The sequence below is a fragment of the Enterobacter sp. WCHEn090032 genome, assembly GCF_003986875.1.
Lineage (GTDB): Bacteria > Pseudomonadota > Gammaproteobacteria > Enterobacterales > Enterobacteriaceae > Enterobacter > Enterobacter sichuanensis.
In genome coordinates, this window is sequence record NZ_RXRN01000038.1 from 1 (window position 1) to 42,992 (window position 42,992).

Sequence of the window (42,992 nt, forward strand, 5' to 3'; positions counted from 1 at the left end):
TGTGGAGCCTGACTCACGGTTGTGGAAATACCTCTCCCGTGACCGGTGCCCATTTGCGAGATGGCGGAAAGGGACGCTGCATAGTAATCTCCGCACGCACGAAGCGTAATCCATTGCAATTGTTTTTAAGAATATATTTAGGATCCAAGCGTTTGAATCTTCAGCTTGCAGAAGTATGCTTGAAAACCTCTGTGTGAGAGCCTGAAAAATCACCCAACGGACCGCGAATCCCGAGGGACAAAAAAACCGCCACATTGCTGTTGGCGGTTTTTTTATTGCTGTGTGTCGTCTTAGTATCAGTAGAAATCGCAGGTCGCTTTCTCGGCCTGGTCCATCCACACCGGCTTCTCGCTGGTTTTCGCCCAGACGCGGTGCAGATAGCTGTAAAAACGTGCACGATCTTTCCAGAACAGCATCACCGGCAGGGCCAGTACACCAGCCACTACGGCGAAAGTGCGACGCATGAACACGATATGAGCCGGATACTCTTTATAAAGATCCATATTTTCTCCCCTATAGTTGGCCGGAAACGTCATCCGGAAAATTCAAAATCTGTGACCTGGCTAAAATAATATCGCTTTGTTTGTAATTTTACTACTCATCCGACCACTTATTTTCGTCTGTTTAGTGAAAATTTACCTTCACGCCGTAATTAAGTTACAAAAAAGTTAACGATTTACTTATCAATAGTTAAATTGTGGCTTTTGCCATTTTTATACTTTTTTTACACCCGCCCTTCTCATTTTTGCGAAATCTTTGCGCCGCAAATCCTACCGTTAGAGCAACAACAAAAGTCACCCGGAGGTGGATTGTGAGTGCAGGTCTTATTACCGGCATCGTGCTGGTGTTCCTGTTATTGGGTTATCTGGTTTATGCCCTGATTAACGCGGAGGCATTCTGATGGCTGCTCAGGCGTTTTTGCTTATTGCCAGCTTCTTAGCGGTATTGTTGGTTCTGGCAAGGCCGCTGGGATCGGTACTGGCACGGCTGATTAACAACGTCCCCTTGCCCGGCACGGGAAGCGTTGAAAAAGGGATCTGGCGTGTACTGGGAATCGACGATCGGGAGATGAACTGGCGTGAATACCTGTTCGCCATTCTGCTGCTCAATATCGCGGGGCTCATTGCGCTTTTTGCCATGCTAATGCTGCAGGGCAACCTGCCGCTGAATCCGCAACACTTACCGGGTTTGTCCTGGCATCTTGCGCTGAACACGGCGGTCAGCTTTGTCACCAACACCAACTGGCAGTCCTATGCCGGTGAAACCACGCTAAGCTACTTCAGCCAGATGGCCGGGTTAACCGTGCAGAATTTCCTCTCTGCTGCCAGCGGTATCGCGGTGATCTTTGCCCTGACGCGTGCGTTTGCGCGTCAAAAAATCAGTACCCTTGGAAATGCCTGGGTCGATTTGACACGCATTACCCTGTGGATCCTGCTGCCGATTGCGCTGCTGATCGCGCTGTTCTTTATTCAGCAAGGCTCCCTGCAAAACCTGCTGCCTTACACGTCATATACCACCCTTGAAGGCGCAAAACAGCTCCTGCCGATGGGCCCGGTGGCGTCACAGGAGGCCATCAAGATGCTGGGGACGAACGGGGGTGGTTTCTTTAACGCCAACTCGTCGCATCCGTTTGAGAACCCCACCGCACTAACCAATTTTGTGCAGATGCTGGCGATCTTCCTGATCCCCGCTGCGCTCTGCTTCGCCTTTGGCGACGTGGTCAACGATCGCCGTCAGGGGCGCACCCTGCTCTGGACCATGTCGCTTATCTTTGTAGTCTGCGTAGCGCTGGTGATGTGGGCCGAATGGCAGGGTAATCCGCACTTCCTTTCACTGGGTGCCGATAGCGCGATCAACATGGAAGGGAAAGAGAGCCGCTTTGGCATTCTCGCCAGCAGTCTGTATGCGGTGGTTACCACGGCAGCCTCTTGCGGGGCGGTTAACGCCATGCATGACTCGTTTACCGCACTGGGTGGCATGATCCCGATGTGGCTGATGCAGATTGGCGAAGTGGTGTTTGGCGGCGTGGGCTCCGGTCTTTACGGCATGCTGCTGTTCGTACTGCTGGCGGTGTTTATTGCCGGTCTGATGATTGGCCGCACACCGGAATACCTGGGGAAAAAAATCGACGTTCGCGAAATGAAATTAACCGCACTGGCGATTCTGGTCACCCCGGCGCTTGTACTGCTCGGCACCGCACTGGCGCTGATGACCGAGGCCGGACGCAGCGGCATTTTTAACCCCGGGATCCACGGCTTTAGCGAAGTGCTCTATGCCGTCTCCTCTGCCGCCAACAACAACGGCAGCGCCTTTGCAGGCTTAAGCGCCAACTCACCGTTCTGGAACTGTCTGCTGGCGTTCTGCATGTTTGTGGGTCGCTTCGGGATCATTGTGCCGGTTATGGCGATTGCCGGATCGCTGGTGAATAAAAAAATTCAACCGACCACTACCGGCACATTGCCGACCCACGGCGCGCTGTTTATCGGCCTGCTGACGGGCACCGTGTTGCTGGTCGGCGCCCTGACCTTTATCCCCGCCCTCGCGTTAGGCCCGGTCGCGGAATACCTCTCTTTACGCTGATTTTGCGGAGAAATTGTCATGAGTCGTAAACAACTGGCCCTGTTCGAACCGTCATTAGTTCGCCAGGCGCTCATGGATGCGGTGAAAAAACTCAGCCCGCGCGTGCAGTGGCACAACCCGGTGATGTTTATTGTCTGGGCGGGAAGCGTCCTGACCACCGCCCTGGCGATCGCCATGGGAACGGGCCACATGCCGGGAAACGCGATGTTTACCGGAGCCATCAGCCTGTGGCTGTGGTTTACCGTGCTGTTCGCCAACTTCGCAGAGGCGCTGGCGGAAGGCCGGAGTAAAGCCCAGGCCAACAGCCTGAAAGGAGTGAAAAAAACTGCCTTCGCGCGCAAGCTACGTGAACCAAAATACGGCGCGCAGATGGACCACGTTCCGGCGGATGAACTGCGTAAAGGCGATGTGGTGCTGGTGGAAGCGGGCGACATCATCCCCTGCGACGGGGAAGTTATTGAGGGGGGCGCATCGGTGGACGAAAGCGCCATCACCGGTGAATCTGCGCCGGTGATCCGTGAATCCGGCGGCGATTTCGCCTCCGTGACGGGCGGGACACGCATTCTCTCCGACTGGCTGGTGATCCAGTGCAGCGTTAACCCGGGAGAGACCTTCCTCGACAGGATGATCGCCATGGTGGAAGGCGCGCAGCGTCGGAAAACCCCTAACGAAATTGCGCTGACTATCCTGCTGGTGGCCTTGACCATCGTCTTCCTGCTGGCAACGGCAACGCTCTGGCCGTTCTCCGCCTATGGCGGCACCGCGGTCACCGTCACTGTTCTGGTGGCACTGCTGGTCTGTCTGATCCCCACCACCATTGGTGGTCTGCTGTCGGCCATCGGCGTGGCCGGTATGAGCCGCATGCTCGGTGCCAACGTCATCGCCACCAGCGGGCGGGCGGTGGAAGCCGCCGGTGACGTGGATGTCTTGCTGCTGGATAAAACCGGGACCATCACCCTGGGTAACCGCCAGGCGTCAGACTTCTTACCCGCCCCGGGCGTGGATGAAAAAACGCTGGCGGATGCCGCCCAGCTCTCTTCCCTTGCCGATGAAACCCCGGAAGGCCGCAGCATTGTGATCCTCGCCAAACAGCGCTTCAACCTGCGCCAGCGCGACGTGCAGAGCCTGCATGCCACTTTCGTGCCCTTCACGGCGCAAACCCGCATGAGCGGCATCAACATCCAGGATCGCATGATCCGTAAAGGTTCCGTTGACGCCATCCGTCGCCACATTGAGGCCAACAACGGTCATTTCCCACCGGAAGTGGACAGCCTGGTCGAGAGCGTGGCCCGTCAGGGGGCGACGCCGCTGGTGGTGGCCGAAGGGGCGCGCGTGCTCGGGGTCATTGCCCTGAAGGACATCGTCAAAGGCGGCATCAAAGAGCGCTTTGCCCAGCTGCGCAAGATGGGGATCAAAACGGTGATGATCACCGGGGATAACCGGCTGACTGCCGCGGCGATTGCCGCCGAAGCGGGCGTGGATGATTTTCTTTCCGAAGCCACCCCGGAAGCCAAACTGGCATTGATTCGTCAATATCAGGCGGAAGGCCGTCTGGTGGCGATGACCGGTGACGGGACCAACGATGCCCCTGCCCTCGCACAGGCTGACGTGGCGGTAGCGATGAACTCCGGTACCCAGGCCGCAAAAGAGGCGGGCAACATGGTCGACCTGGACTCCAACCCGACCAAGCTGATTGAAGTGGTGCACATCGGCAAGCAAATGCTGATGACACGCGGTTCGCTGACCACGTTCAGCATCGCCAACGACGTGGCGAAGTATTTCGCCATCATTCCGGCCGCGTTTGCTGCGACTTATCCGCAGTTAAACGCGCTGAATGTGATGCATCTGCACTCCCCAGCCTCGGCCATTCTGAGCGCAGTGATTTTTAACGCCCTGATTATTGTCTTCCTGATCCCGCTGGCGCTGAAAGGCGTGAGCTATAAGCCGCTCACCGCCGCCGCCATGCTGCGCCGTAACCTGTGGATTTACGGCCTGGGCGGGCTGGTGGTGCCCTTCATCGGTATCAAGGTTATTGACCTGCTGTTGACGCTGTTCGGCCTGGTTTAAAAGGTGAATCAAATGACGATGTTACGCCCCGCTATACTTCTGTTTATTCTGCTGTCTCTTATTACCGGCGGGTTGTACCCGCTGGTGACCACCGCGCTGGGCCAGTGGTGGTTTAAGGATCGGGCCAACGGCTCGCTGATTATGCAAAATGGAGAAAACCGCGGTTCGCGCCTGATTGGTCAGAACTTTACGGATGCCCGCTACTTCCAGGGACGCCCTTCCGCCACTGCCGAAAGCCCGTATAATCCGATGGCATCCGGCGGCAGTAACCTGGCGGGCAGCAACCCTGAGCTGGACAAAGCCGTCACTGAGCGCGTGGCCGCTCTTCGCGCCGCTAATCCACAGGCCAGTCAGCATGTTCCCGTGGAGCTGGTAACCGCCTCGGCCAGCGGGCTGGACTATAGCCTGACGCCGGCAGCGGTGGCATGGCAGATCCCGCGCGTCGCCGCTGCCCGTCAGTTGACCGTTGAGCAGGTTATCCAGCTTGTTGCCGAGCACACGCAAAAGCCGCTGGTCAGCTTTATCGGCATGCCCGTGGTAAATATTGTTGAGCTGAATCTGGCGCTGGACGCGCTAAGGAAAAACTAAATGACCGACGAGCCCATGCGCCCGGATCCGGACAGGCTGCTCGAACAAACAGCTGAAGCCCATCGCGGCAAACTGAAAATTTTCTTTGGCGCCTGCGCAGGCGTCGGGAAAACCTTCGCCATGCTGACAGAAGCCCAGCGGCTTCGGGCGCAGGGGCTCGATATTCTGATCGGCGTGGTTGAAACCCACGGCCGCAAAGAGACCGCATCGCTGCTGAAGGGGCTGGCCACTCAGCCGCCCCGACGCATCAGTCATCGTGGTCGGTTAGTCACCGAATTCGATCTCGATGCCGCCCTCGCCCGCCGTCCCGCCCTTATCCTGATGGACGAACTGGCGCACAGCAATGCGCCAGGCTCACGCCATCCAAAACGCTGGCAGGACGTGGAAGAGTTACTGGAAGCCGGCATCGATGTATTCACGACGGTTAACGTTCAGCATCTCGAAAGCCTGAACGACGTGGTGAGCGGCGTGACCGGCATTCAGGTCCGTGAGACGGTGCCCGATCCCTTCTTTGATTCCGCGGACGAAGTGGTGCTGGTCGACCTGCCCCCCGATGATTTGCGCCAGCGCCTGCATGAAGGCAAAGTCTATATCGCCGGTCAGGCCGAACGCGCCATCGAACATTTCTTCCGTAAAGGCAACCTGATTGCCCTGCGCGAGCTGGCCCTGCGCCGCACCGCCGACCGGGTGGACGATCAAATGCGCGCCTGGCGTGACCTGCAGGGACAGGAACGCGTCTGGCATACGCGGGACGCCATCCTGCTGTGCGTGGGGCACGGCAGCGGCAATGAAAAACTTGTCCGCACCGCCGCTCGCCTGGCGGCCAAGTTTGGCAGCGTCTGGCACGCGGTGTATGTCGAAACGCCGCAGCTGCACGCGCTGCCTGAAAACCAGCGTCGCGCTATTCTGAGTTCTCTGCGCCTGGCGCAGGAGCTGGGCGCGGAAACCGCCACCCTTTCCGATCCTCAGGAAGATAAAGCCATTCTGCGCTACGCGCGTGAGCATAACCTGGGGAAAATCGTGATTGGCCGTCGCCAGCATCGCCGCTGGTTTAGCCGCGAATCCTTTGCCGATAAACTGGCCCACCGCGCGCCGGATCTGGATCTGGTGATCGTGGCGCTGGATGACAAACCCACGCCGTTACCCAACCGCGCACCGGACAGCCGCACCTTCAGCGATAAGTGGCGCATTCAGCTCCGCGGCTGTCTTGTGGCCGTGGTGCTCTGTGCCCTGATCACCGTCATTGCCAGCCAGTGGCTGATAGCCTTTGATGCCGCCAACCTGGTGATGATCTACCTTCTTGGCGTGGTGGTGGTGGCGCTCTTTTACGGGCGCTGGCCGTCGGTACTGGCGACGGTTATCAACGTCATCAGCTTCGATCTGTTCTTTATTGCCCCCCGCGGAACGCTCGCCGTGTCGGATGTGCAGTACATACTCACCTTTGCGGTAATGCTCACCGTCGGGCTGGTGATCGGGAATCTGACGGCGGGCGTACGCTATCAGGCGCGTATCGCCCGCTACCGCGAACAGCGCACCCGCCATCTCTATGAGATGTCGAAATCGCTGGCGGTGGGCCGTACCCCGCTGGATATTGTGCAGACCAGCGAGCAGTTTATCCGCTCGACGTTTCATGCCAGCAACCTGATTTTACTCCCGGACGAACATGGCAAGCTGCGCCCGCTGACGTCGGCCTCGGGCATGACGCCCTGGGACGAGGCTATCGCGCGCTGGAGCTTTGACAAAGGGTTACCGGCTGGCGCAGGGACCGACACCCTGCCCGGCGTGCCCTATCAAATTCTGCCCCTGCGCAGTGCCGATAAAAATCAGGGGCTGGTCATCGTTGAGCCCTCCAACCTGCGCCAGCTGATGATCCCTGAACAGCAGCGGCTGCTGGAAACCTTCACCCTGCTGGTGGCCAGCGCGCTGGAACGGCTGGCGCTCACCGCCAGCGAAGAGCAGGCCCGGCTGGCAAGCGAACGTGAAAGTATTCGTAACTCGCTGCTGGCGGCGCTGTCTCATGACCTTCGAACCCCGCTCACCGTCCTGTTTGGTCAGTCAGAAATCCTGACGCTGGACCTGGCGGCGGAAGGCTCTAAACACGCCCTTCAGGCCAGCGAGATCCGCCAGCACGTGCTGAATACCACGCGCCTGGTGAATAACCTGCTTGATATGGCGCGTATCCAGTCAGGCGGTTTTAACCTCAAAAAAGAGTGGCTCACGCTTGAAGAGGTGGTAGGCAGCGCCCTGAAAATGCTCGAGCCTGGCCTCGGTGGGCGGCATATCGCGCTCAACATGCCCGAGCCACTCACCCTGATTCACGTTGATGGCCCGCTGTTTGAACGCGTGCTGATCAACCTGCTGGAAAATGCCGGCAAATATGCCGGTGCCAGTGCACGGATTGGCGTGGATGCGACGGTGGAAGAAGGAACGCTGCATCTTGACGTCTGGGATACTGGTCCGGGCATTCCTGCCGGACAAGAGCTGGCTATTTTTGAAAAATTCGCGCGCGGCAATAAGGAGTCGGCCATTCCGGGCGTTGGGCTGGGGCTGGCCATTTGCCAGGCGATCATTGACGTTCACGGCGGGTCCATTTCCGCAGAGAATCGTCCGGAAGGCGGTGCGCGTTTTTGTGTTACACTTCCTCTGGAAACCCCGCCAGAACTTAATGAATTACCAGAGGATTTGTGATCAACGTTCTGATTGTTGAAGATGAGATCGCCATTAGTCGGTTTCTGCGCGCGGCGCTGGAAGGAGATGGCCTGCGCGTGCATGATGCAGGTACGCTTCAGCGGGGTTTAATTGAAGCCGCCACCCGCAAACCGGACCTGGTGATCCTCGATCTTGGTCTACCGGACGGCGACGGCATCGATTTCATTCGGGAAGTCCGCCAGTGGAGCCAGATGCCGATTCTGGTGCTCTCCGCCCGCACAGAAGAGACGGATAAAATTGCCGCGCTGGATGCCGGGGCGGATGACTACCTGATTAAACCCTTTGGTATCGGCGAACTGCAGGCACGCCTTCGCGTGGCGCTGCGTCGTCACAGTGCCTCTACACCTGCCGACCCCACTTACACGTTTGGTGATATCCGGGTTGATCTTGCCGCGCGACGCATTGTGCGCGGTGAAGAGGAGATCCATCTCACGCCAATCGAGTTTCGCCTCCTCGCCGTGCTGCTCAACAACCACGGCAAGGTGCTCACCCAACGCCAGCTATTAAGTCAGGTATGGGGCCCCAATGCCGTAGAACATAGTCACTATTTGCGCATATATATGGGGCACCTTCGTCAGAAACTCGAAATCGATCCCGCTCGCCCTCGCCATTTATTAACTGAAACCGGTATCGGTTATCGGTTTATGCTCTGAATAACTATTCATTTTATTTTAAATAAAAACAAAACCAACCAGAAAAATAGTCCAAAAATAACTCACCGTTATTTTATCGGGTTATTTTCGCTCATTTAAGACATTAACAATACAATCCATTAACAGACCATCAACAAATCAGCATTTTGATCTGCGATATTCATCAAAAACGAATATTTATTTCTGATTTGATCGGTTAACGGTGATCTGTTTCACAGTTAATCGCCTTTTCCTGGATAAAATGACCATGCTTTCAATTACTGAAAGGAAAATGAAACATGGAAAACAACAATCGTTTAATGCCCCATATAAGGCGGACAACACATATCATGATGTTTGCCCACCGAAACTGCTTTGACTTTCATCTCTTTAATGCCCGGTAGTCCTTCGACTTCTGGCGCACTCGCTTACAGGTTATCCTGAAACTCCCTATTTTACAGGCTGTTGCCTGTAACCTCGTGCGCTCATTTAACGTGATTCAGACTCATCCGCACCAGGCGGACTGAATTGCCATCATAAAAAAGCAATTCACTGATTTTTAATCAGCGGCCTCCTTTTGCTTTTTTTTCCGGAAAATTATCGATTTCTTTTTTGCAAGAAATCGAGGCTTTTATTACCTAAAATAAAGAGAGAAAGATGAACAGTTTAAAAATTGCAGCCAGCCGTGCCTGTCCGGATTGTTTTACCACCCAGCGTGAACTGGTGGATGTGCGGGCCTCGGATTATATTGATGTTGCCGCTATTGTTCTGGCCGTCAGCGATATTACCGACGGTATACTGGACGAAATAGAAGCCACCGGATTTGGTATTCCTGTTTTTGTCGCGACGCACAAAGAAGAGATCATCCCGGCAGACTATTTATCACGCATTCATGGCGTATTTGAATATTCAGACACCAGCAACGACTTTTATGGACGTCAACTTGAAGCGGCAGCGCAGAAGTATGAAACCCAGCTGCGCCCGCCGTTTTTCCGCGCCCTGGTCGATTATGTGAAACAGGGCAACAGCGCGTTTGACTGCCCGGGGCATCAGGGCGGGCAATTCTTCCGCCGTCACCCTGCCGGGAACCAGTTTGTCGACTTCTTTGGCGAGACGCTTTTCCGTGCCGATCTGTGCAACGCCGACGTGGCGATGGGCGACCTGCTGATCCACGAAGGCGCACCGTGCATCGCCCAGCAGCATGCGGCCAAAGTCTTTAATGCCGATAAGACTTACTTCGTACTGAATGGCACTTCATCATCTAACAAAGTGGTGCTTAACGCCCTGCTCACGCCGGGTGACCTGGTCTTGTTCGACCGTAACAACCATAAATCCAACCATCACGGTGCCCTCCTTCAGGCAGGCGCTACGCCGGTCTATCTGGAAACCGCGCGCAACCCGTACGGTTTTATCGGTGGTATTGACGCCCACTGCTTTGATGAACGTTATCTGCGCGAGCTTGTGGCAGAGGTGGCGCCTGGCCGTGCACGCGATGCGCGTCCGTTCCGCCTGGCGGTGATCCAGCTGGGTACCTACGATGGCACCATCTATAACGCCCGTCAGGTGGTGGATAAGATTGGTCATCTGTGCGATTACATCCTGTTTGACTCGGCCTGGGTGGGTTACGAGCAGTTTATTCCGATGATGGCCGACTGCTCTCCCCTGCTGCTGGATCTGAACGAAAACGATCCGGGGATCCTGGTGACCCAGTCTGTGCACAAACAGCAGGCGGGCTTCTCCCAGACCTCGCAAATCCACAAGAAAGACAGCCACATCAAAGGCCAGCAGCGCTATGTCCCGCATAAGCGGCTGAATAACGCCTTTATGATGCACGCCTCCACCAGCCCGTTCTATCCGCTGTTTGCCGCGCTGGACATCAACGCCCGGATGCATGAAGGACAGAGCGGCCGCAACATGTGGATGGATTGCGTGGTGAACGGTATCGAAGCGCGAAAATTAATTCTGGAGAACTGCCACTACCTGCGTCCGTTCGTACCCGAAACGGTAGATGGTCGTCCCTGGGTAAGCTGGGACACGGCGGAAATTGCGACCGACCTGCGTTTCTTCCATTTCGTGCCGGGTGAACATTGGCACGCTTTTGAAGGCTACGCTGAGCACCAGTATTTTATCGACCCGTGCAAGCTCTTGCTGACCACGCCGGGCATTAACGCCCGCACCGGCGAGTATGACAATTTTGGCGTGCCTGCCACTATCCTCGCCAACTTCCTGCGTGAAAATGGCATTGTGCCGGAGAAATGCGATCTCAACTCGATCCTGTTCCTGCTCACGCCAGCGGAAGATATGGGCAAACTGCAGCAGCTGGTGGCACAGCTGGTCCGCTTCGAAAAACTGCTCGAGAGTGATGCCCCGCTAAAAGAGGTGCTGCCTTCCATCTGCAGACAACATCCGGATCGCTACGCGGATTACACCCTGCGCCAGATCTGCCAGGAGATGCATGACCTGTACGCCCGCCACAACGTGAAACAGCTACAGAAAGAGATGTTCCGCAAATCTCACTTCCCGCGCGTGATGATGAACCCGCAGGACGCGAACTACGCCTATCTGCGCGGAGAAGTGGAACTGGTCTCCCTGCGCGACGCGGAAGGCCGCATCGCCGCTGAAGGCGCCCTTCCTTATCCGCCAGGGGTGCTATGCGTTGTCCCGGGGGAAGTCTGGGGCGGTTCCGTGCTGCGCTACTTTGCCGCGCTGGAAGAAGGCATCAACCTGTTACCGGGCTTTGCGCCCGAGCTGCAGGGGGTCTACGTCGAAGAGTGCGAGGGTCGCAAACAGGTTCGCTGCAATGTCATCAAACAACCCGCCGCTCAGCCCGCGCTGCTGAAAGGAGAGACATTATGAGTAAGTCCAATAAGATGGGCGTAATGCAGCTCACCATCCTCACTATGGTGAATATGATGGGATCGGGGATCATCATGCTGCCCACCAAGCTTGCAGAAGTGGGGACCATTTCGATTATCTCCTGGCTGGTGACCGCCTTAGGTTCAATGGCGCTGGCATGGGCGTTTGCCAAGTGCGGAATGTTCAGCCGCAAGTCAGGCGGTATGGGGGGCTATGCCGAATATGCCTTTGGTAAGTCCGGCAACTTTATGGCCAACTATACCTACGGGGTGTCACTGCTAATCGCTAACGTGGCCATTGCTATTTCCGCCGTCGGTTACGGCACAGAGCTGTTTGGCGCGACGCTTAGCCCGGTACAGATTGGTTTAGCCACCATCGGCGTGCTGTGGATCTGCACCGTGGCCAACTTTGGCGGCGCGCGCATCACCGGCCAGCTCAGCAGCATCACCGTCTGGGGCGTAATCATCCCGGTTGTCGGCCTGTGCATCATCGGCTGGTTCTGGTTCAGCCCGACCCTGTACGCTAACTCCTGGAACCCGCACCATGTACCGTTCTTTACCGCAGTGGGCTCTTCTATCGCCATGACGCTATGGGCCTTCCTCGGCCTGGAATCCGCCTGTGCGAATGCGGAAGTGGTGGAGAACCCGGAAAAGAACGTCCCGATTGCCGTTCTCGGCGGCACGCTCGGCGCGGCGGTGATCTATATCGTCTCGACGAACGTGATTGCAGGCATCGTGCCGAACATGGACCTGGCAAACTCCACGGCGCCGTTCGGGCTGGCTTTTGCGCAGATGTTCACTCCAGGCGTCGGGAAAGTGATCATGGGTCTGATGGTGATGTCCTGCTGCGGGTCACTTCTCGGCTGGCAGTTTACTATCGCTCAGGTATTTAAATCTTCGGCTGATGAAGGCTACTTCCCGAAAATCTTCTCCCGCGTGACCAAAGCCGATGCGCCGGTGCAGGGCATGTTAGCGATTGTCATCTTCCAGAGCGGATTGTCGCTGATGACCATCAGCCCGTCGCTGAACAGCCAGTTCAACGTGCTGGTCAACCTGGCGGTCGTGACGAATATCATTCCATATATTCTGTCGATGGCGGCGCTGGTGATTATCCAGAAGGTCGCGAAAGTGGAACCACGCAAAGCGCGCGCGGCGAACATCGTGGCGTTGATTGGGGCGATTTACAGCTTCTATGCGCTCTACTCATCCGGGCAGGAGGCGATGCTGTATGGTGCGATGGTGACCTTTATGGGCTGGACGCTGTACGGTCTGGTGTCACCACGGTTTGAATTGAAGAATAAGCACAGTTAAAAAAAAGCCCGGTGGCGCTAGCGCTTACCGGGCCTACGATCGTTGTTGTAGGCCGGGCAAACGCAGTGCCGCCCGGCACACAAACCGCACTTACGCGTTTTTCAGCACTTCGCTGACAATCTCTACCGCTTCTTTCTCAATCTGCTGACGGTGCTCAGCGCCAAGGAAACTTTCGCAATAGATTTTATACGCATCTTCCGTACCGGATGGACGTGCCGCGAACCAGCCGTTGTCGGTCATCACTTTCAGTCCGCCAATGGATGCACCGTTACCCGGTGCCGCCGTCAAACGGGCAGTGATCGGGTCGCCCGCCAGGGTGCTTGCGCTGACCATCTCAGGAGAGAGTTTCGACAGCGCCGCTTTCTGGGCAGACGTCGCGCTGGCCTGAATACGGTTATAGCTCGGCGCACCAAAGCGTGCCGCCAGGTCGTTATAATGTTCCTGCGGGTTTTTACCGGTGACCGCGGTGATTTCCGCCGCCAGCAGGCACATGATGATGCCGTCTTTATCGGTTGACCACGGCGTGCCGTCGAAGCGCAGGAAAGATGCCCCCGCGCTCTCTTCACCACCGAAGCCGAAGCTGCCGTCGTGCAGACCGTCAACAAACCATTTGAAGCCAACCGGTACTTCCACCAGCTTGCGCCCCAGCGCATCGACCACGCGGTCGATCATGGCTGAAGAGACCAGCGTCTTACCGACAGCCACCTCTTTGCCCCACTGCGGACGGTGCTGGAACAGGTAGTTAATCGCAACCGCCAGATAGTGGTTCGGGTTCATCAGTCCGGCCGGGGTGACAATACCGTGGCGGTCATAATCCGGGTCGTTAGCAAACGCCAGGTCGAATTTATCGCGCAGCGCCAGCAGGCCCGCCATGGCACACTCTGAGGAACAGTCCATACGGATCGCGCCATCTTTATCGAGGTGCATAAAGCGGAAGGTCTGATCGACGTGATCGTTCACGATGGTCAGGTCCAGCTTGTAATGCTCTGCGATACGTTTCCAGTATTCAATACCGGAGCCGCCCAGCGGATCCACGCCCAGCTTCAGCCCGGCTTTCTGAATCGCCGCCATATCGACGATATCCGCCAGCCCTTCCACGAACGGCTGAACCAGATCCTGTTCTTTCACGTGACCCGATGCCATGGCGGCATCCAGAGAAATACGTTTCACGCCTTTCAGGCCATCTGCCAGCAAGGCGTTGGCGCGATCTTCCACCACTTTGGTGACGTTGGTGTCAGCCGGACCACCGTTAGGCGGGTTGTATTTGATGCCGCCGTCTTCCGGCGGGTTGTGGGATGGCGTGATAACGATGCCGTCCGCCAGCGCGCCACCTTTTTTGTTGTGCACAAGGATAGCGTTAGAGACCGCAGGCGTTGGGGTAAAACCGTTGTTCTCCTGAACAATCACATCGACACCGTTTGCCACCAGCACTTCCAGCACCGAAATAAAGGCAGGTTCAGACAGTGCATGGGTATCTTTCCCCACGTAGCACGGACCGGTAACGCCGTTTTTAGCGCGCTCTTCTGCAATGGCCTGAGCAATGGCCAGAATGTGCGGTTCGTTAAAGCTGTGGCGCGCCGCGCTACCGCGGTGGCCAGATGTACCAAACTTCACTGCGTGTTCTGCGTTGCCCACGACCGGTTTCAGCACGTAATACTGCGCGGTCAGCTGAGCGACGTTAATCAAATCGCTTTGTTGTGCAGGTTGGCCTGCACGGCTGTGATTTGCCATTACCGGGTCCTTCTGATGCAAGGGTTAAATTGTACCGCAAACCTTTTCAGTCAATTCCGCCGGGAACTGCATGGACTGCATGATGTGTTCAATCATGCTGCACTTGCGGCCCGTATTGGTATTGGTGATCACCCAGTACGGAGTGCCAGGGACATGTTTGGGTTTGGTTTGGTTGCCATTTTGCAGCAGCGTCTGCTCATCACCCGCGAAATAGACGCGAGTACGACCGTGAAGCGACTCGGTCGCCTCAGCAAACGCATTGTTATCCAGTGAATAAAGTGTAGACAGCACCAGCATAAAGCGATTAACCGCCTTTTTCTGCTCCGCATATTCATCGGACAGGAGCAGCTCGCGCATCGCGCGCACTTTATCTTTTGCCGGTGTCACGGCAGGTTTTGCTTGTGCGACAACGCCCGGCTGAGACACGACATCTTTGGTGACTGGGGTAGCAGGCTGTGAAGCGGCGGAAATTTTAAGCATGCGCCGTAAAATGTCGGACGCGCTCTCCCCGATATGCCGCGTCTGGCTGGCAATATACTGATAGAGTTCGTCATCAACTTCGATTGTTTTCATCTTAATCCAGTGCGATATCTTATCTGAATACAAGTCATTGGGATTATAAGGTCAAATCCCAACAGCGGATAGCGTCAAACCAGGTTGGCCACAAAAGTCAGATTAAACTGGAACCTTGCAGCCGGGCGGCAGAATGGTCAACATGATACCCTAACCTGACATACGTAAAAAAAGAACTTTGCCATGAAATTGAATACCCGAGCGCAAACTGCACAATCGCCGAACAATAATTCTCCCATCGTACTGGTTCACGGGCTTTTTGGCAGTCTGGATAACCTGGGCGTGCTGGCGCGCGATCTGGTTACTGACCACGATATTTTGCAGGTCGATATGCGCAATCACGGTCTTTCCGGGCGTTCAGACGAGATGACCTATGCCGCGATGGCGCAGGATCTGCTGGATACGCTGGACGCCAACGGCCTGCAGAAGGTAACCCTCATCGGGCATTCAATGGGCGGCAAAGCGGTGATGGCCCTGACGGCGCGTGCGCCGGAGCGTATTAACGGCCTGGTGGTGATTGATGTCGCGCCTGTCGATTACGACGTTCGCCGTCATGACGACATTTTTGCCGCCATCAATGCGGTCACCGAAGCGGGTGTCGCGACCCGCCAACAGGCGGCGGCCGTCATGCGTGACCATCTGGATGAAGAAGGCGTTGTGCAGTTCCTGTTGAAATCGTTTGTGGACGGACAATGGCGTTTTAACGTGCCGGTGCTCTGGGCGCAGTACAACAACATCGTGGGCTGGGAAACGGTACCGGCCTGGCCACACCCTACCCTCTTCATTCGTGGCGGTAACTCTCCTTATGTTACCGACGCGTACCGCGAGGCCATACTGGCGCAATTCCCGCAGGCGCGTGCCCACGTCATTGCCGGTGCCGGACACTGGGTTCATGCCGAAAAACCTGACGCCGTGTTGCGTGCCATTCGTCGCTATCTCTCTGATACGGCAAATTGATTAAAAAGAGAGCGACTGGAAGACTGCGGGCTTCCAGTCGTTGGCGCGCCGTTTTTGGTGATGTATGATGGCGCGCTTATCGCCCGGGCATTAGCAGGGCGGCGTGTTTCCCCCGAAGTCTCAGAATCATGGCCAAAGAACAAACGGACCGTACGACACTAGATCTGTTCGCGAATGAGCGTCGCCCGGGACGACCCAAGACGAATCCGCTTTCGCGCGATGAACAGCTGCGTATCAATAAACGCAATCAGCTTAAACGCGATAAAAATCGTGGGCTTAAGCGTGTCGAACTGAAGCTTAACGCCGACGCCGTCGATGCGCTGAACGAGCTGGCTGACGCGCGCAATATCAGCCGCAGCGAACTCATTGAAGAGATGTTGATCGCCCAGCTTGAGACGTTGCGCAGCCAGGCATAAGTCTGAAAATCCCCTTAATGACCCTTTTCATGTAGCACAGAGTGCAGTCCTGCGTGATAGCTGTTTCCGCAGGGTTGCCAGTTCTGCTATTATTGCCCTTATCCGTGGCCAAATTGCGCCACCATACTATTAAGTTTCAAGAGGTTATTTTACTCATGGCAATCATCGGCATTTTCTTCGGCAGTGATACCGGCAATACCGAAAACATCGCAAAAAACATTCAAAAACAGCTCGGTAAAGACGTTGCTGATGTGCATGACATCGCCAAGAGCAGCAAAGAAGACCTCGAAGGCTATGACATCCTGCTGCTGGGCATTCCGACCTGGTACTACGGCGAAGCCCAGTGCGACTGGGATGATTTCTTCCCGACGCTGGAAGAAGTGGACTTCAACGGTAAACTGGTTGCCCTGTTTGGCTGTGGCGATCAGGAAGACTACGCCGAGTATTTCTGTGACGCGCTGGGCACTATCCGCGACATCATCGAGCCAAATGGCGCCGTGATTGTTGGCCACTGGCCGACTGCCGGTTACCACTTCGAAGCCTCTAAAGGCCTGGCGGATGACGACCATTTCGTGGGTCTGGCCATCGACGAAGACCGTCAGCCTGAACTGACCGCAGAGCGTGTTGAGAAGTGGGTGAAGCAGATCCGCGAAGAGCTGCACCTGGACGATATTCTCAACGCCTGAGTTTTATCACTGCGCAACGGCGGTTGCGCCCGTGTTCCAGGTCAAACCGATTAAATTAATCGCTACAATCTTTTAACTTTTTCGTCCAGACCTGTACAATGTCTCCCTGATAAAACGTGGTTTTCCATTGCGCAAGTTTGTTGGTGATACCACGTTTTTATAAGCATATTTTGCCTGAGACTTGCAGTTTTCATTTAGCCATGGCAGTTCTATAATGAGACGCATTATCCCAGGTGCATTTTCTGTCACTTCCTAAGAAGTGAATCGTTTAGCAACAGGACAGATTCCGCATGACTGACAACAATACCGCATTAAAGAAGGCTGGCCTGAAAGTTACGCTTCCTCGGTTAAAAATCCTCGAAGTGCTTCAGGGTCCAGACAATCACCATGTCAGTGCGGAAGACCTTTATAAACGTCTTATCGACATGGGTGAAGAGATTGGGCTGGCTACCGTTTATCGCGTGCTGAACCAGTTTGATGACGCGGGCATTGTTACCCGTCATAATTTTGAAGGCGGGAAATCTGTCTTCGAACTGACCCAGCAACAGCACCACGATCACCTGATCTGCCTCGATTGCGGCAAGGTCATTGAATTTAGCGATGATTCCATCGAAGCGCGTCAGCGTGAAATCGCGGCGCGTCATGGCATCCGCCTGACCAACCACAGCCTGTACCTGTATGGTCACTGTGCTGAAGGCGATTGCCGTGAAGATGATCACGCGCACGACGCAAAATAATTTGTGTTCATGCTCTGAGCCAGCCGCAAGGTTGGCTTTTTTTTGGCCTGTTTTCAGACATAAAAAAACCCGGCAAGCGCAGCGCCACCGGGTAGGGTAACAGCGAATCAGTTACTGTTATTGCTACGAATCTCTTTCCAGATCTGATCGCAACGCTTCGCCACTTCCTGATCGTTACCGGTTTTACGCGCCTGGATACAGGCCTGGTAATCCATCACGCGCACCGTCTCCTGCGTCGCGAACTGCTCATGCGCTTTCTCTTTCTTCAGCACATTCAACACGCTCTGACAGGCTTCAATTTTCTCCGGCGAACCCTCAGCGGTATTGATACATGCGCTATAGGCCTCTTTCAGCCGGGAATCTTCTTTCGGTGCCTGAGTCTGAGCACACGCCACCAGTCCCGACGCCAGCAGCGCGACAATTACGATTTTTTTCATCATGTGCAGTCTCCTGTCTGGCGGGCACTGCCCGCCAGACGATTCATCAGAAGATGGTGAACGGTGCGATAACCATGAATTTCACGTCACGTTCATCCTGGAAGATGTTGCCGTAACCGCCCGCATAGCTCGGGATATCAGAGTGGTTGTCATACTGGGTGAAGTGCAGTTTGAACATCGTGCCTTTTGCGCGACCATCCTGCAGGGTATAGATCGCATCCAGGCTGTAGGAGGACTCTTTCAGGCGATAGTTTGGATCGTAGTAAGCGTCTGGTGTGGCCATATCGGCAGGTTTTGCATCCCAGGCGTAAGCGTAAGAAGCCCCCACCGCCCAGCCAGGCAGGTTCCAGTTTTTCAGGTCATACATCGCACCGAAGAAGACCGCTTTCTCGCCGTCGGCGTTAAAGTCTGAACGGTTATCCCACCAGATATCAAGACGTCCGTTGGACGATGCATAGGTCGGGGTCATACGCTGCAGGAAGTAACCCTGCTGCCCTTCCGCCTTCACCCACGTTCCTTCCAGACGTAAATCAACCTGGCCTACCTTGTAGCCGAAGGTCAGAGCCTGTAACCATGCGGTACCGTCATAGATGTCGTTGACGCCACCATCACTGACTTTATCGCGCGTGCCGTAGAACTGATAGCTGGTGCTCAGCGGGCTCCCGGCGATATCAAACTTGTAACTGGCTTTGGCAAAGTACTGATCGACGTAACCTTCTGCCTGACCAAATGCCGCTTCAAGAACCAGATCGTTTTTGAAGTCGTATTTCGCGCCCAGCGAGTGCAGGTAATCGACTTTGGTTTTTTTATCGTTCTGGTAGAACTTGTCCATTTCGATGTGCCATGGAGCTTTGTACTCGTTGGTCCACATGTAAGAGAAGCTCAACGCACCCGCATCACCATAGTCGAAGTTCGCCCCGGCTTCGGCCCCCTGATAAGTGCCTGGCATAAAGCTCCAGTGCGGCGCTAACAGCGTCTGGCCGGTTGGCTGAATATAGCCCCCGCGCGCCCATACCGGGCCGTATTTAAATTTCGCTGCGGCCTTGTAAAGGCTGATACCGCTTTTATCTCCAGACCAGTCTTCTTTATAGGCTTTGTTGCTGGAGGAGAAGGCAATTTCGTTAGGGTGGGCGCTGTCGCCGTTTTCCGCCATTTCGATCGCGGTGAACGCAGCAATATCCAGACCGAACATATCCGCGGCGTAGCCTGACTGGAAGTCCAGGTTGGCGTTCCAGGTGGAGTGAGAAAGGTTGGTTTTGTATTTGTCTTCGGTAACGTCTTTACGGTCACGCTCACGCTGCCAGTAATAAATACCGCCCGTGAGGGTAGAATCTTCGATGAAACCCGCCGCTTTTGCCTCTGGGGTAACGACCAGGCCCGACATAGCTGTCACACCGGCAATAGCCAGCGCCAGCGCACTACGTTTGCCACTAAACGTACGCATAGATTATTCCTCTTTGACGAATTAAAACGCCTGAAACGGCGAAAATAAAAAAGACCCAATGGTCAGGGGTAGTTATAAATACCCTCGAATTAACTACCGTCTTTAGGTTATTTTTCGCGACGCGAATTATCAATGCTTTTCAGCGGGCAAAAGTCAGGTTTATGACGAAGTGCACATAATTGGTAGTGCTTTGTAACATTTACCGGAGGACGAGATTTGGCGGGGTAAGACATTAAATTTCAGTAGCTAAGATCGTTAAACTCTGTAACGTTTTCCGCATTCTGTTTTTATGCAAACAAACAAACTTTTTTCAGGAAAATAAGTAGCACCACATTGACCTGATATTTTCACCGAAAGGTTTACAGCCCGGCTTTAACGATATGATCATAAATAAAAAAAACGCCGCAATACGCGGCGTTTGTCTCTCATTGACCAATACAGCGTTATTATTCGCCGATCTTAGTCCAGGTATCGCGCAGACCCACGGTACGGTTAAATACCGGTTTTTCCGCCGTGCTGTGACGGCTGTCGAGGCAGAAGTAACCTTCACGTTCGAACTGGAACGCTTTGCCCGCTTCAGCCGCTTTCAGTGATGGCTCCGCATAGCCCTGTTTGATAACCAGTGATTCCGGGTTAATGGTCGCCAGGAAGTCTTCAGCCGCACCCGGGTTAGGCACGCTGAACAGACGATCGTAGAGGCGAATTTCGACCGGCAGCGCGTGGGGCGCACTCACCCAGTGAATAACGCCTTTTACCTTGCGTCCGTCCGCCGGATCTTTGCTCAGGGTCTCTGCGTCGTAAGAGCAGAAGATGGTGGTGATGTTACCTTCCGCATCTTTCTCCACGCGCTCGGCTTTGATGACGTAAGCATTACGCAGACGCACCTCTTTACCCAACACCAGACGCTTGTACTGCTTGTTAGCTTCTTCGCGGAAGTCAGCACGATCGATCCAGATTTCACCGCTGAACGGCACGTCACGGCTTCCCATTTCCGGTTTGTTCGGATGGTTAGGCATGGAGACCAGCTCGCTTTCACCCTGCGGATAGTTCTCGATAACCAGTTTCACCGGGTCGATAACCGCCATCGCGCGCGGTGCGTTTTCGTTGAGGTCTTCGCGAATGCAGGATTCCAGAGACGCCATTTCAATAGTGTTGTCCTGCTTGGTCACGCCAATGCGTTTGCAGAACTCACGAATAGACGCGGCAGTATAACCACGGCGACGCAGACCAGAGATGGTCGGCATACGCGGGTCATCCCAACCCTCAACGTGCTTGTCGGTGACCAGCAGGTTCAGCTTACGCTTGGACATCACGGTGTATTCCAGATTCAGACGAGAGAACTCGTACTGACGCGGATGCACAGGAATGGTGATGTTATCCAGTACCCAGTCGTACAGACGACGGTTGTCCTGGAACTCCAGCGTACACAGCGAATGGGTGATACCTTCCAGCGCATCACTGATGCAGTGGGTGAAGTCGTACATCGGATAGATGCACCACTTGTTACCGGTCTGGTGGTGTTCAGCGAACTTGATACGGTACAGCACCGGATCGCGCATTACGATGAACGGAGACGCCATGTCGATTTTGGCACGCAGACACGCTTTGCCTTCTTCGAAGCCACCCGCACGCATTTTTTCAAACAGCGCCAGGTTCTCTTCCACGCTGCGATCGCGGTAGGGGCTGTTTTTACCCGGTGCGGTCAGCGTACCGCGATATTCACGGATTTCATCCGCAGACAGCTCGTCGACATACGCCAGACCTTTGTTGATCAGCTCAACCGCATAGGCGTACAGCTGATCAAAATAGTCAGAGGAGTAGCAGATATCGCCAGACCAGTTGAAGCCCAGCCATTGCACGTCGTTCTTGATCGACTCAACGTATTCGATGTCTTCTTTTACTGGGTTGGTGTCATCGAAACGCAGGTTGCACTGTCCGTTATAGTCCTGGGCAATGCCAAAGTTCAGGCAAATTGATTTTGCATGACCAATGTGCAGATAGCCGTTCGGCTCCGGCGGGAAACGGGTATGGATCGTGGTGTGCTTACCACTGGCCAGATCTTCATCGATGATCTGACGAATAAAGTTACTCGGGCGGGCTTCTGCCTCACTCATCGTGGATTCCTCAAAGCGTAAACAACGTATAACGGCATATGATCTTATAAGCCGGACGTAGTGACAACCCTTAAAACGGCTCTGAAGAAAATAATGGGGGCATTTGCTGCAAAAAAAAGCGGCGGAGGAGATCCCCCGCCGCTTAAGGCATGACTCTACTCAGGAGCGATTACTTGCCTTTAATCTCATACAGCGGTGTTTGGCCCGCAACAACCTGACCTTTCGCCTGAATGACCAGGCCACTGAAGTCGTCGATGTTGCTGCAAACCACCGGGCTTATCATGGAGCGCGCATTGGCGTTCAGGAAGTCCAGATCCATTTCCAGAATCGGCTGCCCGGCGACCACTTCAGCGCCCTCTTCCACCAGGCGAGTAAAGCCCTGACCGTTCAGCGCTACGGTATCGATACCCATGTGGACAACGATCTCTGCGCCATTTTCGGTTTCGAGGCAGAACGCGTGGTTGGTGTTGAAGATTTTCACAATGGTACCGGCAGCAGGAGACACAACGGTTTTTTCCGTTGGTTTCACCGCGACACCGTCACCCACCGCTTTGCTGGCGAATGCTTCATCAGGCACCTGCTCAATCGCCACGACTTCACCGGTGACAGGAGAAACCAGCGCAGCAACGGTTTTGGCGTTTGGTACGGCCTGCGGTTTTGCAGCAGCAGGTGCGGCAGCGGGGGCAGCGCCTGCTTCAGCGGCGGCAACCGGGCCAGTTGTTTTCATGGCGTTGGCAATTTTTTCCGCAACGAAGCCGACAATAATCTGCACGCTGGTTTTGTTCAGGCGGATAACGCCGGACGCGCCCAGACGTTTTGCCAGCGCTTCATTCACCAGAGAGGAATCTTTCACGTTCAGACGCAGACGGGTGATACAGGCATCAATGCCGGTCAGGTTGTCAGAACCCCCGACAGCGGCGATGTACTGACGCGCCAGACCAGAAACGTCCTGATCCTGCGCACCGCTCACGTTCACGTCCTGACCATCCGCTTCGCTACCGGCCACAGCCAGCTCGCGACCCGGGGTCATCAGGTTGAATTTGGTGATAGTGAAACGGAACACCACGTAGTAGATCGCGAAGAACACCAGACCTTGTGGAATCAACATCCACCAGTGGGTCGCCAGCGGGTTACGGGAAGAAAGCACCATATCCACCAGACCCGCACTGAAGCCAAAGCCCGCAATCCAGTGCATGCTGGCAGCGATAAACACGGAGATACCGGTCAGCACAGCGTGGATCACATACAGTACAGGTGCCACGAACATGAAGGAGAATTCCAGCGGTTCGGTGATACCGGTGAAGAAGGCCGCAAACGCCCCCGCCATCATAATACCCAGCACTTTCGCTTTGTTCTCTGGACGCGCGCAGTGGTAGATAGCCAGCGCAGCACCCGGCAGACCAAACATCATGATTGGGAAGAAGCCAGCCTGGTAGCGACCGGTGATACCGACAACCGCTTTACCGGCTTCGATGGACTGTGCGCCACCCAGGAAGTTAGGGATATCGTTAATACCCGCAACGTCGAACCAGAACACGGAGTTCAGCGCGTGGTGCAGACCAACCGGGATCAGCAGACGGTTGAAGAACGCGTACACGCCCGCCCCGATGGAGCCCAGTTTCTGAATGTGCTCACCGAAGTTAACCAGACCGTCGAAGATCATCGGCCAGATGTACATCATGATGAACGCAACAACGATCATCACGAACGAGGTCAGGATTGGCACCAGACGACGGCCGCTAAAGAAGGAGAGCGCTTTTGGCAGTTCAACGCTACTGAAGCGGTTATACAGTTCGGCGGAGATGATACCTACAAGGATACCGACGAACTGGTTGCTGATCTTACCGAATGCCGCCGGCACCTGGTCCGCCGGAATTTTTTGGATCATCGCCACTGCTGCTGGTGAGCAGAGCGTGGTTAAGACGAGGAAACCGACAAAACCGGTCAGCGCAGCGGCACCGTCTTTGTCTTTGGACATACCATAAGCTACACCAATCGCAAACAACACGGACATGTTGTCGATAATGGCGGAGCCTGACTTGATAAAGAACGCCGCCAGCGCGCTGGTGCTACCCCAGCCGTTGGGGTCGATCCAGTAGCCGACACCCATCAGGATGGCTGCGGCAGGCAGCGTGGCGACCGGCACCATCAGTGCGCGACCAACCTTTTGTAAATAACCTAGAATACTCACTTTCTTCCCCCTATGAGACCCCGTTTAAGGCGTGTTCTCAGCTCTGTTTTTTATTGTGTCACGAACTATAGATACAGTTGATGATTCACTGGCATTGTGAGTGTGTGAAAAATTAATTCGTATCGCAAATTAAACACCTGCTTTTTGTGATTTTTGTCACCAAATATCGTTTCTCACCCTCCCTTTCACTGGCTAACAACGAAAACTTATTTTATCATTCGAAAAATCAAGACGGATTGATCCGGCCTGAAAGGTTCCAGGTTACGCTTACGTATCAGGTCCCGATAGCCATCCGCCCACCCTTCTACTTTAACTCTTGAGGTGAACAATGAGACTGATTCCCCTGGCCACTGCTGAACAAGTCGGTAAATGGGCCGCTCGCCATATCGTTAACCGCATCAACGCGTTCAAACCGACCGCCGATCGTCCTTTCGTACTTGGCCTCCCGACGGGCGGCACACCGCTGACCGCGTATAAGGCCCTGGTTGAGATGCACAAAGCAGGCCAGGTTAGCTTCAAACATGTTGTAACCTTCAATATGGACGAATACGTCGGCTTACCGAAAGATCATCCGGAAAGCTACCATAGCTTTATGCACCGCAATTTCTTTGATCACGTTGATATTCCAGCTGAAAATATTAACCTGCTGAATGGAAACGCGCCTGATATTGACGCAGAATGCCGTCAGTATGAAGAAAAAATCCGTTCTTACGGTAAAATCCACCTGTTTATGGGCGGTGTGGGTAATGACGGTCACATCGCATTTAACGAGCCGGCATCGTCTCTGGCGTCCCGTACCCGTATTAAAACGCTGACCCATGACACGCGCGTGGCAAACTCCCGCTTCTTTGATGGCGATGTGAACCAGGTTCCAAAATACGCCCTGACCGTAGGCGTAGGCACCCTGCTGGATGCCGAAGAAGTGATGATTCTGGTGCTGGGCAGCGTGAAGGCGCAGGCGCTCCAGGCAGCCGTTGAAGGCAACGTTAACCATATGTGGACCATCAGTTGCCTGCAGCTGCATCCAAAATCAGTCATCGTCTGCGACGAGCCATCCACGATGGAGCTGAAGGTAAAAACGTTGAAATACTTCAACGAGTTAGAAGCTGAGAACATCAAAGGTCTGTAATTGAATAACCGCCTCTTCAACAAGAGGCGGCCGCTTTTTTTAACCGGGGGTCGTTATGTACGCTTTAACCCACGGTCGGATTTATACCGGCCATGATATTCTGGATGACCATGCGATTGTTATCGCCAATGGCCTGATTGAACGTGTTTGCCCGCTGGCAGAGCTGCCGCCGGAGATTGAACAGCGCTCACTCAATGGAGCAGTAATCTCCCCCGGTTTCATCGACGTACAGCTGAACGGCTGCGGCGGTGTGCAATTTAATGACTCCGCCGATGCGGTAACGGTCGAAACGCTGGAGATCATGCAGAAAGCCAACGAGAAATCTGGCTGCACCAGCTATCTGCCAACGCTCATCACCAGCAGTGATGACCTTATGAAACAGGGTATCCGCGTGATGCGTGAATACCTGGCCAAACATCCCAATCAGGCGCTGGGTCTGCACCTTGAAGGACCATGGCTCAATATGGTTAAGAAAGGGACGCATAACCCGGATTATGTGCGCAAACCGGATGCGGAGCTGGTGGATTACATGTGTGCGAACGCTGATGTGATCACCAAAGTCACGCTGGCACCTGAAATGACCGGCACTGACGTCATCAGCAAACTGGCCGCCGCCGGGATTGTGGTTTCAGCAGGCCACTCTAACGCCACGCTGAAAGAGGCGAAAGCCGGTTTCCGCGCGGGCATTACCTTTGCGACGCACCTTTATAACGCCATGCCGTATATTACAGGGCGTGAACCGGGTCTGGTCGGTGCGATTCTGGATGAGCCAGACGTATACTGTGGCATTATCGCCGACGGTTTACACGTCGATTACACCAACATTCGCAATGCCAAGCGGCTGAAAGGTGACAAGCTTTGTCTGGTCACGGATGCCACCGCACCGGCAGGTGCAAATATTGAGCAGTTCATTTTTGCCGGTAAAACAATATACTACCGCAATGGACTGTGTGTGGATGAAAACGGTACGCTGAGTGGTTCCTCTTTGACCATGATTGAAGGGGTGCGTAACCTGGTGGAACATTGCGCGATTGCGCTTGATGAAGTCCTGCGTATGGCCACCCTCTATCCGGCTCGCGCAATGGGCGTGGATAAACAGCTTGGCGGAATTGCACCAGGTATGGTTGCAAACCTGACGGCATTCACACACGATTATAAAATTATTAAGACCATCGTTAATGGTAACGAGGTCGTCACTGAGTAAGTAAAAGTATGACACCTGGCGGACAAGCTCAAATCGGTAATGTCGATCTCGTTAAACAACTTAACAGTGCGGCGGTATATCGCCTGATTGACCAACACGGTCCAATCTCACGTATCCAGATAGCCGAACAAAGCCAGCTTGCTCCCGCCAGCGTGACAAAAATTACCCGCCAGCTCATCGAGCGCGGTCTGATCAAAGAAGTCGATCAGCAGGCCTCTACCGGGGGCCGCCGCGCGATCTCCATTGTTACCGAAACCCGTAATTTTCAGGCGATCGGCGTCCGGCTGGGTCGTCATGACACCACGCTCACGCTCTACGATCTGAGCAGCAAAGCCATTGCGGAAGAACACTACCCCCTTCCGGAACGCACCCAGGAAACACTGGAGCATGCGCTGCTGAACACCATCGCGCTGTTTATTGAAAGCTGTCAGCGCAAGATCCGCGAACTCATCGCCATCTCGGTGATCCTGCCCGGTCTGGTCGACCCGGAAAGCGGCGTGATCCGTTATATGCCGCATATTCAGGTTGAAAACTGGGGGCTGGTCGACGCGCTGGAAAAGCGTTTCAAAGTGACCTGCTTTGTGGGCCATGACATTCGCTCTCTGGCGCTTGCTGAGCACTACTTTGGTGCGAGTCAGGACTGCGAAGACTCTATTCTGGTGCGCGTTCACCGCGGTACGGGCGCCGGCATTATCTCTAATGGCCGTATTTTTATTGGTCGCAACGGTAACGTCGGTGAGATTGGCCACATTCAGGTTGAACCCCTCGGGGAGCGCTGCCACTGCGGAAACTTCGGTTGCCTTGAAACCATTGCCGCCAACACCGCCATCGAGCAGCGCGTCCGCCATCTGCTGGAACGGGGTTACCAAAGCCGCGTGACGCTGGACGACTGCAAGATAGGCACCATCTGTAAAGCCGCCAATAAAGGCGACGCGCTGGCCTGCGAAGTGATCGAACAGGTGGGACGCCATCTGGGGAAAACCATCGCCATCGCCATTAACCTGTTTAACCCGCAAAAAGTGGTGATCGCAGGTGAAATTGTGGAGGCGGAAAAGGTCCTGCTCCCCGCCATTGAAGGTTGTATTAACACCCAGGCGCTGAAAGCATTCCGCCAGAACCTCCCGGTGGTTCGTTCAAAGCTTGACCATCGCTCGGCGATTGGCGCGTTCGCGCTGGTCAAACGGGCTATGCTCAACGGAATTCTGCTGCAGCATTTGCTGGAAAGTTAATCGGACCTTATAGTAACGCCTTCTTTTTTTGATGTCGGAATGTCCATGACCATTAAGAATGTAATTTGTGATATCGACGGCGTGCTGATGCACGACAACGTTGCCGTCCCGGGTGCTGCGGAGTTTCTTCACCGTATCATCGACAAAGGAATGCCTCTGGTTCTTCTCACGAACTACCCTTCTCAGACCGGTCAGGATCTGGCAAACCGCTTTGCGACGGCGGGTGTCAACGTCCCGGACAGCGTGTTTTATACCTCGGCGATGGCCACGGCGGATTTTCTGAAGCGTCAGGAAGGGAAAAAAGCCTACGTGGTCGGTGAAGGGGCGCTGATCCACGAGCTGTACAAAGCGGGCTTTACCATCACCGATGTCAACCCGGACTTTGTGATCGTGGGTGAAACGCGCTCCTACAACTGGGAGATGATGCATAAAGCCTCTTTCTTTGTGGCTAACGGTGCGCGCTTTATTGCCACCAACCCGGATACCCATGGCCGCGGCTTTTATCCGGCCTGCGGCGCGCTGTGCGCCGGTATCGAGAAAATCTCCGGGCGCAAGCCGTTCTATGTCGGCAAGCCAAGCCCGTGGATCATTCGCGCCGCGCTCAACAAGATGCAGGCCCACTCTGAAGAGACCGTGATTGTCGGCGACAACCTGCGCACCGATATTCTGGCCGGTTTCCAGGCCGGTCTGGAGACGATTCTGGTGCTCTCCGGCGTCTCTCAGCTTGATGACATCGATTCAATGCCGTTCCGGCCAAGCTGGATTTACCCCTCCGTCGACGAGATTGACATTATCTGATACCGAACCACGCCTCAGGGCGTGGTTCTTTATTTTTATGTATGCAAAACACAACCCCATCTAACGAAAAGACGCATTTATTGAATAATCATCAATAAATGCGCTCATCACATACGCATTTTTCACTGATCCGCAAACGCCATTGCACTATTTCCGTTTTCACCCGTAAAACGCTTGCGCGCCCTGCCCCTTTGCGGCATTTTCATAAGCAAGCAACATCACAATGCAACAGGGTTAACGGAGAAGGTTATGTGTTCTATTTTTGGCGTACTGGATATTAAAACTGACGCGGGCGAACTGCGTAAAAAAGCACTCGAACTGTCCCGCCTGATGCGCCATCGCGGCCCGGACTGGTCCGGCGTTTACGCCAGTGACAAAGCCATTCTGGCACACGAACGTCTGTCAATCGTCGACGTCAATGCCGGTGCACAGCCGCTGTATAACGAGAAAAAAACGCACGCGCTGGCGGTTAACGGTGAGATTTACAACCACCAGGCGCTGCGCGCAGAGTACGGTAACCGCTACGCGTTCCAGACCGGCTCTGACTGTGAAGTCATCCTGGCGCTGTATCAGGAGAAAGGACCCGAGTTCCTGGACGACCTTCAGGGTATGTTTGCATTCGCCCTGTACGACAGTGAAAAAGACGCTTACCTGATTGGCCGTGACCATATCGGTATTATCCCGCTGTACATGGGCCATGATGAACACGGCAACTTCTATGTCGCGTCTGAGATGAAAGCCCTGGTGCCGGTTTGCCGCACCATTAAAGAGTTCCCGGCGGGCAGCTACCTGTGGAGCAAAGATGGCGAGATCCGTCAGTATTATCAGCGCGACTGGTTCGACTATGATGCCGTAAAAGACAACGTCACGGACAAAGCCGAGCTGCGCCAGGCGCTGGAAGACTCAGTAAAAAGCCACCTGATGTCTGACGTGCCCTACGGCGTGCTGCTCTCCGGCGGTCTGGACTCCTCCGTGATCTCGGCAATCACCAAGAAATTTGCCGCCCGCCGTGTGGAAGATCAGGAGCGCTCTGAAGCCTGGTGGCCGCAGCTGCACTCCTTTGCCGTGGGTCTGGAAGGAGCGCCTGACCTGAAAGCCGCGCAGGAAGTGGCAAACCATCTGGGGACGGTGCACCATGAGATTCACTTCACCGTGCAGGAAGGTCTGGATGCGATCCGCGATGTGATCTATCACATTGAAACTTATGATGTGACCACCATTCGCGCCTCCACGCCAATGTACCTCATGTCGCGCAAGATCAAGGCGATGGGCATTAAGATGGTGCTCTCCGGTGAAGGCTCTGATGAAGTGTTCGGCGGCTACCTGTACTTCCACAAAGCGCCAAACGCCAAAGAGTTACACGAAGAGACGGTGCGTAAACTGCAGGCGCTGCACATGTTTGACTGCGCACGAGCTAACAAAGCGATGTCCGCCTGGGGCGTAGAAGCACGCGTTCCGTTCCTGGATAAGAAATTCCTTGATGTGGCGATGCGCATCAACCCGCAGGATAAAATGTGCGGCAACGGCAAAATGGAAAAACATATCCTGCGCGAATGTTTTGAATCCTACCTGCCGGCAAGTGTGGCATGGCGTCAGAAAGAGCAGTTCTCTGATGGCGTAGGCTACAGCTGGATCGATACCCTGAAAGAGGTGGCGGCGAAACAGGTTTCAGACCAACAACTGGAAACCGCCAGCTTCCGCTTCCCGTACAACACGCCGGGCTCTAAAGAAGCGTATCTGTACCGTGAGATCTTCGAAGAACTGTTCCCGGTACCGAGTGCAGCAGAGTGTGTGCCAGGGGGGCCGTCCGTCGCCTGCTCTTCCGCGAAAGCCATTGAATGGGATGAATCTTTCAAAGCGATGAACGATCCATCAGGCCGCGCGGTAGGCGTTCACCAGTCTGCCTATAAATAATCAATCATTTCATCATCAGGCCCTGCGGGGCCTGATTTTTTTTGCTCCACTTTTCCTCCGCTAAAACCGATTAATAACCAATAATTGCCGAATATTCGGCCACGCTGTTCGCAACCTAACCAAACAGTCACATTCCCGCCATTTTCGTTGAAAAAGGTGTTGACGCTGCAAGGGTCTATACGCATAATGCGCCCCGCAACGCCGATAAGGTAACGCGAAAAAAAGATGGCTACGTAGCTCAGTTGGTTAGAGCACATCACTCATAATGATGGGGTCACAGGTTCGAATCCCGTCGTAGCCACCATCTTTTTTTGCGGGAGTGGCGAAATTGGTAGACGCACCAGATTTAGGTTCTGGCGCCGCAAGGTGTGCGAGTTCAAGTCTCGCCTCCCGCACCATTCCCGGGTAAGCGTTGCACGGATGGGGTATCGCCAAGCGGTAAGGCACCGGTTTTTGATACCGGCATTCCCTGGTTCGAATCCAGGTACCCCAGCCATATTTCTTCGATTTTGCGGTTCTCCGCGGTATTGGGGTATCGCCAAGCGGTAAGGCACCGGTTTTTGATACCGGCATTCCCTGGTTCGAATCCAGGTACCCCAGCCATCGAAGATTGCAGTACTGGCTACGTAGCTCAGTTGGTTAGAGCACATCACTCATAATGATGGGGTCACAGGTTCGAATCCCGTCGTAGCCACCAAATTTAGATTATCGATTGATTTCGGTAATGAAAAAAAATTGTTGGGGTATCGCCAAGCGGTAAGGCACCGGATTCTGATTCCGGCATTCCGAGGTTCGAATCCTCGTACCCCAGCCAATTTAAAAAGTCGTTAAGCAGTCTGTTTAACGCAATTGGGGTGTCGCCAAGCGGTAAGGCTCTGGTTTCTGATACCAGCATTCCGGGGTTCGAATCCCTGCACCCCAGCCACTTAGTCACAAAAAAGCCCGCTCTGCGGGCTTTTTTGTTTTTGTTGCTCAGAATAGTGCGGCCTGATGCCCCCTCACCCTAACCCTCTCCCCAACGGGGAGAGGGAATAGACGGAGCAAAGATTAGAGCCCCAGGGCGTATTTCAGGGCCTGTCTTTTCAAACCCCCGGCACGCTCTGCCGCCATCAATCCAATATTACGCAGAATGCGCACCGGGGCTAAGTCATTGCTGAACCCGGCATAGAACAGATCCATTCCCGACTGCATGATAAAGTTATCCGCCATACGGCGCGTCTGATACCGCTTCAGGACCTGATGACTGGACCAGTTCTCCGCATGCCCGCGGGCGCTGCCCAGCACATCCAGTAACGCATCGACGTCGCGATACCCCAGATTTACCCCCTGCCCGGCCAGCGGATGAATGGTATGTGCCGCATCGCCCACCAGCGCCAGCCCTTCTCTGGCATACTGCAATGCGTGACGCCGCGTGAGCGGGAACGCCCCTGCGGCAACCGGTATAACATTGCCCAGACGGCTCGGGAAGTTCAGATGAATTTCCCGCTGCAATTGCTCCATTGAAAGCCCCTGCAGCTGGCGAATGCGCGCCGGTTTGTCGTACCACACCAGCGACGCCCAGTTATCAAACAGCGGTAAGAAGGCGTGCGGACCATTCGGGGTAAAGTGCTGCCAGGTGCTCTCTCCCGGCGCATTCTCACACTGAACGGTAATCAACATGCAGGACTGCTCGTACTGCCAGGCATGCACCCCGATACCCGCCATCTGCCTGACCTGCGAGTTAGCCCCATCGGCCCCGACGACCAGCTTCACGGCCAGTTCATCGCCGCTGTCGAGCGTCAACACATAGCCACTCTCGTGAGGGTGCAGCGCCTTCAGCGACGCAGGCACACGCAGCGTCACCTTCGGGTGCGCCTCCAGCGCCTGCCAGAGTGCCCGCTGGAGCACGTTATTTTCCACCATATAGCCCAGGCGCGGTAACTTCAGCTCGGCGGCATCAAACGCGACGTGGGCATTTTCCCACTCCCAGGTTTCAAGACGGCTGTAAGGATGGGCGCGCATCGCCAGCACCGACTCCCAGACGCCCAGCCCCCGCAGCAGATCAACGGACGCTGCGCTGATCGCTGAGATGCGCACATCCGGTTTGGCCGCCGGATCGTATTGCCCAGGCGCAGCCTGTTCAATTACCGTTACCTCAAATCCCTGCTGCGCCAGCCCCAGCGCCAGCGCGCCGCCGACCATACCGCCGCCGACAACGGCAACTTCGGTGTGTTGGAGTGTCATGGTCAATTTTCCTTATTGCAGAATCCCTTAAGTTTACCGGATTTTTTCGGTCATGAGACACATAACCTTCATACTGGTCACAACCCCACCAAAGCATTACAATACGCGGCTTGCAATCCTGAGCTGAGCAAGTCGATGACTAAAAAACTCCATATAAAAACCTGGGGCTGTCAGATGAACGAATACGATTCATCCAAGATGGCCGATCTGCTGGACACCACCCACGGATACCAGCTGACTGAAAATGCGAAAGAAGCCGATGTGCTGCTGCTAAATACCTGTTCAATTCGCGAAAAAGCGCAGGAAAAAGTCTTTCACGTGTTAGGCCGCTGGAAACTTCTTAAACGAAAAAATCCGGACCTGATCATCGGCGTGGGTGGCTGCGTTGCGTCGCAGGAAGGTAAGCTGATCCGCCAGAGAGCCCCGTATGTGGATATTGTCTTTGGCCCTCAGACCCTGCACCGCCTGCCTGAAATGATCAACAAGGTGCGCGGCGATCGTAGCCCGGTCGTTGACGTCAGCTTCCCGGAGATCGAAAAATTTGACCGTCTGCCAGAGCCGCGCGCCGATGGCCCGACCGCGTTCGTCTCTATCATGGAAGGCTGCAACAAATACTGTACTTACTGCGTGGTGCCGTATACCCGTGGTGAAGAGGTCAGCCGCCCGGCAGATGACATCCTGTTTGAAATTGCACAGCTTGCCGCCCAGGGCGTTCGCGAAGTCAACCTGCTGGGTCAGAACGTTAACGCCTGGCGTGGTGAGAACTACGACGGCACCACCGGCAGCTTTGCCGAACTGCTGCGTCTGGTGGCCGCGATTGACGGCATCGACCGTATTCGCTTTACCACCAGCCATCCGATGGAATTTACCGACGACATCATTGACGTCTACCGCGATACGCCGGAACTGGTGAGTTTCCTGCACCTGCCGATTCAGTGCGGTTCCGATCGCGTGCTGAACCTGATGGGCCGTCCGCATACGGTGCTGGAGTACAAATCCATCATCCGTAAGCTGCGTGAAGCCCGCCCGGATATCCAGATAAGCTCTGACTTTATTGTCGGCTTCCCTGGCGAAACCGCTGATGACTTCGAACGCACCATGAAGCTCATCGGCGAAGTGAATTTTGACGTCAGCTACAGCTTCATCTTCTCACCGCGTCCTGGCACCCCTGCGGCCGATATGGTTGACGATGTACCGGAAGAAGAGAAAAAACAGCGTCTGTACATTCTGCAGGAGCGCATTAACCAGCAGGCCAACGCCTGGAGCCGCCGCATGCTCGGCACCGTCCAGCGTATTCTGGTGGAAGGCACCTCGCGCAAGAGCATCATGGAACTCTCCGGACGTACCGAGAACAACCGCGTGGTCAACTTTGAAGGTACCCCGGACATGATCGGTAAATTTGTGGACGTCGAGATTGTTGAAGTGTTGACCAACTCGCTGCGTGCGAAAGTGGTACGTACCGAAGATGAGATGGGCCTGCGTATTGCAGAGTCACCAGAATCGGTGATTTCCCGTACCCGCAAAGAAAATGATTCTGGCGTTGGAATTTACCAGCCTTAATCCTTCAGGCCTGCCTCTTCGGCAGGCCTTGTATTTCCTCTCATCGTCCCCAATATCATCCGCAACGCTTGCGCCTTTATTCTGTGGCGTGAATAATTTCGGTAATGACCGTTTTATTACGTCCTGTCGCAACGGATCAGTTAACCAATCAAAGAGGAACAGTTTGAACATAGATACGCGTGAAATTAGCCTGACGCCCGCAGACAACGCTCGCCTGCTGAGCCTGTGCGGGCCGTTTGATGACAACATCAAACAACTGGAGCGACGTCTGGGTATCGAAATCAATCGTCGCGATAATCATTTCAAACTTACCGGACGCCCTATCTGCGTCAACGCCGCCGCGGACATTCTGCGTAGCCTGTATGTCGATACCGCCCCGATGCGCGGCGAAATTCAGGATATCGAACCGGAACAGATCCACCTCGCCATTAAAGAGGCGCGCGTGCTTGAGCAGAGCGCGGAAAGCGTGCCGGACTACGGCAAGGCCATCAACATCAAAACCAAACGTGGCGTCATCAAGCCGCGGACGCCAAACCAGGCGCAGTACATCGCCAACATTCTTGATCATGACATCACCTTCGGCGTCGGTCCGGCAGGTACGGGGAAAACCTATCTGGCCGTTGCCGCCGCGGTTGATGCGCTGGAGCGCCAGGAGATTCGCCGTATTCTGCTTACCCGTCCGGCTGTGGAAGCGGGCGAGAAACTGGGCTTCCTGCCCGGCGATCTAAGCCAGAAGGTTGATCCTTACCTGCGCCCGCTGTACGACGCGCTGTTCGAGATGCTGGGCTTTGAGAAAGTCGAAAAGCTCATTGAGCGTAACGTAATCGAAGTGGCCCCGCTCGCCTACATGCGCGGCCGTACGCTCAACGACGCGTTCATCATTCTTGATGAGAGCCAGAACACCACCATCGAACAGATGAAGATGTTCCTGACGCGTATCGGCTTCAACTCGAAGGCAGTCATTACCGGTGACGTGACGCAGATCGACCTGCCGCGCAGCACCAAATCGGGTCTGCGCCACGCCATCGAAGTGCTGGCCGAGGTCGATGAAATTAGCTTTAACTTCTTCCACAGTGAAGACGTGGTACGCCACCCGGTGGTCGCGCGTATCGTTAACGCCTATGAAGCCTGGGAAGAGGCAGATCAGAAGCGTAAGGCCGAACTGGCCGCAGAACGTAAGCGCGAAGCGCAGGAGCAAGAACAGAAATGAGTCAGGTGATCCTCGATTTACAGCTGGCCTGTGAAGATAATTCCGGCATGCCAGATGAGGCACAGTTTCAGAAATGGCTGGATGCCGTTATCCCCCAGTTTCAGGAAGAATCAGAAGTCACGATTCGTCTGGTGGATGAAGCAGAAAGCCACGAGCTTAACCTGACCTACCGCGGGAAAGATAAGCCAACCAACGTGCTCTCTTTCCCGTTCGAAGCTCCACCGGGTATCGAGATGCCGCTGTTGGGCGATCTGATCATCTGCCGTCAGGTGGTTGAACAGGAAGCCAAAGAGCAACAAAAGCCGCTGGAAGCCCACTGGGCGCATATGGTGGTACATGGCAGCCTGCATCTGCTCGGCTACGATCATATTGAAGACGACGAAGCGGAAGAGATGGAGTCCCTTGAGACAGAGATAATGCTTGCTCTGGGCTATGAGGATCCGTACATTGCCGAGAAAGAATAGTCCGTCACCTGACTGACTAACATGCCGCCACGAAAGGAGATTGCGTGGCGGTAAACGTTGAACTAACAAGAGAACCCTTAACAAACGCCATGAGCGACGACAATTCACACAGTAGCGACACGACAACCAGTAAAAAGGGATTTTTCTCCCTCATTCTGAACCAGCTTTTCCACGGCGAACCGAAAAACCGTGATGAACTGCTGGAGCTGATTCGTGATTCCGGGCAGAACGACCTTATCGACGAAGATACGCGCGAAATGCTCGAAGGGGTTATGGACATCGCCGACCAGCGCGTTCGCGATATCATGATCCCCCGGTCACAGATGATCACCCTGAAACGCAACCAGACGCTGGACGAGTGCCTCGATGTGATCATCGAATCCGCCCACTCTCGTTTCCCGGTCATCAGCGAAGACAAAGATCACATCGAAGGGATTTTGATGGCGAAAGATCTGCTGCCGTTTATGCGCAGCGATGCCGAAGCCTTCAGCATGGAAAAAGTGTTACGCCAGGCCGTGGTTGTGCCGGAAAGTAAACGTGTGGATCGGATGCTGAAAGAGTTCCGCTCTCAGCGTTACCACATGGCGATTGTTATTGATGAATTTGGTGGCGTTTCCGGTCTTGTCACGATCGAAGATATTCTTGAGCTGATTGTCGGCGAAATCGAAGATGAGTATGACGAAGAGGAAGATATCGACTTCCGTCAGCTCAGCCGCCATACCTGGACCGTGCGTGCGCTGGCCTCCATCGAGGACTTCAACGACGCCTTCGGGACCCACTTCAGCGATGAAGAGGTCGATACCATTGGCGGGCTGGTGATGCAGGCCTTTGGTCATCTTCCGGCGCGCGGTGAGACCGTTGACATCGACGGTTACCAGTTCAAAGTGGCCATGGCCGACAGCCGACGTATTATACAGGTTCACGTCAGAACGCCGGACGATTCACCGGTGCCAAAACTGGAAGAGTAATGTAAATGGCATTTGCCCCACTGTTTGAACGCCAGCGCGTCCGTTTGCTGCTGGCGCTGTTACTCGGAGCCAGCGGTACGCTGGCTTTTTCTCCTTACGATATCTGGCCTGCGGCCATCCTCTCCCTGATGGGACTACAGGGTTTAACCCTGAATCGTCGTCCCGTCCAGGCTGCCGCCATCGGCTACTTCTGGGGACTGGGGCTGTTTGGCTCAGGTATCAACTGGGTCTATGTCAGCATCGCCCAGTTTGGCGGTATGCCCGGCCCGGTTAACGTCTTCCTGGTGGTACTGCTCGCCGCGTACCTCTCGCTGTATACCGGTTTATTCGCAGGCATCCTTTCTCGCCTGTGGCCCAAAACCAGCTGGCTACGCGTCGCCATTGCCGCGCCCGTGGTCTGGCAACTCACCGAGTTCCTGCGCGGTTGGGTACTGACGGGCTTCCCGTGGCTGCAGTTCGGCTACAGTCAAATTGACGGCCCGCTAAAAGGCCTGGCGCCGGTGATGGGCGTTGAAGCCATCAACTTCCTGCTGATGGTGGTCAGCGGCCTGCTGGTACTGGCGCTGGTCACGCGCTGCTGGAAACCACTGGTGGTGGCGCTCGTATTGTTCGCCCTGCCTTTCCCGCTGCGCTATATCCAGTGGTTCACGCCGGAGCCCGGGCGTGCCATGCAGGTTTCTATGGTGCAGGGAAATATCCCGCAGTCCATGAAGTGGGACGAGAAAGAGCTGCTGAATACGCTGAAGATTTACGCCAACGCCACCGAAGAGGTGATGGGAAAATCACAGCTGATTATCTGGCCGGAGTCGGCGATCCCCGATCTGGAACTCAACCAGCAGCCGTTTCTGAACATGATGAACGATCTGCTACTCGCGCGCGGCAGCACGTTGATTACCGGCATTGTGGATGCGCGTCTGAACCAGCAGAACCGATACGACACCTACAACACCATCATTACGCTCGGTAAAGACAGCGAATACAGTTACCACTCGACTGACCGGTATAACAAGAATCACCTGGTACCGTTTGGTGAGTTTGTTCCGCTGGAGTCGATTCTGCGTCCGCTGGCCCCCTTCTTTGACCTGCCGATGTCCTCTTTCAGCCGCGGGCCATACGTTCAGCCCCAGCTGCACGCGCACGGCTTTGCTCTGACGGCGGCCATTTGCTACGAAATCATTCTCGGCGAACAGGTGCGGGATAACTTCCGTCCGGACACGGACTTCCTGCTGACCATCTCTAACGATGCGTGGTTCGGTAAGTCGATTGGCCCGTGGCAGCACTTCCAGATGGCGCGCATGCGCTCCCTGGAGCTGGCGCGTCCACTGCTGCGCAGCACCAATAACGGCATTACCGCCGTGATTGGGCCGCAGGGTGAAATTCAGGCCATGATCCCTCAGTTCACCCGTGAAGTGCTGACCTCGACAGTCACGCCAACAACCGGGTTAACGCCATATGCGCGTACCGGCAACTGGCCACTGTGGATCCTGACCGCGCTGTTTGGCTTTGGCGCCGTGTTGATGAGTCTGCGTCAGCGTCGTAAATAATCTTACCCCTCACCCTGGCCCTCTCCCCCATAGGGGAGAGGGAAGAATCCTGTACACATTTCAATATCCCACCCCGCCTTTTCCCCCTCTCCCTTCCAGGGAGAGGGTCAGGGTGAGGGTGAATTTCATTTCTGGCACGCCTATTGCTTTGTTTATTCAGGTAAACGCAGTTTGGCTTGATGTGCAACTTTGTCGCACCAGCGTAGATCACCGGTAGCACCGAAACGGTGCAACGGGAGATATTTGCCTCTGAATGGTGCGGCGCGCTTCGCAAAAATAAACAATAACGCAGCAAAATCTTTACATTAAGCCAGACTAAATGTTAACAAGCTTGCATAACACTGCACTCGCATCGCGCGAGATATAACAACATCACAATGGGTATCAATGCGTCACTGGCGCTGATAAGAAGGAGTTGGGTATGCAATTACGTAAACTGGCCACAGCAATGCTGGTGATGGGAATGTCTGCTGGCGTGGTCCACGCTGAAGATGCGCCGGCAGCCGGCAGCACTCTCGACAAGATTGCCAAAAACGGCGTGATCGTGGTCGGCCACCGTGAATCTTCTGTCCCGTTCTCTTACTACGACAACACGCAAAAAGTCGTAGGTTATTCACAGGATTACTCCAACGCCATCGTTGAAGCTGTGAAGAAAAAGCTGAACAAACCTGACCTGCAGGTGAAGCTGATCCCAATCACTTCACAGAACCGTATTCCACTGCTGCAAAACGGCACCTTTGATTTTGAGTGTGGTTCCACCACCAACAATCTCGAGCGTCAGAAACAGGCCGCCTTCTCGGACACCATCTTTGTTGTGGGCACCCGCCTGCTGACGAAGAAAGGCGGTGAGATCAAAGACTTCGCTGACCTGAAAGGGAAAGCGGTCGTGGTCACCTCCGGTACCACTTCAGAAGTGCTGCTGCACAAGCTGAATGACGAGAAGAAAATGGATATGCGCATCATCAGCGCTAAAGACCATGGCGACTCCTTCCGTACCCTGGAAAGTGGTCGTGCCGTCGCGTTTATGATGGACGACGCCCTGCTGGCGGGCGAGCGTGCAAAAGCGAAGAAACCGGACAACTGGGATATCGTCGGTACCGCGCAGTCGAAAGAAGCCTACGGCTGTATGCTGCGTAAAGACGATCCGCAGTTCAAAAAGCTGATCGATGACACCATCGCCCAGGTGCAAACCTCCGGCGAAGCGGAAAAATGGTTCGACAAATGGTTCAAGAACCCGATTCCACCAAAAAACCTGAACATGAACTTTGAACTGTCCGACGACATGAAGGCCCTGTTCAAATCACCTAATGACAAAGCTCTTAACTAATTAGAACAACAGGGGCGGGATCTCCTGCCCTCTCGATTGTCGGGAAGCACGGACAGACTATACGTTGAGTGGTCGTTCCCCACTCAGCACGAAGAATGAGCTTCTCACCAATCTTCGAGGGTAGCGCTGCTACCCTTTTTTTTCTGGAGTTTATTATGTCAATCGACTGGAACTGGGGCATATTCCTGCAACAAGCCCCGTTCGGCAACACCACCTATCTTGGCTGGCTGTGGAGCGGATTTCAGGTTACCGTGGCATTATCGATAACGGCGTGGATTATCGCGTTTCTTGTCGGTTCGCTGTTCGGTATTCTGCGTACCGTCCCTAACCGTTTCCTTTCAACACTGGGCACCCTGTACGTGGAACTGTTCCGTAACGTTCCGCTCATCGTGCAATTCTTTACCTGGTATCTGGTTATCCCGGAACTGCTGCCTGAAAATATTGGCATGTGGTTCAAATCGGAACTGGATCCGAATGTACAGTTCTTTGTCTCCTCGATGATGTGTCTGGGGCTGTTTACCGCTGCGCGCGTTTGCGAGCAGGTGCGTGCCGCCATTCAGTCATTACCCCGTGGACAAAAAAATGCGGGTCTGGCGATGGGGTTGACCCTGCCGCAAACCTACCGCTACGTGCTGCTGCCTAACGCCTACCGCGTGATCGTCCCACCGATGACCTCTGAGATGATGAACCTGGTGAAAAACTCGGCCATCGCCTCAACCATCGGTCTGGTCGATATGGCGGCTCAGGCGGGCAAGCTGCTGGATTACTCCGCGCACGCGTGGGAATCCTTCACCGCAATCACGCTCGCGTATGTTCTGATTAACGCTTTCATCATGCTGGTGATGAACCTGGTTGAACGCAAAATTCGCCTGCCGGGCAATATGGGGGGCAAATAATGTACGAGTTTGACTGGAGTTCTATCGTTCCCTCTATGCCATACCTGCTTGATGGCCTGGTGATTACCTTAAAAATCACGCTTATTGCCATCATCGTCGGTATTGTCTGGGGTACCCTGCTGGCCGTCATGCGCCTGTCGAGCTTTAAGCCGCTCGCCTGGTTTGCAACCGCCTACGTCAACGTTTTCCGTTCCATCCCGCTGGTGATGGTGCTGCTGTGGTTTTATCTGATTGTGCCCGGCTTCCTGCAAAACGTGCTAGGGCTGTCACCGAAAACCGATATCCGCCTGATCTCCGCGATGGTGGCGTTTTCGATGTTTGAGGCCGCCTACTATTCAGAGATTATCCGTGCGGGCATTCAGAGTATCTCCCGTGGACAGTCCAGCGCCGCGCTGGCACTGGGGATGACGCACTGGCAGTCCATGCAGCTCATTATTCTGCCGCAGGCGTTTCGCGCCATGGTTCCACTCCTGCTGACCCAGGGTATCGTACTGTTCCAGGATACCTCCCTGGTCTACGTGCTGAGTCTGGCAGACTTCTTCCGTACCGCGTCCACCATCGGTGAACGTGATGGTACGCAGGTCGAGATGGTGCTCTTCGCGGGAGCGGTCTATTTTGTGATTAGTTTAAGCGCGTCGCTGTTGGTCAGCTGGCTGAAGAAAAGGACGGTACAATGATTTCCCTGAAAAATGTTTCTAAATGGTATGGGCACTTTCAGGTGCTGACCGACTGCTCCACCGAAGTGAAAAAAGGCGACGTGGTGGTGGTGTGCGGACCGTCCGGTTCCGGTAAATCGACGCTGATCAAAACCGTCAACGGACTGGAGCCGGTGCAGCAGGGTGAGATCGTGGTCAACGGCACCAAAGTTAACGACAAGAAAACCAACCTCGCCCAGCTTCGCTCTCACGTTGGGATGGTGTTCCAGCATTTTGAGCTGTTCCCTCACCTCTCCATTATTGAGAACCTGACCCTGGCGCAGGTGAAAGTGCTTAAGCGTGATAAAAAAGCATCGCGCGAGAAAGGCCTGAAACTGCTGGAACGCGTTGGGCTCGCGGCCCATGCCGATAAGTTCCCGGCACAGCTCTCTGGTGGCCAGCAGCAGCGTGTGGCGATCGCCCGCGCGCTGTGTATGGATCCCGTGGCGATGCTGTTTGACGAACCCACGTCGGCCCTCGATCCGGAGATGATCAACGAAGTGCTGGACGTTATGGTTGAGCTGGCACATGAAGGGATGACCATGATGGTGGTAACCCATGAGATGGGCTTCGCCCGTAAAGTGGCCAACCGCGTGATCTTTATGGACGAAGGGAAGATCGTGGAAGACTCACCGAAAGAGGAATTCTTCGCTAACCCCAAATCAGAACGTGCGAAAGATTTCCTCGCGAAAATCCTGCATTAATCTTCTCAGTGCGCAATCTGCGGATTGCGCACTGCCTCACGCTTTCGCTCACTTCTTCTCGTCGTGTGTCCCATTGCAGCGTTAACCTTGTCACAAAATAACGCTATGAATGGAGAACGCTATGGCACAACCTATTATTTTCGATTGCGACCCGGGTCATGATGACGCGATCGCGCTCGTCCTTGCACTTGCCTCCCCTGAGCTTGACGTCAAAGCCGTCACCTCTTCTGCCGGAAACCAGACGCCGGATAAAACCCTGCGTAACGTTTTGCGCATGCTGACGCTGCTTAACCGCACGGATATTCCTGTCGCTGGCGGTGCCCTCAAGCCCCTGATGCGTGAATTAATTATTGCGGATAACGTGCACGGTGAAAGTGGGCTGGACGGTCCGGCACTGCCGGAGCCGGGCTTCACGCCGCAAAACTGTACCGCCGTGGAGCTGATGGCAAAGGTGCTGCGTGAGAGCGCGGAACCCGTCACCCTGGTGGCAACGGGACCGCAAACCAACGTCGCGCTGCTGTTGAACAGCCATCCGGAACTGCACGGCAAAATTGCCCGTATCGTCATCATGGGCGGGGCGATGGGGCTCGGTAACTGGACGCCGTCCGCTGAGTTCAACATTTTTGTCGACCCGGAAGCGGCGGAGATCGTCTTCCAGTCCGGTTTGCCGATTGTGATGGCAGGGCTGGACGTTACCCACCGCGCGCAGATTATGGCCGACGACATTGAACGTTTCCGTTCCGTGGGTAATCCGGTCGCCACAACCGTGGCTGAGTTGCTCGACTTCTTTATGGAGTATCACAAAGCCGAGAAGTGGGGATTCCACGGCGCACCGCTGCATGACCCATGCACGATCGCCTGGCTGTTAAAGCCGGAGATGTTTACCACGGTGGACCGATGGGTAGGCGTTGAGACACAGGGGAAATATACCCAGGGCATGACGGTGGTGGACTACTACTCGCTGACGGGGAATAAACCGAATACAACGGTAATGGTGGATATTGACAGACAGGCGTTTGTGGATTTGCTGGCGGAGAGGCTGGCTTACTACAGTGCGCCCTGATGCCCTCACCTCAGCCTTCTCCCGTGGGGCTGAGGA

At 54.8% G+C, this 42,992-nt stretch carries 37 protein-coding genes and 7 tRNA genes; 35 read left to right on the forward strand and 9 right to left on the reverse strand.

What is annotated here, in order from left to right:
- Nucleotides 1–296: 296 nt before the first annotated feature.
- Nucleotides 297–503 (reverse strand): YbfA family protein, encoded by a 207-nt coding sequence (locus tag EKN83_RS21435; protein WP_014069366.1) that lies wholly within the window; start codon nt 501–503, stop codon nt 297–299.
- A gap of 308 nt (nt 504–811) precedes the next feature.
- On the opposite strand from EKN83_RS21435, the gene kdpF reads away from it, so the two are divergent.
- The 9 genes from kdpF (at nt 812) to potE (ending at nt 12,742) form a co-directional block, all read left to right on the forward strand.
- A complete protein-coding gene (kdpF, locus tag EKN83_RS21440; protein WP_015386886.1) occupies nt 812–901 on the forward strand; it encodes a K(+)-transporting ATPase subunit F in 90 nt (29 codons plus the stop codon).
- Nucleotides 901–2,580: a potassium-transporting ATPase subunit KdpA gene (gene kdpA, locus EKN83_RS21445; RefSeq protein ID WP_025756366.1), complete on the forward strand. Its 1,680-nt coding sequence runs from the start codon at nt 901–903 to the stop codon at nt 2,578–2,580. Before kdpF ends, kdpA begins: the two co-directional genes overlap by 1 nt.
- Nucleotides 2,581–2,598: 18 nt before the next feature.
- Nucleotides 2,599–4,647, forward strand: coding sequence for a potassium-transporting ATPase subunit KdpB (gene kdpB / locus EKN83_RS21450; RefSeq protein ID WP_045286153.1), 2,049 nt, complete (start codon nt 2,599–2,601; stop codon nt 4,645–4,647).
- A 12-nt stretch (nt 4,648–4,659) separates the two neighbouring features.
- Nucleotides 4,660–5,235 (forward strand): potassium-transporting ATPase subunit KdpC, encoded by a 576-nt coding sequence (gene kdpC, locus EKN83_RS21455; RefSeq protein ID WP_126801669.1) that lies wholly within the window; start codon nt 4,660–4,662, stop codon nt 5,233–5,235.
- Nucleotides 5,236–7,923 (forward strand): two-component system sensor histidine kinase KdpD, encoded by a 2,688-nt coding sequence (gene kdpD / locus EKN83_RS21460; RefSeq protein ID WP_045286152.1) that lies wholly within the window; start codon nt 5,236–5,238, stop codon nt 7,921–7,923.
- Nucleotides 7,920–8,597, forward strand: coding sequence for a two-component system response regulator KdpE (gene kdpE / locus EKN83_RS21465; RefSeq protein WP_025756362.1), 678 nt, complete (start codon nt 7,920–7,922; stop codon nt 8,595–8,597). Before kdpD ends, kdpE begins: the two co-directional genes overlap by 4 nt.
- Before the next feature lie 278 nt (nt 8,598–8,875).
- Entirely contained in the window at nt 8,876–8,980 is a 105-nt protein-coding gene (speFL, locus tag EKN83_RS21470; RefSeq protein WP_003858645.1) for a leader peptide SpeFL, read from the forward strand.
- Nucleotides 8,981–9,233: 253 nt separating this feature from the next.
- Nucleotides 9,234–11,432, forward strand: coding sequence for an ornithine decarboxylase SpeF (gene speF / locus EKN83_RS21475; protein ID WP_126801670.1), 2,199 nt, complete (start codon nt 9,234–9,236; stop codon nt 11,430–11,432).
- Nucleotides 11,429–12,742 (forward strand): putrescine-ornithine antiporter, encoded by a 1,314-nt coding sequence (gene potE / locus EKN83_RS21480; protein WP_059386050.1) that lies wholly within the window; start codon nt 11,429–11,431, stop codon nt 12,740–12,742. The genes speF and potE overlap by 4 nt, the downstream gene beginning before the upstream one ends.
- A 90-nt stretch (nt 12,743–12,832) precedes the next feature.
- Here the strand turns inward: potE and pgm are convergent, their stop codons facing one another.
- On the reverse strand, nt 12,833–14,473 hold the full coding sequence (pgm, locus tag EKN83_RS21485; RefSeq protein WP_025756359.1) for a phosphoglucomutase (alpha-D-glucose-1,6-bisphosphate-dependent): 1,641 nt from the start codon (nt 14,471–14,473) through the stop codon (nt 12,833–12,835).
- 24 nt (nt 14,474–14,497) lie between these two features.
- The gene (gene seqA / locus EKN83_RS21490) at nt 14,498–15,046 is read right to left on the reverse strand and encodes a replication initiation negative regulator SeqA (RefSeq protein WP_025756358.1); all 549 of its coding nucleotides are present in this window, start codon (nt 15,044–15,046) and stop codon (nt 14,498–14,500) included.
- A 183-nt stretch (nt 15,047–15,229) separates the two neighbouring features.
- On the opposite strand from seqA, the gene ybfF reads away from it, so the two are divergent.
- The 4 genes from ybfF (at nt 15,230) to fur (ending at nt 17,842) form a co-directional block, all read left to right on the forward strand.
- Nucleotides 15,230–16,003, forward strand: a complete 774-nt coding sequence (ybfF, locus tag EKN83_RS21495; protein ID WP_126801671.1) for an esterase — start codon at nt 15,230–15,232, stop codon at nt 16,001–16,003.
- 128 nt (nt 16,004–16,131) lie between these two features.
- Nucleotides 16,132–16,419, forward strand: a complete 288-nt coding sequence (ybfE, locus tag EKN83_RS21500) for a LexA regulated protein (protein WP_023334913.1) — start codon at nt 16,132–16,134, stop codon at nt 16,417–16,419.
- Between the two features lie 155 nt (nt 16,420–16,574).
- Entirely contained in the window at nt 16,575–17,105 is a 531-nt protein-coding gene (gene fldA, locus EKN83_RS21505) for a flavodoxin FldA (RefSeq protein WP_008501067.1), read from the forward strand.
- Between the two features lie 290 nt (nt 17,106–17,395).
- On the forward strand, nt 17,396–17,842 hold the full coding sequence (gene fur / locus EKN83_RS21510) for a ferric iron uptake transcriptional regulator (RefSeq protein ID WP_014169146.1): 447 nt from the start codon (nt 17,396–17,398) through the stop codon (nt 17,840–17,842).
- A 107-nt stretch (nt 17,843–17,949) separates the two neighbouring features.
- On the opposite strand, the gene chiQ is transcribed toward fur, so the two are convergent.
- The 4 genes from chiQ to nagE form a co-directional block, all read right to left on the reverse strand.
- Nucleotides 17,950–18,279: a ChiQ/YbfN family lipoprotein gene (chiQ, locus tag EKN83_RS21515; protein ID WP_045286162.1), complete on the reverse strand. Its 330-nt coding sequence runs from the start codon at nt 18,277–18,279 to the stop codon at nt 17,950–17,952.
- A gap of 46 nt (nt 18,280–18,325) precedes the next feature.
- Nucleotides 18,326–19,723, reverse strand: a complete 1,398-nt coding sequence (gene chiP / locus EKN83_RS21520) for a chitoporin ChiP (protein WP_025756355.1) — start codon at nt 19,721–19,723, stop codon at nt 18,326–18,328.
- Nucleotides 19,724–20,169: 446 nt separating this feature from the next.
- A complete protein-coding gene (gene glnS, locus EKN83_RS21525; RefSeq protein WP_025756354.1) occupies nt 20,170–21,837 on the reverse strand; it encodes a glutamine--tRNA ligase in 1,668 nt (555 codons plus the stop codon).
- A 169-nt stretch (nt 21,838–22,006) separates the two neighbouring features.
- Nucleotides 22,007–24,028 (reverse strand): N-acetylglucosamine-specific PTS transporter subunit IIBC, encoded by a 2,022-nt coding sequence (nagE, locus tag EKN83_RS21530; protein WP_126801672.1) that lies wholly within the window; start codon nt 24,026–24,028, stop codon nt 22,007–22,009.
- A 328-nt stretch (nt 24,029–24,356) separates the two neighbouring features.
- Here nagE and nagB point away from each other — a divergent pair, with 328 nt between their 5' ends.
- The 5 genes from nagB (at nt 24,357) to asnB (ending at nt 30,302) form a co-directional block, all read left to right on the forward strand.
- Nucleotides 24,357–25,157: a glucosamine-6-phosphate deaminase gene (gene nagB, locus EKN83_RS21535; protein WP_013097568.1), complete on the forward strand. Its 801-nt coding sequence runs from the start codon at nt 24,357–24,359 to the stop codon at nt 25,155–25,157.
- 55 nt (nt 25,158–25,212) lie between these two features.
- A complete protein-coding gene (gene nagA / locus EKN83_RS21540) occupies nt 25,213–26,361 on the forward strand; it encodes an N-acetylglucosamine-6-phosphate deacetylase (RefSeq protein ID WP_126801673.1) in 1,149 nt (382 codons plus the stop codon).
- Nucleotides 26,362–26,369: 8 nt separating this feature from the next.
- A complete protein-coding gene (locus tag EKN83_RS21545; protein ID WP_126801674.1) occupies nt 26,370–27,590 on the forward strand; it encodes an N-acetylglucosamine repressor in 1,221 nt (406 codons plus the stop codon).
- 45 nt (nt 27,591–27,635) lie between these two features.
- The gene (gene nagD, locus EKN83_RS21550; RefSeq protein ID WP_025756350.1) at nt 27,636–28,388 is read left to right on the forward strand and encodes a ribonucleotide monophosphatase NagD; all 753 of its coding nucleotides are present in this window, start codon (nt 27,636–27,638) and stop codon (nt 28,386–28,388) included.
- 249 nt (nt 28,389–28,637) lie between these two features.
- Complete coding sequence (asnB, locus tag EKN83_RS21555) at nt 28,638–30,302, forward strand: asparagine synthase B (RefSeq protein ID WP_126801675.1); 1,665 nt, start codon at nt 28,638–28,640, stop codon at nt 30,300–30,302.
- Here asnB and EKN83_RS23385 read toward each other — a convergent pair.
- On the reverse strand, nt 30,293–30,487 hold the full coding sequence (locus EKN83_RS23385) for a hypothetical protein (protein WP_025756348.1): 195 nt from the start codon (nt 30,485–30,487) through the stop codon (nt 30,293–30,295). The genes asnB and EKN83_RS23385 overlap by 10 nt on opposite strands.
- A gap of 42 nt (nt 30,488–30,529) precedes the next feature.
- On the opposite strand from EKN83_RS23385, the gene EKN83_RS21560 reads away from it, so the two are divergent.
- From EKN83_RS21560 to EKN83_RS21590, 7 genes are all read left to right on the forward strand, one after another.
- Nucleotides 30,530–30,606, forward strand: a tRNA-Met gene (locus EKN83_RS21560).
- A gap of 9 nt (nt 30,607–30,615) precedes the next feature.
- Nucleotides 30,616–30,700: transfer RNA gene (locus tag EKN83_RS21565), tRNA-Leu, on the forward strand.
- Nucleotides 30,701–30,723: 23 nt separating this feature from the next.
- Nucleotides 30,724–30,798 (forward strand) — tRNA-Gln (locus EKN83_RS21570).
- A gap of 32 nt (nt 30,799–30,830) precedes the next feature.
- Nucleotides 30,831–30,905: transfer RNA gene (locus EKN83_RS21575), tRNA-Gln, on the forward strand.
- A 17-nt stretch (nt 30,906–30,922) separates the two neighbouring features.
- A tRNA-Met gene (locus EKN83_RS21580) sits at nt 30,923–30,999 on the forward strand.
- 42 nt (nt 31,000–31,041) lie between these two features.
- Nucleotides 31,042–31,116 (forward strand) — tRNA-Gln (locus tag EKN83_RS21585).
- 36 nt (nt 31,117–31,152) lie between these two features.
- Nucleotides 31,153–31,227: transfer RNA gene (locus EKN83_RS21590), tRNA-Gln, on the forward strand.
- Nucleotides 31,228–31,349: 122 nt separating this feature from the next.
- On the opposite strand, the gene ubiF is transcribed toward EKN83_RS21590, so the two are convergent.
- Nucleotides 31,350–32,525 (reverse strand): 3-demethoxyubiquinol 3-hydroxylase, encoded by a 1,176-nt coding sequence (gene ubiF, locus EKN83_RS21595; protein WP_126801676.1) that lies wholly within the window; start codon nt 32,523–32,525, stop codon nt 31,350–31,352.
- Nucleotides 32,526–32,660: 135 nt separating this feature from the next.
- On the opposite strand from ubiF, the gene miaB reads away from it, so the two are divergent.
- The 10 genes from miaB to rihA all read left to right on the forward strand — a co-directional run bounded on the left by miaB (nt 32,661) and on the right by rihA (nt 42,956).
- Entirely contained in the window at nt 32,661–34,085 is a 1,425-nt protein-coding gene (gene miaB / locus EKN83_RS21600) for a tRNA (N6-isopentenyl adenosine(37)-C2)-methylthiotransferase MiaB (RefSeq protein ID WP_025756346.1), read from the forward strand.
- A 163-nt stretch (nt 34,086–34,248) separates the two neighbouring features.
- Nucleotides 34,249–35,295: a PhoH family protein gene (locus EKN83_RS21605; RefSeq protein WP_025756345.1), complete on the forward strand. Its 1,047-nt coding sequence runs from the start codon at nt 34,249–34,251 to the stop codon at nt 35,293–35,295.
- Nucleotides 35,292–35,759 carry an rRNA maturation RNase YbeY gene (gene ybeY / locus EKN83_RS21610; RefSeq protein WP_008501052.1) on the forward strand — a complete coding sequence of 156 codons (468 nt, stop codon included), beginning with the start codon at nt 35,292–35,294 and terminating at the stop codon, nt 35,757–35,759. The genes EKN83_RS21605 and ybeY overlap by 4 nt, the downstream gene beginning before the upstream one ends.
- A gap of 89 nt (nt 35,760–35,848) precedes the next feature.
- A complete protein-coding gene (gene corC / locus EKN83_RS21615; RefSeq protein ID WP_025756344.1) occupies nt 35,849–36,727 on the forward strand; it encodes a CNNM family magnesium/cobalt transport protein CorC in 879 nt (292 codons plus the stop codon).
- A 5-nt stretch (nt 36,728–36,732) separates the two neighbouring features.
- Complete coding sequence (gene lnt / locus EKN83_RS21620) at nt 36,733–38,271, forward strand: apolipoprotein N-acyltransferase (RefSeq protein ID WP_126801677.1); 1,539 nt, start codon at nt 36,733–36,735, stop codon at nt 38,269–38,271.
- A 421-nt stretch (nt 38,272–38,692) separates the two neighbouring features.
- On the forward strand, nt 38,693–39,598 hold the full coding sequence (locus tag EKN83_RS21630) for an amino acid ABC transporter substrate-binding protein (protein ID WP_008501049.1): 906 nt from the start codon (nt 38,693–38,695) through the stop codon (nt 39,596–39,598).
- A 155-nt stretch (nt 39,599–39,753) separates the two neighbouring features.
- Nucleotides 39,754–40,494 carry a glutamate/aspartate ABC transporter permease GltJ gene (gene gltJ, locus EKN83_RS21635; protein WP_008501048.1) on the forward strand — a complete coding sequence of 247 codons (741 nt, stop codon included), beginning with the start codon at nt 39,754–39,756 and terminating at the stop codon, nt 40,492–40,494.
- Nucleotides 40,494–41,171 (forward strand): glutamate/aspartate ABC transporter permease GltK, encoded by a 678-nt coding sequence (gltK, locus tag EKN83_RS21640; RefSeq protein ID WP_025756342.1) that lies wholly within the window; start codon nt 40,494–40,496, stop codon nt 41,169–41,171. Before gltJ ends, gltK begins: the two co-directional genes overlap by 1 nt.
- Entirely contained in the window at nt 41,168–41,893 is a 726-nt protein-coding gene (locus tag EKN83_RS21645; RefSeq protein ID WP_008501046.1) for an amino acid ABC transporter ATP-binding protein, read from the forward strand. Before gltK ends, EKN83_RS21645 begins: the two co-directional genes overlap by 4 nt.
- 121 nt (nt 41,894–42,014) lie before the next feature.
- Nucleotides 42,015–42,956 (forward strand): pyrimidine-specific ribonucleoside hydrolase RihA, encoded by a 942-nt coding sequence (gene rihA / locus EKN83_RS21650; RefSeq protein WP_045286190.1) that lies wholly within the window; start codon nt 42,015–42,017, stop codon nt 42,954–42,956.
- Nucleotides 42,957–42,992: the final 36 nt, after the last annotated feature.

Excerpts from the sequence above, each read along its gene's own strand:
- kdpA (WP_025756366.1), top strand. The coding sequence starts at position 901 with ATGGCTGCTCAGGCGTTTTTGCTTATTGCCAGCTTCTTAGCGGTATTG.
- EKN83_RS21435 (WP_014069366.1), bottom strand. The coding sequence starts at position 503 with ATGGATCTTTATAAAGAGTATCCGGCTCATATCGTGTTCATGCGTCGC.
- glnS (WP_025756354.1), bottom strand. The coding sequence starts at position 21,837 with ATGAGTGAGGCAGAAGCCCGCCCGAGTAACTTTATTCGTCAGATCATC.
- chiQ (WP_045286162.1), bottom strand. The coding sequence starts at position 18,279 with ATGAAAAAAATCGTAATTGTCGCGCTGCTGGCGTCGGGACTGGTGGCG.
- nagB (WP_013097568.1), top strand. The coding sequence starts at position 24,357 with ATGAGACTGATTCCCCTGGCCACTGCTGAACAAGTCGGTAAATGGGCC.
- gltJ (WP_008501048.1), top strand. The coding sequence starts at position 39,754 with ATGTCAATCGACTGGAACTGGGGCATATTCCTGCAACAAGCCCCGTTC.
- pgm (WP_025756359.1), bottom strand. The coding sequence starts at position 14,473 with ATGGCAAATCACAGCCGTGCAGGCCAACCTGCACAACAAAGCGATTTG.
- corC (WP_025756344.1), top strand. The coding sequence starts at position 35,849 with ATGAGCGACGACAATTCACACAGTAGCGACACGACAACCAGTAAAAAG.
- ybfF (WP_126801671.1), top strand. The coding sequence starts at position 15,230 with ATGAAATTGAATACCCGAGCGCAAACTGCACAATCGCCGAACAATAAT.
- lnt (WP_126801677.1), top strand. The coding sequence starts at position 36,733 with ATGGCATTTGCCCCACTGTTTGAACGCCAGCGCGTCCGTTTGCTGCTG.
- EKN83_RS21630 (WP_008501049.1), top strand. The coding sequence starts at position 38,693 with ATGCAATTACGTAAACTGGCCACAGCAATGCTGGTGATGGGAATGTCT.
- ybeY (WP_008501052.1), top strand. The coding sequence starts at position 35,292 with ATGAGTCAGGTGATCCTCGATTTACAGCTGGCCTGTGAAGATAATTCC.
- miaB (WP_025756346.1), top strand. The coding sequence starts at position 32,661 with ATGACTAAAAAACTCCATATAAAAACCTGGGGCTGTCAGATGAACGAA.
- nagA (WP_126801673.1), top strand. The coding sequence starts at position 25,213 with ATGTACGCTTTAACCCACGGTCGGATTTATACCGGCCATGATATTCTG.
- fldA (WP_008501067.1), top strand. The coding sequence starts at position 16,575 with ATGGCAATCATCGGCATTTTCTTCGGCAGTGATACCGGCAATACCGAA.
- ubiF (WP_126801676.1), bottom strand. The coding sequence starts at position 32,525 with ATGACACTCCAACACACCGAAGTTGCCGTTGTCGGCGGCGGTATGGTC.
- chiP (WP_025756355.1), bottom strand. The coding sequence starts at position 19,723 with ATGCGTACGTTTAGTGGCAAACGTAGTGCGCTGGCGCTGGCTATTGCC.
- fur (WP_014169146.1), top strand. The coding sequence starts at position 17,396 with ATGACTGACAACAATACCGCATTAAAGAAGGCTGGCCTGAAAGTTACG.
- EKN83_RS21645 (WP_008501046.1), top strand. The coding sequence starts at position 41,168 with ATGATTTCCCTGAAAAATGTTTCTAAATGGTATGGGCACTTTCAGGTG.
- EKN83_RS23385 (WP_025756348.1), bottom strand. The coding sequence starts at position 30,487 with ATGCGTATAGACCCTTGCAGCGTCAACACCTTTTTCAACGAAAATGGC.
- asnB (WP_126801675.1), top strand. The coding sequence starts at position 28,638 with ATGTGTTCTATTTTTGGCGTACTGGATATTAAAACTGACGCGGGCGAA.
- EKN83_RS21545 (WP_126801674.1), top strand. The coding sequence starts at position 26,370 with ATGACACCTGGCGGACAAGCTCAAATCGGTAATGTCGATCTCGTTAAA.
- speF (WP_126801670.1), top strand. The coding sequence starts at position 9,234 with ATGAACAGTTTAAAAATTGCAGCCAGCCGTGCCTGTCCGGATTGTTTT.
- kdpD (WP_045286152.1), top strand. The coding sequence starts at position 5,236 with ATGACCGACGAGCCCATGCGCCCGGATCCGGACAGGCTGCTCGAACAA.
- ybfE (WP_023334913.1), top strand. The coding sequence starts at position 16,132 with ATGGCCAAAGAACAAACGGACCGTACGACACTAGATCTGTTCGCGAAT.
- rihA (WP_045286190.1), top strand. The coding sequence starts at position 42,015 with ATGGCACAACCTATTATTTTCGATTGCGACCCGGGTCATGATGACGCG.
- speFL (WP_003858645.1), top strand. The coding sequence starts at position 8,876 with ATGGAAAACAACAATCGTTTAATGCCCCATATAAGGCGGACAACACAT.
- potE (WP_059386050.1), top strand. The coding sequence starts at position 11,429 with ATGAGTAAGTCCAATAAGATGGGCGTAATGCAGCTCACCATCCTCACT.
- kdpB (WP_045286153.1), top strand. The coding sequence starts at position 2,599 with ATGAGTCGTAAACAACTGGCCCTGTTCGAACCGTCATTAGTTCGCCAG.
- seqA (WP_025756358.1), bottom strand. The coding sequence starts at position 15,046 with ATGAAAACAATCGAAGTTGATGACGAACTCTATCAGTATATTGCCAGC.
- nagD (WP_025756350.1), top strand. The coding sequence starts at position 27,636 with ATGACCATTAAGAATGTAATTTGTGATATCGACGGCGTGCTGATGCAC.
- gltK (WP_025756342.1), top strand. The coding sequence starts at position 40,494 with ATGTACGAGTTTGACTGGAGTTCTATCGTTCCCTCTATGCCATACCTG.
- kdpC (WP_126801669.1), top strand. The coding sequence starts at position 4,660 with ATGACGATGTTACGCCCCGCTATACTTCTGTTTATTCTGCTGTCTCTT.